The organism is Candidatus Hydrogenedentota bacterium, from assembly GCA_035450225.1.
Classification (GTDB): Bacteria; Hydrogenedentota; Hydrogenedentia; order Hydrogenedentales; family SLHB01; genus DSVR01.
Genome location: DAOTMJ010000009.1, coordinates 1 through 57,671, shown reverse-complemented (window position 1 = coordinate 57,671; position 57,671 = coordinate 1). Strand labels below are relative to the sequence as shown.

The 57,671-nt window shown below is 59.9% G+C and carries 49 protein-coding genes and 1 pseudogene (1 of these 50 running past the window's edge); 45 read left to right on the top strand and 5 right to left on the bottom strand.

The window, feature by feature from the left end:
• The 16 genes from P5540_07455 to P5540_07380 all read left to right on the top strand — a co-directional run.
• Positions 1-171 carry the 3' end of a 4Fe-4S dicluster domain-containing protein gene (locus tag P5540_07455; protein ID HRT64652.1) on the top strand. Its footprint begins 699 nt before the window's first position, so 171 of the gene's 870 nt are visible here — the last part of the coding sequence; the start codon falls outside the window, past its left edge; the stop codon is at positions 169-171.
• Positions 172-185: 14 nt separating this feature from the next.
• Positions 186-1,478, top strand: coding sequence for a Ni/Fe-hydrogenase cytochrome b subunit (hybB, locus tag P5540_07450; GenBank protein ID HRT64651.1), 1,293 nt, complete (start codon positions 186-188; stop codon positions 1,476-1,478).
• Between the two features lie 103 nt (positions 1,479-1,581).
• Positions 1,582-2,718, top strand: a complete 1,137-nt coding sequence (locus P5540_07445; GenBank protein HRT64650.1) for a cytochrome c3 family protein — start codon at positions 1,582-1,584, stop codon at positions 2,716-2,718.
• Positions 2,719-2,871: 153 nt separating this feature from the next.
• Positions 2,872-3,426 carry a cytochrome c family protein gene (locus P5540_07440; protein ID HRT64649.1) on the top strand — a complete coding sequence of 185 codons (555 nt, stop codon included), beginning with the start codon at positions 2,872-2,874 and terminating at the stop codon, positions 3,424-3,426.
• Positions 3,427-3,621: 195 nt separating this feature from the next.
• Positions 3,622-4,269, top strand: coding sequence for a hypothetical protein (locus P5540_07435; GenBank protein ID HRT64648.1), 648 nt, complete (start codon positions 3,622-3,624; stop codon positions 4,267-4,269).
• Positions 4,266-5,420 (top strand): cytochrome c biogenesis protein ResB, encoded by a 1,155-nt coding sequence (locus P5540_07430; GenBank protein HRT64647.1) that lies wholly within the window; start codon positions 4,266-4,268, stop codon positions 5,418-5,420. The genes P5540_07435 and P5540_07430 overlap by 4 nt, the downstream gene beginning before the upstream one ends.
• Positions 5,421-7,448, top strand: coding sequence for a cytochrome c biogenesis protein CcsA (gene ccsA, locus P5540_07425; GenBank protein ID HRT64646.1), 2,028 nt, complete (start codon positions 5,421-5,423; stop codon positions 7,446-7,448).
• 101 nt (positions 7,449-7,549) lie between these two features.
• Positions 7,550-8,998: a NapC/NirT family cytochrome c gene (locus P5540_07420; GenBank protein ID HRT64645.1), complete on the top strand. Its 1,449-nt coding sequence runs from the start codon at positions 7,550-7,552 to the stop codon at positions 8,996-8,998.
• A gap of 191 nt (positions 8,999-9,189) precedes the next feature.
• Entirely contained in the window at positions 9,190-11,457 is a 2,268-nt protein-coding gene (locus tag P5540_07415; protein HRT64644.1) for an OmcA/MtrC family decaheme c-type cytochrome, read from the top strand.
• A 199-nt stretch (positions 11,458-11,656) separates the two neighbouring features.
• Positions 11,657-13,132, top strand: a complete 1,476-nt coding sequence (locus P5540_07410) for a HAMP domain-containing sensor histidine kinase (protein ID HRT64643.1) — start codon at positions 11,657-11,659, stop codon at positions 13,130-13,132.
• A 61-nt stretch (positions 13,133-13,193) separates the two neighbouring features.
• Positions 13,194-14,006: a multiheme c-type cytochrome gene (locus P5540_07405; protein ID HRT64642.1), complete on the top strand. Its 813-nt coding sequence runs from the start codon at positions 13,194-13,196 to the stop codon at positions 14,004-14,006.
• A 52-nt stretch (positions 14,007-14,058) separates the two neighbouring features.
• Positions 14,059-15,585, top strand: a complete 1,527-nt coding sequence (locus tag P5540_07400; protein HRT64641.1) for a hypothetical protein — start codon at positions 14,059-14,061, stop codon at positions 15,583-15,585.
• A 20-nt stretch (positions 15,586-15,605) separates the two neighbouring features.
• Positions 15,606-16,625, top strand: a complete 1,020-nt coding sequence (locus P5540_07395; GenBank protein ID HRT64640.1) for a cytochrome c3 family protein — start codon at positions 15,606-15,608, stop codon at positions 16,623-16,625.
• A gap of 312 nt (positions 16,626-16,937) precedes the next feature.
• A complete protein-coding gene (locus P5540_07390) occupies positions 16,938-19,718 on the top strand; it encodes a cytochrome c3 family protein (protein HRT64639.1) in 2,781 nt (926 codons plus the stop codon).
• Positions 19,719-19,762: 44 nt separating this feature from the next.
• Entirely contained in the window at positions 19,763-21,685 is a 1,923-nt protein-coding gene (locus P5540_07385) for a cytochrome c3 family protein (GenBank protein ID HRT64638.1), read from the top strand.
• Positions 21,686-21,881: 196 nt separating this feature from the next.
• Entirely contained in the window at positions 21,882-23,615 is a 1,734-nt protein-coding gene (locus tag P5540_07380) for a hypothetical protein (protein ID HRT64637.1), read from the top strand.
• Position 23,616: 1 nt separating this feature from the next.
• Here the strand turns inward: P5540_07380 and P5540_07375 are convergent, their stop codons facing one another.
• The 3 genes from P5540_07375 to P5540_07365 form a co-directional block, all read right to left on the bottom strand.
• A complete protein-coding gene (locus P5540_07375) occupies positions 23,617-25,905 on the bottom strand; it encodes a hypothetical protein (GenBank protein ID HRT64636.1) in 2,289 nt (762 codons plus the stop codon).
• A 55-nt stretch (positions 25,906-25,960) separates the two neighbouring features.
• Positions 25,961-27,124 carry a Gfo/Idh/MocA family oxidoreductase gene (locus P5540_07370; protein ID HRT64635.1) on the bottom strand — a complete coding sequence of 388 codons (1,164 nt, stop codon included), beginning with the start codon at positions 27,122-27,124 and terminating at the stop codon, positions 25,961-25,963.
• A gap of 458 nt (positions 27,125-27,582) precedes the next feature.
• Positions 27,583-29,424 carry a Na+:solute symporter gene (locus P5540_07365; GenBank protein HRT64634.1) on the bottom strand — a complete coding sequence of 614 codons (1,842 nt, stop codon included), beginning with the start codon at positions 29,422-29,424 and terminating at the stop codon, positions 27,583-27,585.
• Positions 29,425-29,597: 173 nt separating this feature from the next.
• Here P5540_07365 and rpoN point away from each other — a divergent pair, with 173 nt between their 5' ends.
• Positions 29,598-31,028, top strand: a complete 1,431-nt coding sequence (gene rpoN / locus P5540_07360; protein ID HRT64633.1) for an RNA polymerase factor sigma-54 — start codon at positions 29,598-29,600, stop codon at positions 31,026-31,028.
• A 544-nt stretch (positions 31,029-31,572) separates the two neighbouring features.
• On the opposite strand, the gene P5540_07355 is transcribed toward rpoN, so the two are convergent.
• Positions 31,573-34,113 carry a ComEC/Rec2 family competence protein gene (locus P5540_07355; protein ID HRT64632.1) on the bottom strand — a complete coding sequence of 847 codons (2,541 nt, stop codon included), beginning with the start codon at positions 34,111-34,113 and terminating at the stop codon, positions 31,573-31,575.
• 153 nt (positions 34,114-34,266) lie between these two features.
• Between P5540_07355 and P5540_07350 the strand changes: the two genes are divergently transcribed.
• From P5540_07350 to P5540_07215, 28 genes and pseudogenes are all read left to right on the top strand, one after another.
• A complete protein-coding gene (locus P5540_07350) occupies positions 34,267-35,250 on the top strand; it encodes a 3'(2'),5'-bisphosphate nucleotidase (GenBank protein ID HRT64631.1) in 984 nt (327 codons plus the stop codon).
• Between the two features lie 403 nt (positions 35,251-35,653).
• On the top strand, positions 35,654-36,721 hold the full coding sequence (locus tag P5540_07345) for an NAD-dependent epimerase/dehydratase family protein (GenBank protein HRT64630.1): 1,068 nt from the start codon (positions 35,654-35,656) through the stop codon (positions 36,719-36,721).
• A gap of 15 nt (positions 36,722-36,736) precedes the next feature.
• The gene (araD, locus tag P5540_07340; GenBank protein HRT64629.1) at positions 36,737-37,447 is read left to right on the top strand and encodes an L-ribulose-5-phosphate 4-epimerase AraD; all 711 of its coding nucleotides are present in this window, start codon (positions 36,737-36,739) and stop codon (positions 37,445-37,447) included.
• 146 nt (positions 37,448-37,593) lie between these two features.
• Positions 37,594-38,304: an ABC transporter ATP-binding protein gene (locus P5540_07335; GenBank protein HRT64628.1), complete on the top strand. Its 711-nt coding sequence runs from the start codon at positions 37,594-37,596 to the stop codon at positions 38,302-38,304.
• Positions 38,305-38,317: 13 nt separating this feature from the next.
• Positions 38,318-39,220: an NAD(P)-dependent oxidoreductase gene (locus tag P5540_07330; protein ID HRT64627.1), complete on the top strand. Its 903-nt coding sequence runs from the start codon at positions 38,318-38,320 to the stop codon at positions 39,218-39,220.
• 1 nt (position 39,221) lies between these two features.
• Positions 39,222-40,409, top strand: coding sequence for a DegT/DnrJ/EryC1/StrS family aminotransferase (locus P5540_07325; GenBank protein ID HRT64626.1), 1,188 nt, complete (start codon positions 39,222-39,224; stop codon positions 40,407-40,409).
• Between the two features lie 258 nt (positions 40,410-40,667).
• Positions 40,668-41,444 (top strand): amidohydrolase family protein, encoded by a 777-nt coding sequence (locus tag P5540_07320; GenBank protein HRT64625.1) that lies wholly within the window; start codon positions 40,668-40,670, stop codon positions 41,442-41,444.
• Positions 41,445-41,827: 383 nt separating this feature from the next.
• Positions 41,828-42,250: a YkvA family protein gene (locus tag P5540_07315; GenBank protein ID HRT64624.1), complete on the top strand. Its 423-nt coding sequence runs from the start codon at positions 41,828-41,830 to the stop codon at positions 42,248-42,250.
• A 174-nt stretch (positions 42,251-42,424) separates the two neighbouring features.
• Positions 42,425-42,577 carry a hypothetical protein gene (locus P5540_07310; GenBank protein HRT64623.1) on the top strand — a complete coding sequence of 51 codons (153 nt, stop codon included), beginning with the start codon at positions 42,425-42,427 and terminating at the stop codon, positions 42,575-42,577.
• Between the two features lie 114 nt (positions 42,578-42,691).
• Positions 42,692-43,024, top strand: a complete 333-nt coding sequence (locus P5540_07305) for a hypothetical protein (protein HRT64622.1) — start codon at positions 42,692-42,694, stop codon at positions 43,022-43,024.
• Between the two features lie 303 nt (positions 43,025-43,327).
• Complete coding sequence (locus tag P5540_07300; protein ID HRT64621.1) at positions 43,328-43,465, top strand: hypothetical protein; 138 nt, start codon at positions 43,328-43,330, stop codon at positions 43,463-43,465.
• 222 nt (positions 43,466-43,687) lie between these two features.
• A complete protein-coding gene (locus P5540_07295) occupies positions 43,688-45,082 on the top strand; it encodes a sigma 54-interacting transcriptional regulator (protein HRT64620.1) in 1,395 nt (464 codons plus the stop codon).
• 132 nt (positions 45,083-45,214) lie between these two features.
• The gene (locus tag P5540_07290) at positions 45,215-45,679 is read left to right on the top strand and encodes a NifB/NifX family molybdenum-iron cluster-binding protein (GenBank protein HRT64619.1); all 465 of its coding nucleotides are present in this window, start codon (positions 45,215-45,217) and stop codon (positions 45,677-45,679) included.
• 329 nt (positions 45,680-46,008) lie between these two features.
• Positions 46,009-46,371 (top strand): DUF5320 domain-containing protein, encoded by a 363-nt coding sequence (locus tag P5540_07285; GenBank protein ID HRT64618.1) that lies wholly within the window; start codon positions 46,009-46,011, stop codon positions 46,369-46,371.
• Positions 46,372-46,503: 132 nt separating this feature from the next.
• Entirely contained in the window at positions 46,504-47,916 is a 1,413-nt protein-coding gene (gene hydG / locus P5540_07280; GenBank protein ID HRT64617.1) for a [FeFe] hydrogenase H-cluster radical SAM maturase HydG, read from the top strand.
• A 38-nt stretch (positions 47,917-47,954) separates the two neighbouring features.
• Complete coding sequence (locus P5540_07275) at positions 47,955-48,335, top strand: CoA-binding protein (protein HRT64616.1); 381 nt, start codon at positions 47,955-47,957, stop codon at positions 48,333-48,335.
• 57 nt (positions 48,336-48,392) lie between these two features.
• A complete protein-coding gene (locus tag P5540_07270) occupies positions 48,393-49,097 on the top strand; it encodes a peroxiredoxin (protein ID HRT64615.1) in 705 nt (234 codons plus the stop codon).
• A 48-nt stretch (positions 49,098-49,145) separates the two neighbouring features.
• On the top strand, positions 49,146-49,508 hold the full coding sequence (locus P5540_07265) for a NifB/NifX family molybdenum-iron cluster-binding protein (protein ID HRT64614.1): 363 nt from the start codon (positions 49,146-49,148) through the stop codon (positions 49,506-49,508).
• Positions 49,499-50,008: a hypothetical protein gene (locus P5540_07260; protein HRT64613.1), complete on the top strand. Its 510-nt coding sequence runs from the start codon at positions 49,499-49,501 to the stop codon at positions 50,006-50,008. Before P5540_07265 ends, P5540_07260 begins: the two co-directional genes overlap by 10 nt.
• Positions 49,923-50,156 (top strand): annotated as a pseudogene (locus tag P5540_07255) (pyruvoyl-dependent arginine decarboxylase). Before P5540_07260 ends, P5540_07255 begins: the two are co-directional and overlap by 86 nt.
• Positions 50,153-51,019 carry an ATP-binding protein gene (locus P5540_07250; GenBank protein HRT64612.1) on the top strand — a complete coding sequence of 289 codons (867 nt, stop codon included), beginning with the start codon at positions 50,153-50,155 and terminating at the stop codon, positions 51,017-51,019. Before P5540_07255 ends, P5540_07250 begins: the two are co-directional and overlap by 4 nt.
• The gene (locus P5540_07245) at positions 51,016-51,978 is read left to right on the top strand and encodes a radical SAM protein (protein HRT64611.1); all 963 of its coding nucleotides are present in this window, start codon (positions 51,016-51,018) and stop codon (positions 51,976-51,978) included. The genes P5540_07250 and P5540_07245 overlap by 4 nt, the downstream gene beginning before the upstream one ends.
• Positions 51,975-52,883, top strand: a complete 909-nt coding sequence (locus tag P5540_07240; GenBank protein HRT64610.1) for an ATP-binding protein — start codon at positions 51,975-51,977, stop codon at positions 52,881-52,883. Before P5540_07245 ends, P5540_07240 begins: the two co-directional genes overlap by 4 nt.
• Before the next feature lie 29 nt (positions 52,884-52,912).
• On the top strand, positions 52,913-53,434 hold the full coding sequence (locus P5540_07235; protein HRT64609.1) for a ferritin: 522 nt from the start codon (positions 52,913-52,915) through the stop codon (positions 53,432-53,434).
• A gap of 11 nt (positions 53,435-53,445) precedes the next feature.
• Positions 53,446-54,615, top strand: a complete 1,170-nt coding sequence (locus P5540_07230) for an aminotransferase class I/II-fold pyridoxal phosphate-dependent enzyme (GenBank protein HRT64608.1) — start codon at positions 53,446-53,448, stop codon at positions 54,613-54,615.
• 71 nt (positions 54,616-54,686) lie between these two features.
• Positions 54,687-56,312, top strand: a complete 1,626-nt coding sequence (locus P5540_07225) for an iron-sulfur cluster carrier protein MrpORP (protein HRT64607.1) — start codon at positions 54,687-54,689, stop codon at positions 56,310-56,312.
• A 22-nt stretch (positions 56,313-56,334) separates the two neighbouring features.
• Positions 56,335-56,967: a tyrosine-protein phosphatase gene (locus P5540_07220; protein ID HRT64606.1), complete on the top strand. Its 633-nt coding sequence runs from the start codon at positions 56,335-56,337 to the stop codon at positions 56,965-56,967.
• A gap of 129 nt (positions 56,968-57,096) precedes the next feature.
• Positions 57,097-57,378 (top strand): methyltransferase domain-containing protein, encoded by a 282-nt coding sequence (locus P5540_07215; protein HRT64605.1) that lies wholly within the window; start codon positions 57,097-57,099, stop codon positions 57,376-57,378.
• Here P5540_07215 and P5540_07210 read toward each other — a convergent pair.
• Positions 57,365-57,568 carry a hypothetical protein gene (locus P5540_07210; GenBank protein HRT64604.1) on the bottom strand — a complete coding sequence of 68 codons (204 nt, stop codon included), beginning with the start codon at positions 57,566-57,568 and terminating at the stop codon, positions 57,365-57,367. The genes P5540_07215 and P5540_07210 overlap by 14 nt on opposite strands.
• Between the last annotated feature and the right edge of the window lie 103 nt (positions 57,569-57,671).

Below are 57,671 nucleotides of genomic sequence, written 5' to 3'. Positions count from 1 at the left end.
TATTTGGCGGGCCGTCCGTTCGCGGACCTCGATTTGCGGGCGTTTTCCGGCAAACCCGTGCCGGAACTGACCGAGACGATCCAGCATAACGTGTTCAAGTTCGGTCTGCCGCCGGTGCTGCTGTATGGATTGTTGTGCACGGCGATGAAAACCTTTGGCGACGGGAAGTAGGAAGGACCTCCGGAATGAGCCGGCACGTATCCGAATCGCACGAATCGTGCGCGCCCGTGAAACATCCGTTTTTCACGCCGGGCGTCTTTGTTCTGCTTGGCTTGATGGGCGTGGGATTTGTCGCGGCCTTGTACCGGCTGGCGTTCGGCCTCCGCGCCGCCACCAGCCTGTCGGACCCGTATCCGTGGGGCATCTGGATCGCGATAGACGTGGCGTCGGGCGTGGCGCTGGCCGCGGGCGGCTTTACGACGGCGGCGCTTGCGCATGTGTTTCATCGCCGCGAATACGAGGCGTTGGTGCGCCCGGCGCTGTTGACGGCCATGCTCGGCTACACGTTTGTGGTGCTCGGCCTGATTCTCGATTTGGGCCGTTACTACAACATTTGGCATCCGATGTTGCCGTGGATGTGGCAGGGCAATTCGGTGCTGTTCGAGGTGGCCATGTGCGTCATGGCCTATCTCAACGTGCTCTATCTGGAATTCGCGCCCATCGTCTGTGAACGGTTCATGGGCCGCGTGAACCTGCCGGGCCCGCTTGCCGCGCTGAACGGGGTGGCCGAGACGGTCCTGCGCGTGGCGGATGCCATTCTCGGACGGACCATGTTCCTGCTGATCGCGGCGGGTATCATGCTTTCGTGCATGCATCAGTCCTCGCTGGGAGCACTGCTGCTGATCGCGCCCTACAAGATGAATCCCGTCTGGTACACGCCGATCCTGCCGCTGCTGTTTCTGCTGTCGGCCATTTCGGTCGGTTTTCCCATGGTGGCGGTTGAATCGCTGTGGTCGTCGTGGGCGTTCAAGCGCCGGCCCGAAACCAAATTGCTGGGTCTGCTGGTTCGCTATACCGTGGTACTGCTGGGTGTTTACTGGATTGCCAAGGTATGCGATTTGGTCATTCGTGAAGCCTATGGCGCGATTTTCGCTGACCCAGGGACGACCATTGCGTTTGGGATCGAATTTTTAATTGGCGGATTGATCCCGTTGGCGATGCTGGTGTCGGCGCGGGTTCGGCGGACGCCCCGCCTGCTGTTCGTGGCGTGCGCATCGGCGGTGATCGGTGTGGTGATCAACCGCGTGAACGTTTTTCTCGTGGCTTACTCGCCGCTGTACGCCGACAAGCCCTATTTCCCGTCGCTTGTCGAGATTGCGGTAACCGTGGGGCTTATGGCGGGGCTGGTTTTCGTGTACCGGACCATCGTCCTGATCTTTCCGGTGCTGCCCGCCCATAAGCCGACCAACAGTCCATCCCGCGTGGCGGAAGAGTTGATTGCCCAGTCCGGTGAAAGGGGGCGTTGTGTATTGTCCTAGGAGCCGCCATTGTGCCGGACTGCTTCCCTGCCGGGGCGGCACAGGGTGGCCTTGCCTGTGCGCCCAAAGCCCGCCGAGGCTTCCCGCGACATGGAATATCGGCTTGGCGGCGATTGTGATTGGCGGCTTGGCGCTGTTATGGATGGCGGCGGCGTTTTCCCAGGAACCCTCGATGGGCGCGGATGGTTCCGGCACGCTTCCGCCCTGCATCAGTTGCCACGTCGAGGCGCATCCCGGCGAGGGGGGCAGCGTCAAACTACGGTCGTGCAGCCGGCATACGCACACCGACAAACTGCCGCCGATATCCGTCCAGAATGCCCCGGATGTTTTCATCCTCGATCAGTTGTCCGAAATTTACGTGCCGGTGGTGTTTCCGCACAGGCTTCACGCGGAAATGGAGACCATGTCCAACGGATGTTCGGGTTGCCACCATCACAGCCAGCCGGAGCGCATCCAGCCTTGCCGCGAATGCCATCCCATCGAACCGGACCAAACCAATCTGCGCAAACCCGGCCTCAAGGGCGCATACCACCGGCAATGTTTTGGATGCCATCGGGAATGGGACCGCTATACCCAGTGCGGCATTTGCCATGCCAAGCGTTCGGCCGACGGCAAGCCCGAACCGAAAATAGACGCGACCGACATTACGGGACGGCTGCACCCGAACGTGAAGGCCCCCGACAAGAAAATTTACGACACGGGCGACTACGAGGAAGGGTCGAAGGTCTTTTTCCAACACAAAGAGCACTCCGAAGTGTTCGGCGTGCGGTGTTCCGAATGCCACAAGAACGAGAATTGCAGCCGGTGCCACGAGGAGGCGCAACCGGCCCACAAGCGCGAGCGGCAGGATCCCCACGAGGAATGCGCGAAGTGCCATGCCGCCGAGGAGGCCTGCGGAAAATGCCACTTGCAACAGGAACCGCCTCCCTTCGATCACACTACCCGCGCAGGCTTCGAACTCAAGCCGTACCACGGCGCCGTGGCCTGCCAGAAATGCCATGCCTACAACGACGGCAAAATGGCCACGCAGGCCAGCCGCGAATGCGCCGCCTGCCACAAACCGGACTGGCATCCGGAAGGATTCGATCACGGCAAAACGGGGCTGCAACTGGACGACACGCACAAGGAAGCGGAGTGCAAGGACTGCCATGTGGAAGGCATGGGCCATCCGGCCCGATGCAATGCCTGCCACGAGGACGACTGGAAATATCCGGCCAAGACGCCGGGGAAGAAATTGTGATATAATCGTTTCCCCTTTCGCGGCATGGCGGGTTTGAACGCGGAATTGAATAAAAAACCGCGAGAATGTATCTAACGTGTAGGGAAAAAGAAGCGTTATGGTGAAAATGACATTGGGTTTTGTGGCTGCTAACACAAAAAAGGAGCAGGATGCATGAAAAAGACGCTGGTAGTGACGATTATGGTATGTGCGGCTCTAGCCTTTGCGGGCGCGGCTCACGCGCAGGACGCCACGTATGTCGGCAACAAGCAGTGCAAGATTTGCCACAACAAGGCGGATGAGGGCGAAGCATGGAATAAGTGGAAGGCATCGAAGCACGCCAAGGCGTTTGAAACGCTGGCGGCGCCCGAAGCCAAGGCGGCCGCGGACAAGATGAAGGTTGACAAGCCGGCCGGTGAAGCGCCCGAATGCTTGAAATGCCACGTGACGGCCTTTGATGAAAAGGCGGGTGCGGCGCCTGCCACGATCGCCAAGGAAGACGGCGTCCAGTGCGAGAGCTGCCATGGCCCGGCGTCACTCCATGTAGCGGATGCTAAGAAATTCAAGAGCGGCGACAAAACCATCGTTATGTCGGCGCACATCAAGCGCGGCGCCGACGAAGCGCTCTGCAAGACCTGTCACAACGAAGGCAGTCCGACGTGGAAGGGATTCGATTTCAAAGCGGCTTCCGCCACGATTGCCCACCTGAATCCCGCCAAAAAGAAATAAAACTTTGCGAATATCGAACGCCAAGGGATCGCGGAAGTTCAGCCGCGATCCCTTGGCTATCCTTTTCGGCGGCGGGTTGCAGAATGCCGCGGGCATGGTCTACCATGACGCCCTTCTTGCCGGGGTTTCCGGGAATATCGTTAAACAGCGGCAAGTTTCCCGGTATATAATGCGTGTAATGTAAAGGAGTGGAGTTTGTCTGTTCTCAGGTTTTTTTCCGCGGCGCTGATCGTTGCGGGGTTGGTTTCCTGCGGCGGCTCGCAGGCGCCCAAAACGGTTGTGCAAACACGCGAGGCGCCCGCCTCGCCGCGTCCAAGCCTGGCCGAAATGCCCGTAAAGGAACGGCTTTTCGGTCCTCAAACCCGGCAGCCGGGCATGGATCATGGCGAATCCAGGCCGGAACCGCAATTTGAATGGGCGGCGCCGGACGCGTGGAAGCCGAAGGCGGGATCGTCCATGCGTCTTGCCAATTTTTCGATTGGCGACGGCAACGAGGCCGAATGTTACGCGACATTGCTGCACGGCACGGGCGGCGGCGTCGAGGCGAACGTAAACCGCTGGCGCAGCCAAATGGGCCAACCGCCATTGACCGCCGAAGAAATCGCGGCCCTGCCCAAGGTGAACGTGCTGGGCAAAGCTTCGCCTTTCGTGGAAATAAGCGGGGCCTATACCGACATGGCCGGCGTCGAGCATGGCAACGCCCTGATGTATGCGTTGATTGTGGAATTGGACGGTGAGACGCTTTTCGTGAAAATGACGGGGCCGGAAAACCTGTTGCGCGCCGAAAAAGACCATTTCACGGCTTTCTGCCAGTCCCTGAAAAAGAAGGATTCCAGTCCATGAGGCAGGCGCTAAAGAAGACAATGGACGTGCTGGCGTCGTTTCCGCTGTCCTGCGTGTTGTTCCTGCTTCTGCTGCTGTTGACCTATCTCGGCACGCTGTACCAGGTCGAACATGGGCTTTACCAGGCCCAGCGGCGATATTTCGAGTCGCTGATCCTTGTTCACTGGGCGTTCGGACGTTTTCCGATTCCCTTGCCGGGAACCTATCTGCTCCTGATTGTCTTGGCGGTCAATTTGACCCTCGGCGGGATTGTCCGGGTGCGGATGGGCTGGTCCAAATTTGGCATTCTCATAACCCACGCCGGCATCTTGGTCATGCTGGCGGGTTCATTCGTTACCTACCGGTATTCGACGGCCGGCCACATGACCTTGTATGAAGGGGAATCGTCGAGCGAGTTCCAGTCCTCGAACGAATGGGAAATCGCGGTGGGTGAAGCGACGGGTGGACCCACGCGGGAATATCTGATCCCCGCGCGGGATTTCATGCACCTGTCGGGTACGCGGACACGGACGTTCCGTTTTCCGGATTTGCCCTTTGAATTGATCCTGCGCGGTTTTGCGCCCAATGCCCGTCCGACGCCTGAAAAAAAGCCAGGTGAAGGCGTGGACGGTTTCATGCTGATGTCGCAGGAGCGGAGCCGCGAGGAAGAGGCCAACCTACCGGGAATCGTGGCCGTGTTGCGCGAAAGCCAAGGCGGCGCCGAGCGGTCGGCCCTGCTTTGGGCCGGGGCCTTTCAGCCGTGGGTGACGCCGGCGGGCGGAAAGGCATGGGCCGTGGAACTGCGTCCACGGCGATGGACGCTGCCCTTTACGATAACGCTCGACAAGTTCACCCGCGAGTTGCATCCGCAGACCAACATGCCGAGCAAATTCATCAGTGACGTCACCAAAACCGAACAGGGCGTGGCGCAACAGGCGCGGATTACGATGAACGAGCCGCTGCGTAATTTGGGCTATACGTTGTACCAGTCGTCGTGGGGACCGTCGAATGCGCGGCCCGGCGACCGCCTGTATTCCGTTTTCGCCGTCGTGCGCAATCCGGCCGAGCAGTTCCCCTTGTATTCCTGCCTGATTATCACGATCGGAATGGCCATACACTTCATGCAAAAACTCACGGCCTATTTGAGAGCCGAACGCAGGAGATCGCGGTAAATGAAACGTCTGGACGCGATGGTGCGGCGTGTTTCAGCCGGGTTGGCCGTGTGGGCGATCCTGTCGGCGAGTTCCTTTGCGATGGCGGACGGGGAGGCGCCGTCCCCCGCCGCATCGTCGGCCCATTGGAGTCCGGAAACCGTTCGCCAGTTTGCGACGCTCGCGATACAGGACGGTGGCCGGGTCAAGCCGCTGGACACCTATGCGGGGTTCACGCTACTCAAGTTCAACGGGCGGCGTTCCTGCGCGAACCTTGCCGGCCAGCGGTTGACGCCGATACAGTGGCTTGTGGATTGCCTGTTTTATCCGGAGCAGGCCCGGCAATACAAGACGTTTCTGGTGGACAACGCCGATGTGCTCGCGGCCATCGGGATTCCCTACGAAAAACGGCGCGCGCGGTATTCCTACAACGATCTGCTTCCCGCCCGCGAGCGGTTGTTCGATCTCGCTCATTCGCACATGGCCAAGGAAACCAAGCGGCGGACGCTGCTCGAAAACCAAATCGTGAATCTCGCCCAAAACATGCTCGAATTCGACCGATTGACCCGTTTTCTCGATTTTGCGCGGGGCACGTATCCGGTCAGCGAAAATCCCGCCGTGGCGGATCTGTTTCCCGGCCAGGATGAATGCCGGTTGAGCGCCCTGTTGGCCAAAGGACCGGACTTGGCGCGGAAATTCGCCTCGTTTCATGGAAAGGAAGATGCCTCCCCGGATCAAAAGACCGCCGCCCAAGCCTTGTCGAAGTTGTATCGCGACGTGGACAAGGCCTCCACAAACGCCTCCATACTGGCCTTGTATCCTCCACCCACCCCGGAAGAACGCGAGTGGCGCACCTTGGCGAATCTGATCGGTTGCGCACTGGAAGGCAAATCGTCGTGCGCCGACGCGGTTCCCGCGATCGCGGCGTGGGAAGAACTGGTCCAGGCACGTGAAGATCGCGCCCGGTTTGCCTCGCTGGCTGCGGCGTTGCACGATCACTTGGCCGGGCTGGCCTCCGCGCGCGGAGAGTACGGCAAGATCGCCCTCGAAGTCTCCTATTACCGGTACAGTTTCTTTTATTACAGCCTGATGTTGTTTATGCTGGGTTTTATTTTCATTGCGGTTTCATGGATGGCGCCGGGCCGGCGCCCGGTAATCTGGGGCGCGACGGTCTCGCTTGCGGCGGCCACGATCCTACTGACGGCGGGCATTACGATCCGCTGCATTATTCGCGAACGGCCGCCGGTGACCACGTTATACGAGACAATTCTTTTCGTAACGATCGTGGCCGTGGCCGTTTCGTTGTTCATGGAGTGGGTCAACCGGCAACGGGTGGCGTTGGCGCTGGCCTCGGTGCTCGGCATGGTAGGCCTGTTTCTGGCCGGCAAATACGAGGCCGTGGAAGGCGCCGACACGATGCCGAGCATGGTGGCCGTGCTCGACACGAATTTCTGGCTCGCCACGCACGTGACGACGATTACCATTGGCTACGGCGCCGGCTTGCTGGCGGGGGCGCTGTCCCATGTGTATCTGCTGGGGCGCTTGGTGGGCTGGCGCCGGGACGACGCGGCGTTCTATCGCAGCCTGACGCGGATGGTGTACGGCGTTTTCTGCTTTTCGTTGTTTTTTTCGATTGTGGGCACGGTGCTGGGCGGCATCTGGGCCAACGAAAGTTGGGGCCGTTTCTGGGGATGGGATCCGAAGGAAAACGGTGCGCTAATGATTGTCCTTTGGCAATTGGCCGTGCTGCATGCGCGGCTGGGTGGCCAAATCCGCGACTATGGCGTTCATCTGGGCGCGGTGTTCGGCGGGGTGGTGGTCGCCTTTTCCTGGTTCGGTGTCAACCTGCTGGGCGTTGGGCTTCACAGTTATGGCTTTACCAGCGGCATTCACGCCACGCTGACGGCCTTCTACCTGATTGAGGCCGTGGTGCTGGCGGCCGGTTGCGCGGCATGGTGGCGCGACCGCAGACACGATCCGGACACGATCCGGCGCCCGTCCTCGACCAAGGCGGAACGACGCGCCAAGCCGTCCGCGCAGGCACGATAACGGCCGCGATCAGCCAGGACAAAACGAAGTAAAAAAGCAGTCGAACATACACAACCATCGGCGCAGGAAGTATCGCGTCTTTACCACGGAGACAAGCGAAAATGCCGGAACCAAGGAAAATATGGCTTGCGGTCCTGATGTCGTTGTACGGCCGGAACTGGATTACGCTGCTGGGTGGGGCGATGGCGTGGGCCAGCGCCATGTTGATCCTCGGCTTGCTGGGTCTGCTGGTGGTTGACTCGTCCCATGCGCCCTATATCGGAATCCTTACTTTCATGGTGCTGCCGGGCGCATTTATTGGGGGGTTGTTGTTGATACCCGTCGGGGTCTTGTGGGATCGGTTCCGGGCCAAGAAGCAAATGGAAGTGGATGCCGGCCAAGGCCCCTTTCCCGTGCTGAACCTAAACGACGTCCATACCCGGCGCGTAGCGATAGCCGTCATTGTTCTGACCGGTTTCAACCTGCTCATCCTCGCGACGGTTACGTATCACGGCGTTGTATTCATGGATTCGCCGACATTCTGCGGCGCGGTCTGCCACACGGTAATGGAGCCGGAGTATGTGTCGTACAAAGATTCGCCCCATTCGCGCGTGCATTGCGTGGATTGCCACATCGGGCCCGGCGCGCCATGGTTCGTGAAATCGAAGCTGTCCGGATTGGGACAGGTCATCGCCGTGACTCTCGACAGTTACGAACGTCCCATCCCGACGCCGGTAACTAACCTGCGGCCGTCGCGCGACACCTGTGAACAGTGCCATTGGCCCGAGCGGTTTGCCGGCGACCGGATCAAGGTTTTGACCCAATTCGGCGAAGACGAGGCGAACACGCCCACCAAGACCGTCCTGTTGATGCACATCGGCGGCGGACACGGCGGGGGCAAGGGCATTCACAGCTGGCACATCAATCCCGAAAAACGGACGATCTACACCCCGGCCGACCCCCAGCGCAAGGAAATCGCGCGCGTGCGCGTTGAAAACGCCAAGGGGGAAGTCATCGAGGAGTTTCATGCGCCCGAAGGCAAATACGACGCCGCCACGCTTGCCAAGACCGAAGAACGCGTCATGGATTGCATGGACTGCCACAGCCGGCCCACCCATATCTTCCGGATGCCGGCGCGCGCCATGGACGAGGCCTTGGAGGCCGGAAGGATCGATCCCGCGCTGCCCTTCATCAAGAAAGCCGGACTGGAGGCGCTGAGCGGCGCGAAAGGCGCAACCGGCGACGAGGAACAAATCGCCCGGAAAATCCGAGAATTCTACGAAAAAGAAAAGCCGGAGATCCTCAAGGAACAAAACCAGAAGGTCGAGGCTGCCATTGCGGAACTACAGTCCATCTACCGCCGCAACGTGTTCCCGGACATGAAAGTGACGTGGGGAACGTATACCAGCAATCTGGGCCACGAGGAGTCGCCCGGTTGTTTCCGCTGCCACAACGACGAAATGACCACGAAAGACGGGAAGGCGATAGGGCAGGACTGCACCATTTGCCACAACGTGCTGGCGTGGGACGAAACCGATCCAGAAATTCTCAAAAGTCTTGAATTGCAATAGGTTTGGCCCATCTACGATAATTCCTCTGGGAGTCGTGGATAAATTTCCGTCTTTTTTACGGATGTAATCGGGCGCAAGGCCGGTTATTTTATAGTGTGCCGCATCATACAGGGTTGTGGCCTGTACCGTGCGGTTGGCATGCAGTTGAGCAGTGGATTAGGAAAAGTAACAAACAGGAAAGGGAAGGCGCCATGAACTCCAAATGTTGGGGAGTAACGGCAAGTGTGGTACTCGTGGTAATGGCGGCATTGGTCACCGGTTGCCCGCAGAATTTCGTGCTCGAAACCGTCACGGTGACAGCCACTGTCCAGGGACAGGGCATTGTGGTTCCCACCGGCGGATTCGTCAAGGGAATCACCATCTTCGCGGTGGCCATTCCCGATGCGGGATGGACCTTCGATCATTGGGAAGGCGACTTGACCGGTTCGGCGAATCCGGCGGCGTTGTTGCTCAACGGCGACAAGGCCATCACGGCGGTTTTCATCGAACAAGCCGGTGAAGGCGAACCGTTGCCTGTTTCGGCGGATCCCGGCCTGAGTGTCGAAATCCAGAGCGTGACCATTCCGGCGGATCTCAGGGCCGAGGTCAAGTTCGTGGCGAAAGACAATAAGAACGTGGCCCTGCGCAAGAGCGATCTCGCCAGCGTCCGGTTCATGATCAATTACCTCGAGACGCCGGCCGCCGGCAGCACGGCGCGCTACATCAGCTACATTACCCGAAACGACACCACGCTGGGAACGAATCCGCCCGAGGGCGCTTCCAAAATCCAGGCCACGACCGACGGCGCGGGCAATAACGGCGTCACGGACAACGGCGACGGCACGCTGACCTACAAGTTCCAGACGGCGCTGCCGGCGTCCAAATACGCCCAGAACCTCACGCATTGCGTGGGCGGCCAAATTTCGCGGTCCTTCGGCGGCCTGACGTACTATGCGAATCCCGTCTTCAATTTCCGGCCGGACGGCCAGCCCGTCACGGCCACGCGCGACATCGTGAAGACCGAAGTGTGCAACGCCTGCCACACGCGTCTGGCGTTCCACGGCGGCGGGCGCCGCGAGATCGAATACTGCATTCTCTGCCACACCACGCAGAGCACCGACGCCGGATCGGGCAACACGCTCGACATGGCCACGATGATCCACAAGATCCACCGCGGCGAAAACCTGCCCAGCGTCGAAGGCGGCACGCCGTATCAGATTATCGGCCACGGCAACAGTGTCAACGACTACTCGGAAGTCGTCTTCCCGCAGGATATCCGCAATTGCGCGGTATGCCACAAGGACGCCTCGCAGGCCGACGTTTACCTGACCAAGCCCACGCTGGAAGGCTGCACCGGCTGCCATGACCGGACATGGTTTGGCAATCCGGCCGAAACACCCGCTGGTTACGAGAACCATCCGTTCCCGCAGGCGAACAATGCCGCGTGCGCGGGCTGCCACCCGGCGACAGGCAACAGCGATCTCGTGCCGTCCATGAATCGTGTCCATCGGACGCCCGAGCAGAAGAGCCCGGACGCCGTCGGCCTCAAGCTGGCCTTCGAGGGCGCCCCGGTGCTCAACGGCGACGGCACTGTGACGATTTCGTTTACCGTCCAGAAGGGCGATGGATCGCCGGTGACCGACCTTTCGACGCTGAGCAGCCTGTCGGGCACGCTGGCGAGTCCCACGGGCGACTATCAATCCTATGTGACCGAGACGATCCTCAACGCGGCGGGCTTGGATGCCACCAACGCGGCGACCGGCCAATACAAGTACACCTTCACCAAGAAGCCGGATCAGGGTCTGAATGCGACCTATGCCATCGGCCTCGAAGGACGCTGGTCGTATACATATGAAGGAACCACCTACCGCCAGGGTCCCGAGGCGAACCCGGTCATCTACTTCACGGTGGATCCGGGCGTGGCGCCGGTGATGCGCCGCGAGGTCGTGGACGAGGCGCAGTGTCTGGCCTGCCATAACAAGTTTGCCCTTCACGGCGGGCAGCGCGTCAGTGTCGAGTACTGCGTGCTTTGCCACAACCCGAACAAGACGGACGAGGCACGGCGTCCCGCGGAACAGATGCCTCCGGAATCCGTGAATTTCAAGGACATGATTCACAAGATTCATACGGGCGAGGAACTGTCGCAAGACCCGTACACCGTTTACGGTTTCGGCAATACGCCGCATAATTACAACCACGTTCGCTTCCCGAGCGATCGGCGGAATTGCGAGATTTGCCATCTGCCCGGCAAATACGGCTTGCCGTTGCCGGCGGGCGTGGCCCCCACGGTCATCACCCAGGGCGGCACTCTCGTCGAGACGATCTCACCGGCGACTGCGGCATGCACGTCGTGTCATGACAGCCCTGCGGCCATCGCCCATTCGATGGTAATGTCGCCTGGCGGCGTGGACACCTGTGTGTTCTGTCATGGCGTGGGCGCGGAGGCCGATATTACGGTCACGCACCAAATGGCGCCGTAATAGTTGAACATTTTTTGGTCATCGGGCGCCTTCGAGCGCCCGATGACCTTTTGTGGCCGGGGATCGCGCCGTCAAAGCGCGGATGGGCGCGCCCCCCGGTCCACACTAAGCTGAAAGGGCGGTTTTCACGGGGTTTGCGTGCAAGCGCCGGCCAAGATAAAATCCCGGACGGGATAAACGGAGTTCATGTGAGGCGAACATGCCGTTGGCCAGCACGATGAAAAGCCAGGCGCAGAAGGGATTCGCGTCCACGGCCGCGCCGGTGGCGCCGGGCCGGGCCCCGGGTTGGAGTTCACGCAAGGACGGGACCCCCTCGGCTCGGACGCTGCTCGTACATGATCAGATGTTGGGCGAACGGCTGTATCTGTACAGTCTGGCGCGATTTCTGGTGGTGGCGGGGGTCGTGGCAGGCGGCTTGTTCGCCGTGCATGTCGTGGGCGTGGAAGATTTGGATATCGCCCGGCTGATGGGCGTAGCCTTTGCCCTGTTCGTTTACAACACCGCCGTCTTTGTGATGGTGCGCCCGTACCGGGATCATGAACGGCTGGCCGCGGGGCAATACGTCCTGACCAGCATCGTCCACGGCACCATCTTGCTGGACTTCTTTTTCTTGACGATCGCGTTGTGGCTCGTGGGCGGCGCGCGCTCGCCTTTCCTTGCGTTCTATCTGTTTCATGTCATCATTGCGAGCGTGCTGTTGTCGCGCATGGCGGCCTTTGCCCATACGGCGGTTGGTTATCTGTTTCTGGCGTGTCTGGTCGTCGGCGAATGGGCGGGCTTGATACCCCTCTATTCCCCGGAGGGCGCGGTAAGCGGCGCGGGCCAGCCGCTCGACGGGCGCTATGTCCTGACCGTCTTGTGCGTGTACGGCTTGCTGTTTGCGCTGTCCGCGATATCGCTGACGAGTCTCGTCCAGATGTTGCGGGTCGGCGAGGCCAAATTGATCGCCGCCAAGCAAGAGTCGGACCGATTGTCGGCCATGCGGCGCGATTTTCTGCAAATGGTCCTGCACGACGTGAAATCGCCCGCGGTGGCCATTTCACAGCACCTGTACAATCTCGAAGCGAAACTGTCCGGACGGCTTCCCGAACAGGAAGCCCATAGCCTCGAACGATGCCAGATCCGGATGAAGGGCATGCTGGATTTCCTGCGCGATTTGCAGATGCTGGCGCTTTTGGAATCCGACTCGATTCACAAGCAGGCGCAGCCGGTGGATTTGGTTGCCTTGTTGCAGTCCGTGGCCGCCGAAAACCAGGATTTGGCGCAACTGCGCGAGCAGACGCTGACGTTGGAGCCGCTGCCGCCGTTGCCCATGGTAAACGGCATTGACCGGCTATTGCGCGAGGCGGTGTTCAACCTTATCAGCAACGCCGCAAAATACACGCCGCGCGGCGGGCGTATCGTCATTCGGGCCGGGGTGGATTCCGGCCGGGTGCGGATCGAGGTCGAGGACAACGGCGTCGGTATTTCGCAAGACGAGCAGGCGCATCTCTTCGAGGAATTCAGTTCGATTCGCCACAAGAAGGAGAGCGAGACGGATTTGGTGGCCAGCAGCGGGTTGGGCCTCTCCTTGGTGCGGCGGATCGCCGAAGTTCACGGGGGGACGGTCGGCGTTCAAAGCGAACGGAATCAGGGCAGCGTTTTTTGGATTGAATTGCCGATTGTTACATGCTAGTATTTGCGTGAAGTACGAAGTGGAGCGGGAGGTTTATCCTGTCCGGGCAGGGAGTGGAGCCATGACAGTGTGGCGGCGTATACCATTAACAGCCATTTCGGGCGCGTTGCTCCTTTTCGCGGCCGTCGGCACGATCGGACCGTCCGGGTGTGAATTGACGGGCGGCAACTATCTGGGCACCGAGGTGTGCCTGTCGTGCCACGACGGGCGCGTCGCGGGTGACAAGACCGGTTTTCGCATGAGCACGCATTACATGATTGGCTGCGAGTCGTGCCATGGGCCGGGTCTGCAACATGTGCGCAACGGCCGCCCGGGGAATCGTTACATCGAAACGCCGCCCAATACGTTCGACGGCATCAATGCCGCCTGCCTGCGTTGCCATTGGCAGGAAGCCACGGACTATGCCCAGGGCGCCCATGCGGAATCCCGGACCGTGACCTGCCTCCACTGCCACGATATCCACGCCTTCGGCGAGACGCGGCTTTCCTTCAAGAACAACCGTCTTTGCCTGGAATGCCACCGGACGGGCGGATTCGATTCCGTCGAGGCGATCGAAACCCATACCTGGCATTCGGTGGATCCGACCGGCAGCGGCACGAGCCGGTGCACCACCTGCCACATGCCCCCGATGCGCCGCAAGAGCCAATCCACCGGAACACACCGGCACACGCTGTTCCCGGTGCAGCCCATCACGTCGAACGAGGCGGCCGACGCCGGCGCACAGCCCGTGCCGCCCAATTCCTGCTCGGGCATCATCGGATGCCACGACGGCCCCAATATTTATATTCCGCATTTCAGCGTGGACGATCCGTGGGACAATTTATTCCTCCAGGCAATTTACGAATATCGCTACCCGCAAGCGGGCGGCTTGTAATCAATTGGGCATGTGGAAAGATGGCTGGTTTTTGGCAGTGGGAGCGCGACGCGTGAGATCGCAAGGACGATACGATTTCCGGTTGAAAGCAGGATGCGCGGCGGTGTTTTGCCTGTGCGCGTTGACGGCCGTTGCGCACGCCGGCGATGCCGCGCCGTCCGGGGCGGACGAAACCGCCGCGAACGCGCCGGCTCCGGATGAAAAGGAAAAGGCCGCGCCGCCGCCCGAGGACAAGGACTGGCTGCGGGGCCGCCTGACGCTGGGCGTGGATTCCGCATGGTCGGATCGCGGCGCGGATCTGCGCTTCGATCAATGGCTTGAATTCCAAGTGGATCCGCCCTCGTGCCCCAAACTGCACCTCCGTGGATCGCTGTGGCTTCTGGAAGACGCGATCGAGGAATCGGATCGTTCCAGCGCCGTGCGCGACATCAACGACGCCACCCGCGAGGATGTCCACTTTCGCCCGTTGTATCTCTATTTTCAGGCCGACGATCTGGTTGGCCGATCCACGCTTCGGCTGGGACGACAGCGCATCCTGGAAGGAGCCGCCCACAACCGCATTGACGGCGTGTATTTCAAGCAGCGTTTCGCGATATGGGACTACTATGTGTTCGGCGGCGGGCGCGCGACAATTTTCGGCGATGCATTCGAATCGTGGATCGGCGGAGGCGGATTGTCGGTGCGGCCGCTGCGCGGCACGAAACTCGCCGCCGATTTCTACTACGGCGAGGACGACCGCCGAAGCCTGCCGCAATGGACCGGCGGGCGTTTCGCGGGAGACGACCATCTGCTGGCGCTGAGCCTTTGGCAGACGATTACGCCCAACGTGACCTTCTTTGGCCGCTACGCATGGTACGACGGGAAGAGCGACGATATCCGCCTCAACCTCACGGGCTACATTCCCTGCCTCGACGTGGCGTTCGACGCGGCGTTCCGCAGCCGCCTGAGTTTTTTGGGCGATCGCGTCAGCGACCTGACGGGTTTCTACCGCGTGCTGGGCGGCCAGCCCAGGAACGACACCTATTTTCTAGCCCTGCACAAGCCCATCGGCCAGAAGATCGTCTTCTCGGTGGAAGGCGAAATCCTGAACGTCCGCGACGAAATGGGCCTCGCGCAAAGCCCGCGCGATTATGCGCGGTTCGGCGCGATCCTGGCGGCGGACGATCTTTGCCGCGGATTCGGCGGCAGCGTGAACGTGGAGCGGTGGGATGTGGACGGCGGCGAAAGCCTGTGGACAGTTGGCGGCGAGGTGACCAAGCGCTGGAAATGCGTGCAGGTGGCCTTGGGCAGCGACTACCAGCGCTACGAGGACCGCGTGATCGTATACAGCGGGCCGAACGCGCTGAATCCATACCGGTATTCGCTCACGTACGACATGCTGCCGTTTTATGGACAGGCGGTGCTGGGCGGCAACACGCTGGCCGTCGAATTGCACGAGGATATTCGGTCCGTCTACCTGCGCGGCAAATGGCGGATTTGCAAGGATCAGGATCTGTCCGCGCGGCTGACTTACGAGGAAGACGATTCGCCCGAATCGCCCTATTGGCGGGCGATCATGGAGTATGCGCTCCGGTTCTGAGGGCGCGGGAAGAGGCACGCATGGTTCGAACAATTCGAAAACCGTGGGCATTGGCGCTGGCGCTGAGCGTGCTGGCGGGGGCGTGTTTGACCTTGTCCGGTCCGCCGGCCGCGAAAAGCGACCGCGGCCTCAAGTTCCCCCACAAGAAACACGCCGACGAAGGCATGGCGTGCGCCGACTGCCACGAAATGCAGGAAGGATCGCCCGTCATTCCGCAGCACGATTTCTGTTCGACCTGCCACGATTTCGATCTGGAAAAGCCCACGCCGGAAGCTTGCGGTTTCTGTCATACGAATCCGGAGAACAAGGTGGCTCCGTTGCCCAAACGCTTGGGCGGCGATCTCAAATTCAACCACGTCCGGCACGTCGAGGCCAAGGTCGAGTGCGCATCCTGCCACGCCGATCCGGACAAGACGCCGTATCCTTCCGGAAACTTGATGACGTTCTGCATGGATTGCCACGCGAAAAAGAGCGCCGAACTGAACGACTGCAAGGTATGCCACGAGCAGTTGGACAAGAGCGTCCGCCCGACGATGCACGGCAAGGAGCGCATCGCACACGACGCGCCGCTCATCTGGAAGCGCACACACGGCGCGGAATATCGCAAGGACAGCGCATTTTGCGAGATGTGCCACGACAAGGAAGAATCGTGCGAAGCGTGCCACCGGAAAAATCCGCCGGACGATCACACGGTTTCTTGGCGGCGCAAGAGCCACGGCATGAGGGCCCAATGGGATCGCGACAAGTGCGCCGTCTGCCACGAGGAGGAGTTCTGCGTGAAATGCCACCGTTCGACCACGCCGTCAAGCCATCGGGGCGGCTGGGGCGAACCCCTGAACCGGCATTGCGCGACATGCCATTTCCCGCCGCAGGAAAGCGGTTGTCTGGTGTGCCATGAATCCGTGTCGCACGATACGGCGCCCCGGTCGCCGCACGCGACCGGCCGCTATCCCTCGAACTGCCGGATGTGCCATCCGGTCGTTCCAGGCCGCGCCCCGCACACGATCAATACGACCATGACCTGCGACGCCTGTCATTGATCGAAACCCATTGAATGTGTGCTAATTCCGTGTTTTTCCACGAAAGGCCGGGGCAAAGGGGGTTGTTTTCACCGATGCGCCGGTGGGCGCGGGTTCGATAGCATATACACGGATGGTTGTTTTGTTTTTGTTGGCGTTGTGTTCGTGAAATTGGAATCGGCCGTCGAATGCGGCTTTTTCCCATGGACGAAGTGGACAAAGTGGATGAAGTGAACGTTGCCTGAAGGCGTGATGGCTCTTTGGGCCCTCTCGTCCATGGGATAGGCCGGTTTTTTTGGGTCCCACCGCCAAATCCGGGTAGAATTTGACAGCATGCACATATTCGTTCCGATAAGGCAATCGCGCCGGATTTTTCAGGGGCTGGCCGTGGCGGCGTGTCTCTGCGTGTCGTTTCAAGCGGCGGCGATCGAGGACGAAGAATGCTATTTCTGCCACGGCGAGCAGGACTTTGCCGGAACGAACGCCGACGGCAGCCCTCGCCCGCTTCATGTCGAACAGGAGGTGTTTTCCAAATCGGCGCATGGGGCGGGCGGATGCACGCTGTGCCACGACGACATCAAGGAAGTGCCGCATCCGGAAAAACTCAAGCCCGTTGATTGCGCCGGCTGCCACGACGCCGAGGCGAAAATATACGCCGAAAGCCTGCACGGCCATGCGCTGGCGCAGGGCGATCCCCTTGCGCCGGCCTGTACGGATTGCCACGGAAAGCACGACATTCTCGGCGCCGGGAATCCCGTATCGCGCATCAATCCGATTCATATTCCGGACACGTGCGGTTCATGTCATGCTGAAGACGCCCCGGTCGCCAAGAGCCGCCAGATCGATCAGCACGACATCCTTCAGCATTACGGGGAAAGCATACACGGCAAGGGCCTTCGGGAAAAGGGGCTGACCGTGACGGCCGTCTGCACCAGCTGCCATACCGCGCACCATGTCCTGCCGCACACGGATCCGCAGTCGAGCATCGCCCGGGAGAACGTCGTGAGCACCTGCCGTCAATGCCATGCGCTGATCGAGCAGGTCCACCGCAAGGTGATCAACGGCGAACTGTGGGAAAAGGAACCCGACAAGGTGCCGGTCTGCGTGGACTGCCACCAGCCGCACGAGGCGCGCAGGATCTACTACGACGAGGGCGTGAGCGACAAGGACTGCATGGCCTGCCATGCGCAAGCCGTGCAGGGATCGGCGCGCCAAATTCCCGCCGTCAACCCGGATGAAATTGCACACTCGACCCATAAAACGGTGCGCTGCGCGCAATGCCATACCGGCGCGACGGTCTCGCACCTGCGGCCCTGCGACACGATTCAGGGCGCGGTGGACTGTTCGATATGCCATGAGGATCAGGTCCAGCAACACCGCAAGGGCATTCACGGGCAGTTGCTGGCCGCGGGCGACGCCGATGCGCCCGAATGCCTTGACTGCCACAACGGCCACGGCACGCAATCGAAAAACGATCCCGCGTCGCCGACCTTCCCGAAGAACGTGCCGGACCTCTGCGGACGCTGCCACCGGGAAGGCGAGGCCGCTGCGAAGCGCATGCACAGCACGCAACGGGAAATTCTGAACAATTACTCGTCGAGCATCCACGGCAAGGGCCTGCTCGAAAGCGGCTTGATCGTCACCGCGACCTGCACGAGTTGCCACACGGCCCACATGCCGCTGCCGTCGAGCAATCCCGCGTCGTCCGTCCATCCGGAACACATCGCCGATACCTGCGGCACGTGCCACGAAGGCATCGAAAAAACGTTTCTTGGGAGCGTCCACAGCCCGCGGGTGACGCAAACCGGCGATCCGCTGCCGGTTTGCAGCACCTGCCATACCGCGCACACCATCAACCGGACCGACACGGAGCAGTTCAAGCAGAACATTCTCAACACCTGCGGCAAGTGCCACGAGGAAATCGCCAAGACCTATTTCGACACCTACCACGGCAAGGTGTCGAAACTGGGCACGGCAGCCGCCGCCAAATGCTACGACTGCCACGGCGCGCACGACATTCTTCCGATCACGAATCCGGATTCGCGCGTGAGCCGCGACAACATCGTCGAAACGTGCGGTAAGTGCCACCCCGGGTCCCACCGCCGCTTCGCCGGTTACCTGACCCATGCGACGCACCACGATCCGAACAAATACCCGTGGCTGTTTTTCACGTTCTGGGGCATGACGGCGCTGTTGATAGGGACATTCGCGTTCTTCGGCCTTCACACGTTGGCATGGCTGCCGCATTCGTTCCGGGAAATGCGGCTGAAGCGCCGCCGGCCTGAAGACGGCCGCATGGTCCTGCGTTTCGAGCCGGTGATCCGGCAGATGCACTTCGTGTTGATCCTGACCTTCTTCGGGCTGGCGCTGACCGGCATGGCGCTCAAGTTTTCGTACATGCCGTGGGCGCAGACGCTTTCGCAGATCCTCGGCGGATTCCGATCGATGGGCACCATCCACCGGTTCTGCGCGGTCGTCATGATTATCACCTTCCTTGTGCATCTGGCCGTGATTTACGACCGCAAGCGCACGGGCGGCGCCACGTGGCGGAGCCTGCTGTTCGGCGAGGATTCGCTCGTGCCGAACCTGCGCGACCTGCGCGAAATGATCCAGACGTTCAAGTGGTTCCTGCGGATGGGGCCGAGGCCCGAATACGGCAAATGGACCTATTGGGAGAAATTCGACTATTTCGCGGTGTTCTGGGGCATCGCCATCATCGGTTCGACGGGCATGATTCTTTGGTTTCCCGAATGGTTCACCCATGTTCTGCCGGGCTGGTTCGTGAACGTGGCCACGATCATCCACAGCGACGAGGCCCTGCTCGCCGTCGGGTTCATTTTCACGATCCACTTCTTCAACACGCATTTCCGGCCCGAGAAGTTCCCCATGGACATGGCGATGTTCACGGGCCGCACGCCCATCGAGGAACTCAAGCGCGAAAGGCCCGGCTATTACCGGGAACTCGAGGAGAGCGGCGAACTCGAGAAGCGAATCGTCCCCGAAGCCAGCAAGGAACTGCGCGTTTCCGGAGCGGTCTTTGGCACGCTGGCGCTGGTGATCGGTTTTTCGCTGGTATTGTTCATCTTATGGTCCATGATCTTTGGATATCGGTAATGGAATGGAGTTTCCGTTTGCATAGGGGTATTCAGGCAATGCATGTGCGTATCGTTTGGCTGATGGTTCTGTTTTTCGCCGCGTCGGGCATTCAGGCGGGGTTCGCCCAGGACAACGAGGACTGCATGGTGTGTCATGGCGATCCGGGGTTTACGAAGACCCTGCCCGACGGCTCCACGTCATCGCTCTACATTGATGAAGATGTCTACAAACACTCGGTGCATGGCGACGGCGCCTGCACGTCGTGCCACGACGACATCACGGAACTTCCGCACGGGCCGACCCTGAAGCCCGTGGCCTGCGGCGGCTGCCACGACGAAGCGCAAGTGTACGAAACGAGTCTCCACGCGCAGGCGTTGCACCGGGGCGAACACGGCGCGGCCTCGTGCGACGACTGTCATGGATCGCACGACATTCGTCGATCGTCCGATCCGGCGTCCAAATCACACCCCCGCAACCTGCCCGACACCTGCGGCAAATGCCATTCGGACCCCGCGCTCGTCAAGAGCCACATGATTTCTGTCATGAATCCGTCCGACAGTTACATGAAAAGCGCCCATTTCAAGGCCATCTCGTCCGGAAACGGACATGCAGCCACGTGCACCCGGTGCCACGGCACCCACGATCTGCAGCCGTCGAACAACCCGGCCTCGAAAATTTACCGTTCAAATATTTCGCAGACGTGCGGCCAGTGCCACTCCGCGGAACTGGCCGAATTCGAGCAAAGCATTCACGGAAAGGCATTGGCGGCGGGCATCAAGGACGCGCCGACGTGCGTGGACTGCCACGCCGAACACGACATCGAGCCGCCGGGCCAGCGAACCTCGAAGGTAAACCGCCATGAAATCGTGCGTTCAACCTGCACGCGCTGCCATGACGACGTAAACGTCATGCGGCGGTACGGTCTCGAAACGGGCCGCCAAGCGAGTTACATGGACAGCTACCACGGCCTCGCCAGCGCCGCGGGATCCGAAGTGGTGGCCAATTGTGCGAGTTGCCACGGCAACCATCTGATTCTGCCCCACGCCGATCCCGCTTCCTCGACGCACAAGGACAACCTTCCCAAGACCTGCGGCCAGTGCCACGAGAACGCCGGGCCCAATTTCGCCGTCGGCGCGGTCCACATCATGCCGACAAGCGCCGACCAGAAAGCGCTCGGAATTGTCCGAATCATTTACATTTTCCTGATCGTCGCGGTCATCGGCGGCATGGTGTTCCACAACACCATCATGATGATGCGCCACATGACGGTGAAACTTTTCGAGGAATGGCGCGGAGCCAACACCTACCGCCGCTTCACGACCGGCATGACCATGGGCCATCTCGTCCTGACGATTGCGTTCATCGTGTTGTCGGTGTCGGGCTTTGCCCTGCGCTATCCCGAAAGCTGGTGGGCGCGGCACCTGTTCTACGGCGACGCGGGTCTTGCGGCGCGCGGCGTGATTCACCGCGGTGCGGCCCTTGTACTGGTGGCCATCGCGGTCGTCAACGCCTCCTACCTGTTGTTTACGAAAGGCGGACGCAAGGAATTGCGCTATCTGATGTTCGGCTTGCGCGACATCACCGGCGTGTTCCAGAACTTGGCCTACGCGGTCGGGCTGCGCAAGGAGGGACCGCGCTTCGATCGCTACAGTTACATCGAAAAATTCGAGTACTGGGGCATGTGGTGGGGCACGGCGCTGATGATCGTGACGGGATTCTCAATGTGGTTCGTCAACACGTTCCTTAAATTCTTTCCCAAAATTGCGCTGGACATCGTGGCGCTCATTCATTTCTACGAGGCGTGGCTTGCCGTGCTCACCATCGTCGTGTGGCACCTCTACTACATGATTTTCGATCCCCACACCTACCCCATGAACTGGTCGTGGATCACGGGTCGCATCACGCATGACGATCTCAAACACCGCCATCCCCTGGAATACGAGCGCGAGGTGCTGGGCAAGCCGTCCGGCACGGACAATCCGTAGGATCGCGCGAGGAAAAGCCCCTTGGCCGCGGCTTTTGCGCGCCTGCTCCAAGGGAACGGCGCCGGAGGCGGGCGCGCGGTGCGCTTGGCGCTTTCCCTGTCGGTTGCGGTATCCTTGGCGTCCGGGCGGTTCGTTGTCCGCATTCTCTTGGCAATTCCGTCCGGGCGGAGCGTTTTTCGTGTCGAAGGATTCAGGGTTGAAAAGGTCCGTGGTTGCGGGCGTGGCGCTGGCGGCGGCCGTGGGCGTGGGATTGTTCGTGTACACGGTGGCGGTGCGCGCGCCGTGGTTCGGCGCAAGCCCAGTGTGTCTCGAAACATGGTTGAATGCCGCGACCATGTTGTGGGCGAAGAACTGGCGCCGCGAAGGCCCGTTTACGCTGTGGTTCGGTTATTTCTGGGATCCGGCCTCCATCGAATTTCCGACGCTTGCATCCCGCGGGATGTACAACTCCTATCCGCCGGGCGGGGCGCTGCCGGTGTATCTGCTGTACCTGTTCACGGGGATCGAGCCGTCCATCGCCGTTGTCATGGGATTTGCGCTGATCTGCCAGGCCGTGGCCGTTGCGTCGCTGATGGCGCTTGTGTTTCTCTTTGCACGCAAGGCGGGCGGCACCGCGTTCGACGCGGGCTGCCTGGCCTGCGTTCCCGCCTTGGTTTGCCTGTTGTTGCCCGCGCCCGCCTACCTGTTTCAGATGGCCTATATCCACATCGTCGTGTTGCCCGTGTTTGCCTTGTTCGTTCTGTTGGAATTTCTGCGCGACGAACACGAACCGGCGTCCGCGCCGCGATGGCTGGCCGTTGCGCAGGGCGTGCTGGCCTTTTACGGCACATGGTGTGACTGGCTGTTCGTGTTTGTGCTGGCGTGCGTGTATATGAAACGCCTGGCGCGCGGCCAAATCCTGCGCGGCGGAATCCGGTCGGCCCTCGGCAGGACGATCGCGTTCGGCCTGCCGCCGGGGGCGGCGCTGGGCCTGTTCGCGCTGATCCTGTGGCATTTCCAGCGATTCGGCAGCATGGCCGACCGCTTCGCGGAACGCTCGATGGCGGGCACGGGGCAGTTTTTGGCGCCGACGACCAAAACCCTTTTCTGGGGGTTTCATATCGTGCGCGGATACGGCGCCGCCGGGCGTGTCCTGATCCTTGGTTCCGCCGCGTTTATGCTCATCGCTGTCGCGTATGTGGCCATCCGCCGCTTGTGGCGCAAACCGCCGTCGCCGACGCTGTCTTCCGCCGCGTCGTTGATGTTCATGCTGATCGCGCCGTGCATGCTGCACGTGTTGGTGTTCCGGCAGGACAGCGCGCACTTCTTTCATTATTTCACGGCGGCGAAATTTTCGGTCGTTCTGGCGGCGGTTCCCTTCGTGCTGGCGCCGCTGGCCCTGCTGGCCGCGTTCGGCGGCGGCATGGAGCAGGCCGGACCCGGTTACTGGTGGCGGCGCATGACGGGCCGCGCGGACGTCCCCGCCGCGCTGCAATGGTCCGCGGCCGCGCCCCTGCTGCTGGCGCTGGCGTGCGCCTATACCGCCGCCGAAGCCCGGAACACGATGAAACAGTTTACGGCGCTGTCCAAACACGACACGTCCCGCGATCCCGCGTTTCTGGGCGCGAATACCGCGTTCGAGGACGTGGTTTTCACGCCGAACAGCCTTTTGGAAATCGGCCCGCAGCCCATGGGCCTCGCCCACAGCATGAAACGGGTGTATGTGGCCAACTCGCTGAAGGACATTCACGAAAAGACGCGGGATATTGCCGGCGACTACGTCGTGGCCTATTTCATCCGGTTGAACGCCGAACCGAACCTCGAACCGGACATCAGGAATCTTTTGGCCGCCGCGTTCGACCGCCGCACCGACGGACGCCTCGTGCTCTACAAAGTCCGCAAGGCCGATTTCCTGCGCCTATGCCGGGAAATGGGTCTAAATCCGGGTTGAATCAGAGTCCCCGGCGTGTCCGTTCCGCGGGCAGCCAGCGGTCGAGGAGGTCGCGGCAGTTGATGACCTTTTCCGCGAGGTCCATCGGGATGTAGAAGTATTGGTTCGAGGCCTCGAATCCAAGGCGCGAATCCACCGCCTGAAGGGCGTACAAACGTTTGGCCAGTTCAATCTCGTTCTTGAGCAGGCGTTCGATCTCGTCGAGCAGCGGTTTGGCGGTGTCCGCGTTTTCTGCCTTTTGGAGGGCGTTGCGCGCCACGACAAACCGCGCCTGGTTCGCCGTGCTGCGGTAATGCAGCGACACCGCCGTCGCGAGGCCTGTTTCCTGTTCGAATGCCGTGTATTGGTTGGAAGGAACCGCAATCCCTTTCGTCTTCTCGCGCAAGGTTTCGATGGCCTTGTCGAATCCGTCGGCTATTTTTTCCAGTTGTCCGGTGAACGCCTCGACGGGATAAATCGCGCGCCACGTGTCGAGGTCGTCGTACGGGAACCCGACCATCGTGGCCTTGTAGTTCGTGGGGGATTCCCACAGCAGGTTCGACGGGCCGGTATGCACCGGAGCCGTATAGATCAGGGAACCGTGGAACGGAAATTCCTGGAAGGCCGCGCTCATGGCCCTCCACGCCTCGACCATCGCCGGACCGGCCTGCTGGCCGAACCAGCGCTCGGCCACCTTGTGCATCGCTTCCTCGGGGGAGGGCGCGGGCCGGCCTTCGACCGTGCGTGTCATTTCGGCGACGATTTCGAGGTTCGGCGACGGATACCCGCCAAGCGTCCAGCCGAGCATGAGGCCGTCTATGCCGGCGTCGCGCAGATTCATGATGTGCCGCGCCACGTTTTCGGCGACGGGGATGTAGGGCACGCCGCCGCATTCCCACGTCGTGCCGGCCTGGATCTTCGCAAGGGTCTTCATGCCGCGCGCGCGGGCATGTGCCCAATGTTTCGTCGCGCGCGGACCGGGGCCGATCACGCTCATCGAGTATTCGCCGGTTTCCGTTTTCACACCGCCGCGCTCGATCGGAATGCTCCACTCGCTGACGCTCATGAACGCGGCATCCTTCGGCAGGCCGTCAATGGCGGCCAAGGCCCAGTCGTCCTGCCAGCCCCAATCCCACGCGATCAGTTCCGTCTTCGTGCCGGCCGCCTGAATGCCCTCGTAGTAGAGCCGGATAACTTCCGAGATGACCTCCTGCGGCGCGCGGTTCTTGCAGCGCGGACATTGCCCGCCCTGGTAGTGGCTGTAACAGTTCGTCAAGTTCTCGGACGCCGTAATCGAAAAGAATCCGCGCAGATCCGGTACGGCCCTGCAGATGGACGCCACCGAATCGCGGATATAGGCCTGCACGTCCGGATGGCTCGTGCACATCGTCGAGTAATCGCCTTCCGACACGCCTTTCAATTCGGGGTGTTTCTCGAAAAACGCCGCCGGCATCGCGCGCGGTTCGTTCAAATACAGATACACGCCGATGCCGTGCTTGCCCGCGCGCGCGACGAGCGTGCGGAGATTTTCGAGCCGTTCCTCGTGCCGCGCGCTGCGTTCGGGTTCCCACGGAAACGGCGCCAGCGTGTACAGCACGCCCTGCAACCAGATGCCGTCCACGCCGCGCGCCGCGAGACGCGCCAGATAACCGTCCGGGTAAATGTCCTCGCTGCGCGCGAGGAACGGGTCGCCCGTCAGGCCGAAATAGGAAAAACAATAGCGCGGCGCCAGTTTGAAATCCGACGCGGGCAGGGCCTCTTCGCGGCATCGGGACGACAATTGTTTCACGAAACCCAGCGGCGGATCGGGCGTTTCGCCCACGCCGTCCGGGAAAACCTCCTTCACAATTGCCGCGATGGCCTTCGCGCGTTCGATAGCCTTGTCATCCGGAGGCGCGTAGGAAACGCGCGCGCATTTCGGTTTCAACAGGCCCAGTTTGATGAAGAGAAAATCGTCTTCGCGCAATGTGTAGGCCAGTTCCTCCGGCGTCCACTTCAGCACGGCCAGCAACTGGTCGTAGGGCAGCAGGTGCCAGTTGCGCTTGATGATTGTCGTGCCGGATCGTTTCAGTTGGTCTTCGGAAATGGCCGGCGGTCCCGACAGCCCCATTGTCTTGCCGATCGCGACGAGGTCTTCGGTATGCGCGCCGATAGCGTCCGCGAGACGCTCCATCGGCAGGACCTGCCAGTTCCTCCACACCAAGGCGTGCACCGTATCCGGAAAATGCGGCAACGCCACCGGCGCGGGCGCCGTGCCCATCGGCAACTCCGCCGCCGCCATCATGATCGCGCTTACTATCGTCATCGCCATGTCCGATCCTCTCCCGCATTCGCCGGCGTGTCCGGCGGTATTGTCCTTTGAACGATCATGCGCACAGGCGCGGAACGTCTTCCGAAACGCCGCATTGGGCAGGGTCGTACCGGACGGTTTTTTTTCGGCGATAGGCCTCGACGGCCATGGCCACCGCCACCATGGCCCGGTAGCCTTCTTCCGCCCCGCAAATGCACGGCGAACCCGTACGTACGGCCTCAATCCAGTCTTCCGCGAGCCCCTTTTCCGCTTCGGCGCGGTATGATTCCGCAACATGTCCTTCCGTGGATTCGCGCAGGAGCCGGACATGCGTCCCGCACAGTTCGAGCGAACCGGCGCTTCCGCGAATCGTGGCGGTCGTGGCGCAGGCCGCCGAGGCCAACACGATCGTGAGGCCTCCGGCATACTCGGCGGAAAAGACGAGGTTGTCGGGCGTTTCGCGTCCGTCGCCGGCATAGACGCCTCCCGCCGCCGAGACGCGCCGGGGCAACGTCGCGCCCACGGCATACAGCAACGCGGTCAATTCGTCGTAGTGGCTTTCCGCCGCCGTACCCGCCGAATAGTCCCAGTAATGACGCCACCGGACAAAACGCGCGGCGTCGCAAGGTATTCCCGGATGAAAGGCGCGCCAGTCCACGTGGCCCGTTTCGTCTGTCCCCGCGCGGCGCGCGGAATGGAACCGCCCTTGGCACCATTGCACATCTCCAATCGCTCCCGATCGGATGAGCGCCCGCGCCGTGCGCCATTGTCCCTCGCCGGCGGGCGCCGCGCCGATTTGGACGACGCGGTCCGTCCTTCTTGCGCAATCGCGAAACGCGCGCGCGTCCTCGATGCCCATCGCCATCGGCGACGCGCAATACACATGCTTGCCCGCCTCCATCGCGGCCATGGCGATAGCCGCGTGAAGGTGCGGGGGGGTCGCAATCGCCACGGCATCCACGCCGGGCTTTTCAATTACGCCGCGCCAATCGTCCACGGCAGGGGCGCCCACTTCGACAGCCGCGCGCCGTTTGCGGAGATCCGCCGCATCGTACACGACGGACACGGAGGCCTCGCATCGGGACAAGTCGCGCAGCAGCCGCCGGCCTTCCGCGCCGCAGCCAATCAGACCCACACGCACCGTTCCGTTTCGTGTCGTCGAGCCAAACGCCGAATGGCCGGCGGCGACCGCCGCTATGCCTCCAAGAAACATCCGCCGCGAAAATCGCTTGCCGTCCATAGGCGCTCCTTCGTCACCGTTCGGATTAGTTGAAAAAATCGTTGTCAAATAGCATAGGAACTTTCCCGATTCGATTCCACTCTCAAGAAAGGCACGTTCTTGGAATCCTATTCCAAGTGCGACGCGGGCCGGGTAGCCGGCAGGCATGAAAGGCCGGTAAAACAGGATAGAGACATCGCAGGCGACTTCCCGTGTGTTTTGGATGTCAACCACCCGGAAACCTGCCATATCGAATGTCCATCCCAACTCATTTGAACAAAGTCAAGGCAGGCTTTTTTCAAAGAAGACAGGGACATGCGGGGCTTGTTGGGCGCGTTTTGGGCGGAGACCCCTCGACAGAACGCACGAAAAAGCCGCGACGTGGCCCGGCACGCACCTTTGCGTTATCCATTCCTCCGATCAGGCCGCAGCCATCGCACACAAGGGCGACCAAGACTTTTGGGTATTTTCTGCTTGCATCAACGGACCGTCTTTTCTTCCGAGACCGTCGGAGACGCCTTGTTTTCGGCAAGACCGGCAAGGCGGACATGCCGTTCGCGACCAATGGCGGAGGCCTGCCGAACCATCCACCAGCCGGTCAGGGCCGACACAGCCAGCAGGACCATACCGGACAGTGTTTTCGCCAGGCAGAGATAACCGATGCCAAAAAGGCCCGTGTAGATGCAGGCCACGCCGGCAAACCAGCCGGACCACGCATGGCGCGCGCGGTCGCGTTGGACTTCGGGGCATTGGCGCGCGATGGGACCCCACCAGCCGCCGGGACGCACGCGCCGGAAGAAAATTTCGAGATGCGATGCGCCCACCGGGCCGGTCAAATATGTCACACCGAGCCAAATCGCCGTACAGGACACGACGATGATCAACAGCCGCACGGCATAGGCGTCGCTGCCGTAGAGCCAGGTGATCGAATCCATCCATCCCGCGGGCACAAGACCGAAACGGTCAAGGATTTTCGCCCACAGGTTGCCGTTGGCGATGAGAAACGATCCGGTCAACGCGCTGATTTCGGACCACGCGTTGACGCGCCACCAGTACCACCGGAGCAGGCCCACCATGCCCGCGCCGGCCGTCAACGTCGCGAGGTATATCCATGCGCCGGTAATCGTTTCGGCCTGCCACGCCGCGATGCAGCCAAGGGCGGCCAGGAGAAGCACGGCCAGCCGGGACGCCGCCACGTAGTGCCGCTCGGACGCCTTGCGCACCATGAAGCGCCGGTACAGATCGTTGATGAGATACGACGCGCCCCAGTTGAGTTGCGTCTCCATCGTGCTCATGAACGCCGCCATCAGCGACGCGACCATCAGGCCGCGCAGACCCATCGGCAAAAATTTCGCGATCATCAGCGGGTAGGCCCGCTCGGCGTCGGCCGCGGACAGATCCGGGAAGTACACGAGCGAGGCAAGCCCGACGATAATCCACGGCCACGGACGCAGCACGTAATGCGCGAAATTGAACCAGAGCGCCGACAACGCCGCGTCACGCTCCGTGGGCGTCGAAAAAAGGCGCTGCGCGATGTAGCCGCCCCCTTGGCCCGCACCCCACCACTGGACCGAGAGTTGCACGACAAACGTCAGCAGCGCCAATTTCGTCGCCGTCGCGAAATTCGGCACGAAATCGAAGACCTTGGGATCAAACTGCGGCGCGGCCTGAATTTGTTCGATCATGCCGTGAATGCCGCCCATGTGCCACACCACCATGCCCGCCAACGCGATGGATCCCGTCATGGCCATGCCGAACTGGAAGAAGTCGGTCATCACCACGCCCCAGTAGCCCGACAGCATCGTGTAAAACACCATGATCGTCATCATGATCGCGATCGAGGTCAGTTTGTCCCAGCCGAGCATCACGTCGCAGATTTTGCTCATGGCGAGAATCACCCAGCCCATGATGATCGCGTTTTGCAGCACGCCGCCGTACACCGCCATGAATCCGCGCAGGATCGCCGCGCTCTTCCCCTCGTAACGCAATTCGATGAACTCGACGTCCGTCAGCACGCCCGCCCGCTGCCACAGGTGCGCGAAAAAAAACACGCACATCATCCCCCCCAGCAGCACGCTCCACCAGAACCAGTTGGCGTAAATGCCCTCCACACGGGCCAGTTTCGACACGGCCAGCGGGGTATCGGCGGCGAAAGTCGTCGCGACCATCGAGGTGCCCGCCAACCACCACGCAATCCGACGCCCGCCGACGAAATATTCATCCACGCTCTGGCCGGCCCGGCGCGTATAGTAAATGCCTATCAAAAATGAAAAAAGGCAATACCCGCCAATCAGCAGCCAATCCACCCAGTTCAGTTGCATCCTCGCGCTCCTTCGGCCCGCCGCCACGCGCCGCGATTATAGGAGCCGCCCGGGGGACATTCAACCCATGGGAAAACGAACGAATTGGGCGGAAAACGCCCCGTGTTTCATTGACTGATTTTAGTCTTGGAGGCTATAATGCAGTCCGAGCATACAAGGAGATTTTTCCGTTCATGATGAGCATGGAGCACCGCTTGGATCAGCGGCAGAAACAAACGCTGGGACAGCGTATTATGCTGACCCAGAAGATGCAGCAATCCATCCAGATTCTGCAGTTGTCCGCGGCGGAACTCGAACAGCACATCCAGCAGGAACTGGAAACCAACCCCGTTCTGGAAGTCGTGGAACGCGAACCTGTTCTGGAACCCGTGCCGCCCGCGGCGTCCACGGATGCGCCCGACGAATTCGAGGAGGCGTTTGATCTCGATACCTTTGCGCGCGACTGGGAATATGACATCCGGAACCGAGAAGGGCAGGATCTCAGCCGAAATCCCGACCTTGACGAAAGACGCCGGTATTATGAGAATTCGATTACGCGGGAGGAATCGTTTAGTTCGCGGTTGCTGACGCAATTGCGCATGGCCGCCGACGATGAAACCACGCTGCGCATCGGCGAATGCATCATCGGCGATATAAACGATCGCGGGTATTTCACGGGTTCACTCGAAGAAATTGCCGCGGACACCGGTGTGCCGGTGGAACAGGTCGAGGACGTATTGCGCCTCGTACAAAGTTTCGAGCCCATCGGCGTGGGCGCCCGCGATATCGTGGAATGCCTTCTGATTCAAATCGCCGTCGAATATCCCGATGAGCCTCAACTGCGCGAACTGGTCGAATTTCACCTCGAAGAACTCGAACGGCGGCAAATCCCGAAAATTGCCAAGGCTATGAACATCTCGGTCGAGCGGGTCGAGGAACTCAAGGCCATGCTGGCGAAACTTAATCCGTGGCCCGGCTCCGCCGGCGACTTGCCGCAATACGTGATACCGGACGTCATCGTCGAAAAAGTGGACGGGGCATTCGTGGTGTATCCGGGCGACGACCACCTGCCCGGCCTGCGAATCAGCGCCGAATACCGCCAGATGGCGAGCAACGCCAAAATGGACCCGCAGGGAAAGCAATATCTGCGCGAAAAAGTCGATTCGGCCAAATGGCTCCTCCGCAACATCGAACAGCGCCAGAACACCATCGTGCGCATCGCGCGCGCCATCGTGGATGTGCAGGAGGAATTTCTCGAAAAGGGGCCGGAATTCCTCAAACCGCTGACGTTGCAGGAAATCGCCGACACCGTCGGCGTTCACGAGGCGACCGTCAGCCGGGCCACCCGCGGAAAATACATGCAAACCCCGCAGGGGCTTTATGAAATGAAATACTTCTTTTCGCCGGGATTGCGCCGGGATTCCGGGGAATCGCAATCGTCCAAAAGCGTGCAGAGTATCATCAAGAAAATCATTGACGAGGAAGACAAATCCCGGCCTCTCAGCGATCAGAAAATCGCCGACATGCTTCGTCGGCAGGGACTCAACATTGCGCGGCGCACGGTGACCAAATACCGCGAGTCCCTCGGCATACTCACCACCACGTTACGAAAGAAGTACGAGTAGGCGGCTTGGGGCTGGGGGAAGGGCAGAAGCCTCAAAATTCCAAGCAAACCCGGATCGTCAGACGTCATGCGTTTCCTGCGTCGGCACACATCGTGCTCTTGCTCGTGCTTGTCTTCGTATTCGAGAAAAAGCGAGGCGGACAGAGGGGTTCGTCTTCTTGGGCCTTGCATCGCAAATGTTCCCAACCGAATGAAAGCGTCGTAATGGGGCAAGAGGCATCAAGCAAACTCTTTTCCGTGGGGAATGAAAATAACTTGAGAGTACCGAGTTCTTGAGGCAAATTGAAAAAGGCCGCCTTGTAGCGCCGATTTCCAAATCGGCATTTCGTATTGTATCAAGCCGATTTGGACATCGGCGGTACATTCCGAAACGTTCACGACTCCGAGAAGACGGTACTCTCATGAAAATAAGTTCTTTTGGATTATTCCGCAAACAATTGAAATGATTCATAACTTCGCGTCTCGATGACGATGACGAGCAGGAGCAGGAGCAGGAAGACACGGTGGGAGCCGTTGCAATCGGGCCTCATTGTTTTCCGCGCCCATTAGATGCGCCTGCCGGGTGGCAACGGGAAGGAAACATTGTCCGGCGTCGGGGGACAGGGATATCCGCGCTTGACCCGTTCACCGATTATGTTCACGGCGTCGTTTTGCACGCGCAGGACAATGCCGCCATGCCAATCGGTCCGCCAGAGGGGAATGCCTGCCCGGCGATAGCCTTCCACTACGCCGGGATCCACGTGTTCGCGGCCGTGTTCGCCGCCGGTCGAAATCACGGCGACAGCCGGCCGGACCGCCTGCAACAGCGCACTCGAACTCGACGTTCGCGATCCGTGATGCGGAACCTTGAGCACGTCCGCCGCGCAGTCCTCCCCGGCCAACCGGATCTCCGCCGGCGTTTCGATATCGCCGGGCAGAAGGATCCGTATGCCGCTCCAATGTAGGCGCAGCACGAGCGAAGAATTGTTTACATCTGAACCGAAATCGCTGTCCGGCGGGTGCAGCGCTTCGGCCTGCATCGCGCCGAGGACGAGTTTCTCGCCGGCGCGCATGCGCCGAATGGATACGTTTTTCCGGTTGCAGGTCTGGATCAATTCGTGTTCAAGCGGGCGATCCGGCGCATGGGGACCCAGGATCAGCGTGCCCACGTCGAATCGTTCGACGAGATACAGCAACCCGCCGATGTGATCGCGATCCGGATGCGACAAGACGATGCAATCGAGACGGGCGGCGTGATTGCACCATAGAAACGGGGCGACGGTGTTTCGGCCCTGATCCTGTTCGCCGCGCCGGTCGCCGCCATCCACCAGCATCGTCCGGCCGTCCGCCCATCGCACGAACGTGCAATCGCCGTGGCCCACGTCGAGAAACACGGCGACGGGTTCCTGCCGCCACGGGGTCCAGCATACGATGCAGGCCGCGGCCAGCGCGGCGGCGGGCGCGAGCCGTTTCCATCGGGACGGGGTTTCGATGTGCGCCGCCCACAACAGGGCCGCGCCCCAATAGCACGCCATCGCAGGCATGGTGGGGCTTGTCAGTATCGGGTGCGCCCACGACGGTCTCGCCGCCCCATCCGCCACAGCCTGAATACTCCAGACGATCGGGCCGAGCGCATGGCCGAAGATCTGCGCAAGCCCTTCCGAAAACAACCCGGCGGCCTGCGTTATAAAGCAAAGCCACAAGGCCGCCGTCGCGAGGGGAATGACAAAAAGATTGGCAAGCGGGGCAACAAGCGGCGCGACGTGAAACGAGCCAATGACGACCGGCCATGCCAGAATCTGCACCGCGATGGAGGCCGCAATGACATCCCGGGCGCGCCGCCAAAGACTTTGCGCGTTCCATCGCCACGAATCCGGCCAGGCCAACGCGCGCAAGCGAGCGACGATCGCCCGCCCGCCCGTCATCCGGCCCGGATCTATTCCAAACGGCATTTGAGGCCCCCGTATCCATCCGGCGGCCCGTCCGACGGCGGCCACGATCGTTTCTGTGAACAACAGCAGGGACGCCACGCTGAGGAAAGACAATTGAAAGCCGGTGTCGTAAAGCAATCGGGGATTCCATCCGAGCAAGAGGACCGCTGAAACGGCCAGCGCCGTCCTTGCATCCCGCTCGCGGTTCAGGAGGTCCGCCAGCAGGTAAACGGCGATCATCAGCGCCGCGCGCAGCGTGCCCGCGCGCAAGCCGCTCATCAGTGTGAACAGCAAGATGGTCGTTATCGCTATCAAAGCCTGCCTGCGCCGGGATCGCGTCAACAATCCGCCCAGCATGGAAACCGTCCAGAACAGCATGGCCATGTGAATGCCCGACACCGACAGGATGTGCACCGTGCCCGATTCGACGAACGATTGATACTCCTTCGCGGGAATGCGCCCCCGATAGCCGAGCCAGATGGCGTTTGCGAAACCAAGCGCCCCCGGCGGCACGAAACGGGCCATGCGATCGGCCTGAATCCGGCGCATCACGGATGCCCAGTATGCGGGCGACCATCGGCAACCGGATGACAGGGCTTCAACACCATCGCGTTCGCGGACGGTCAACACGGTGTGGATGTCTTTCGATCGCAGGTAACTTTCGTATCCTCTCACGCCGGGATTGACGCGTCCCATGGCCAGCGCAAGCGTTCCCTCCGCCCGAAGCCGCTGCGTGGCGTAAACGGGATCGCCGTCCGGCTTGAATTGGCACACCATCGCCGAACCGCGTAATGACTGCGTTTGTCCGCCTGCGCGCACGGTGTCCACGTCGAGCACGAACTGTCGGAAGCCGGACTGGCTGTCTTCGAGATCGGTCAACCGGACCACTCCCTCGAGGGTCCACTCCGCCTGTTGCGGATGCGCTGCGGCGTAACGGCTGATCGGATCGCCGATTTCCCCCGTAGACCGCGCATTCCAGAGCAACGCGCCGGCCGCGAACGCCGTGGCCGAGACGCTGATGGACCGGCTTGCAAAACGATCGGAAAACAGCCACGCCACCGCCAATCCGCCAAGCGCCACGCACAATGGGATCCCCCATCCGGGAATGGCGCCCACACCGGCGGCGCCCATGCCCGCCACAAAGGCCACCGCCACCCATGACATTGGACGTTTCACAAACGAAACCCCTGATAATGCGCCATTGCGCCGAATCTTGGCGGTATGATACCCGCCGGGCGACCGCATGGCAATTCCGTCCATCGCCAGACGCCGGAAGAACGGCAAAGACCCCTTTTCTGCTATCATGAACACGAAGGAGGAAAAAACGCAATGGTTTTGGATATATCCGCTCCTGAAACGGCGTTTGCGGTTCGCGTGGTTCGGGAGGCGGCCACACTGGCGCCGCGCATCCAGTCGGGCATGAAGACGATGAATCTGATCAAGGGCGACCTCTCGCCGACAACCGTGGCCGACTATGCGATTCAGGCGCTCGTGGCGCAGGCGCTCGAAGCGGCTTTTCCCGGCGAGCCGTTGGTGGCGGAGGAGCGGTCGGCGGACCTGCGCGGGAACGAAGCGATGCTGGACACGGTGACGCGGTTCGTGCGCGAATCCGTGCCGGATGCGGATGCGGACAAGGTTTGCGGCTGGATCGATCGCGGCGATTTCGATCCGGCGGGGCGATTCTGGCTGCTCGATCCGATTGACGGGACAAAGGGATACCTGCGCGGCGGCCAATATGCGGTGGCGCTGGCGTTGATTGCCGGAGGACAAGTCGAACTGGGCGTGCTGGGATGTCCCCAACTCAATCCGGATTGCTCGCCCTCGGCGGGCGCGGGCGTGATTGTCGCGGCGCGGCGCGGACAGGGCGCATGGCGTGTGCCCCTTTCCGGTGGCGCGTCCTATGAACCGTTGCGCGTGTCGTCCTGTGCGGAAGCGGCTTCGGCCCGCCTGCTGCGGTCGCACGAAGCCGGCCACACGGACGCCGGCAAGATTGCGGCATTGAGTTCCGCAATGGGCATGCAGGCTCCGCCCGTGCTCATGGACAGCCAAGCCAAGTACGCCGTGCTCGCCGCCGGCCATGCCGACCTGCTCCTGCGCATGCTGTCGCCGGCCATGCCGGACTACAAGGAAAAGATCTGGGATCAGGCGGCGGGCACGATCGTGACGGAAGAGGCGGGCGGGCGCGTGACCGATCTGGACGGACGGCCGCTTGATTTTTCAGCAGGCCGGACGCTCGCGCGAAACCGGGGCGTCGTGGCGTCGAACGGATTTTTGCACGAACGCGCCTTGAAGGCGATTGCGGAGGCGGGATAAACAATACGGATGGGCGAAAGGGACGAAATGGACAAAAATCCGGGCCAACCGATATCATGAGAGCACCGAATTCTCGAACTTTGTAACAGGCTGAAATTACCCGAAAAAAGATGTTTTTCCAGTTGAACGGATTACGGAATCGTATTGAGGCATTGAATACAGAGCCCCAACAGGAGCAGTAATGAGGGCGAGTGTGTGGGACAGGCTGTCCAGCCTGTCCGTCCACGGACATATCGTGGCGTTGGATAAGACAGACTGGACAGTCTGTCCAGCGTTCCGCCCCCAAAAGATTTCCCATGGGCCTTCAGGATAGGTGAATACAAGCAAGAACACGGTGCTCTCAACCGACATCTTCGGGCCATTTATTTCGCGGCTTTTGTTCCGAGGTCAACAAGGAGACAACATGAAAAACATTCTGGTTACCGGCGGCGCGGGATTTGTCGGTTCACGCCTGGCAATGGGTCTGCGCGAACGGATGGAAGGCGTGCGGGTTGTCGCGCTGGATAATCTGAAACGGCGCGGTTCCGAATTGAACCTGAACCGGTTGCGCGCCAGCGGCATCGAGTTCGTCCATGGCGACATCCGCAATGCCGAGGATCTTGATGCCGTGGGACCGGTTGACCTGATTCTGGAATGCAGCGCGGAGCCGTCGGTCCTGGCCGGTTTCGGCGGTTCGCCGCGCTATGTGGTCAACACGAATCTCTCCGGCACGATCAACTGTCTCGAACTCGCGCGACGGCACGAGGCGGCCGTGATCTTTCTTTCGACGAGCCGGGTCTATCCGCACGGCGCCGTCAACGCCCTGCAATATCGAGAAAATGAAACGCGGTTCGATCTCGACGAACATCAATGCCTCGCGGGCGCCTCCGCGCGCGGTATCGCGGAAGACTTCCCGCTCGACGGGCCTCGCTCGATGTACGGCGCGACGAAATTATGCTCCGAGTTGATTCTGCAGGAATATGTGGACATGTATGGGTTGCGGGCCGTGGTGAATCGCTGCGGGGTTTTGACCGGTCCGTGGCAGATGGGCAAGACCGATCAGGGCGTCGTCGTCCTCTGGATGGCGCGGCACGTCTACGGCGGCGCGCTCAAGTACATCGGATTCGGCGGCAACGGCAAACAGGTCCGCGACATGCTCCACATTGATGATCTGCTCGATTTGGTGGATTACGAGATCCGCCATCTCGACACGCTCAACGGGCGAATCTTCAACGTCGGGGGCGGATTGGACGTCAGCGCCTCGCTGTGCGAAATGACGTCGTTCTGCCGGCAGATTACGGGCAAGACCATTCCCATCGGCCACGATCCCGACAACCGCCCGGCGGACATCCGCATCTACATCACCGACAACACGCGCGTGCATCAGACTACGGGCTGGCTGCCCACGCGGGACGTTGCGCGGATTTTCGAGGACATCCACGCGTGGATGGTCGAAAACGAGGAAGCGCTGAAACCGATTCTTGGCCAATAATCCTGGATGGGGCAAATGCTCGAAGAACTGAAACATGCCGTCTGCGAAGCCAACCTTGAACTGGTCCGCAAGGGACTCGTGTTGTTGACGTGGGGCAATGCCAGCGCAATCGATCGCGGGCGGGGACTGGTCGTAATCAAGCCGAGCGGCGTGCCGTATGAAACCATGCGCCCCGAAGACATGGCCGTGGTCGCTCTGGATGGACGCATCGTCGAGGGCGATTGCATGCCGTCCGTGGATACGCCCTCGCATCTGGCCCTGTACCGCGCATGGCCGGCGATAGGCGGCATCGCGCACACGCACTCGCATTACGCGACCTGCTGGGCGCAGGCGGGCCGCCCGATTCCGTGTCTTGGCACAACGCACGCCGATTTTGCCCATGGCGAGATTCCGGTGGCCGACCCTCTTACCCGGGAAGAAGTCGCAGAAGATTACGAACGCCACATCGGCGAAGTGATTGTGCGCCGGTTCGCCACGCTCGATCCGATGCGGTTCCCGGCCGTGCTGGCCGCCGACCACGGTCCTTTCGCGTGGGGAAAATCCGTCGAAAACGCCGTCGAAAACGCGTATATCCTCGAAGAATTGGCGCACATGGCGCTCGATACGCTTGCGCTTTCGCCCAAACAGCCGCCCATCCCGCCGTATCTGCTCGACAAGCATTTCTTGCGCAAGCACGGGCCCGGCGCCTACTACGGCCAAAAGCAACCATCGGAACGGCGCCGGTAGTCCGGCGTTGCGTACTCATGGAAATGGGATCGCCCTTGTCCAAATCGCCGGCAAAGAACGCAACGTAAAGAGGTGAAAATGGAATTCCTTGCGGTACGGCGAGTTTGTGTTTATCGTATATGCACGTGTGCTTGGGACCATTCCGTATGATACAAATTGATCGGGTATCCAAAATGTATGCGGGCCGTGGCGATGCGGTAACCGCCCTTGACGGCGTTTCGTTGCAGGCCCATGCGGGCGAGTTCGTCGCCGTTCAGGGTCCCAGCGGATGTGGCAAAACCACGCTTTTGCTTGTCGCGGGAGGGCTGCTTGCCCCGACATCGGGGAAGGTCGTCGTCAATGGCCGCGAACCCTATGCGCTTTCTCCGGAAGACCGCGCCCGTTTTCGCGCGGCAACCATCGGTTTCGTGTTCCAGCAATTTCACCTCGTGCCGTATCTCAGCGTTGAGGACAACATCCTGATCCCTTCGATGGCGGCTTCGTCCGGGGATGCCCGCGCACGCGCGCGCGCGTTGATGGACCGCTTTCAGTTGTCGCGGCGCGCCCGGCACGTTCCCGCTGAATTGAGCACCGGCGAACGCCAGCGGGTGGCCCTTGCGCGTGCCCTGCTGAACCACCCGAAGGCCCTTCTGGCCGACGAGCCCACGGGCAATCTGGACGAGGAAAACGCCGGCATCGTTCTTGCCCATCTCACCGAATTCGCGCGAGAGGGCGGGACGGTCCTGTTGGTTACCCACGACGCGCGTGCGGCCCGGCATGCCTGCCGAACCATTCATCTGCGTTCCGGCTGCATCGTGTCCAACCCCGAAGACGTTGATGCCGGCGACGATGCAGACGCGCAGCCGTCCGCCGGTTGATGGGAGACGGCACGTGGTGCGCAAACGGTTGCTGGTTACGGGTTGCGGGGGATTTGTGGGCGGCGCGATTGTGTATCAGGCCGGCGGCGAATGGGACCTCCATGCGGCCTCGCGGGGAGAACCGCTTGCGCAACGAGACGGACTTGCCTGGCACGTGTTGGATTTGACCGATGGCCGGCGTTTGGATGCCCTGCTGGACAAGACAGGTCCGGATGCAATCGTGCATGCCGCGGCCATGGCCAACATTGACTACTGCGAGGCCCATCCCGACGAAGCGCGGCGGATCAATGTGGCGGTCGTGGACAGGATCGCGGAATGGTGCGTGCGGCGCGACGCGCGCATGGTTTACATTTCGACGGACAACGTTTTCGACGGCGTCAAGGGCCGTTACACGGAGGAGGATCCGCCCAATCCGTTGAACGTGTACGCGGAAACGAAAGTGGAAGCGGAACGTGTTGTGGCCTCCATGCCGGGGAACTGGGTGATCGCGAGGCCTTCGGTCGTGATGGGCCTGCCGATGCTCGGCGTGGGCAATTCGTTCTTGTCGCGGATGATCCCGGCGCTTGAAAAAGGGGAAACGTTATACGTGCCGGACAACGAAATTCGGAGCACCATTGACGTCGTCACGCTGGCCCGCGCGCTGCTTGAACTTGCGGAAAACGATTTCAGCGGTTACCTCCATCTCGCGGGAAATGATATCCTCAACCGTCATGAAATGGTGCGGCGCATCGCCATCCAACTGGGGTATCCGCCGGATCGGATCGTCGCGCGAAATCCCGACTGGATTCCCGGCCGCGCGCCGCGTCCGCTGGATGCGTCGTTGTGCAATCGAAAGGCAAGAACGCTGCTCCGTACGCCTATGCTGGGCGTCGAAGACGGACTTGCGCTGGTCCTCTCGCAAGGAAAGGCAAAATAACATGGCTATAAAGCACGATCTCGAAATCAAGTTTGGAAGCGAGTACGGTCCCGAGGAAGCCGAGGCGATGCTGCATGTGCTGAGCAGGAACGCACCCACGAGCGGCGACGAGTGCATCGCGTTCGAGCGCGAATTCGCGGAATACTGCGGCGTGAAACAGGCCCGTTGCTGCTCGAACGGCACCGCGGCCCTGTTTCTGTCGCTCGTTGCCCTCGACATCAAGCCGGGCGACCGGGTCATTACGACGCCGCTCACGTGGATCGCGACGGCGGCGGCCGCGGCGACGCTCGGCGCCGAAGTCGTTTTCGTTGACGTCGATCCAAAAACCTACAACCTCGATCCGAACCGGCTGGCCGAAGCCATCACGCCGAACACGAAGGCCGTCCTGCCGGTCCATCTCTATGGCCAGTGCGCGGACATGGACGCGATTCTCGCGTTGGCCAACGAACACGGTTTCGCCGTCGTCGAGGACGCGTGCCATGCGCTCGGCGCGCGCTACAAGGACCGCATGGCCGGTTCGATGGGCGCCACGGGATGTTTCAGTTTCCACGAGCAGAAGAATATCTCGACGCTCGGCGAAGGCGGCATCGTCCTGACGAACGATGAGGCGCTTTTCGAACGCATCGCGCTGTATCGCTCGCATTGCGCCCGTGTGTACGGCAAGAGCACAAAATATTGTTCGATCGACGAGACGAAGTTTCCGATGGGCAAGCGCTTCTGGTGGCAGGATTTCGACGACTGCGGCTACAACTTCCGCATGACCGACATCCAGGCCGCCGTCGGCCGCGTCCAACTCAAGAAACTCGACGAACTCAACGCCCGCCGCATCCAAAACGCCGCCTATCTCACCGAACACTTGAGCGACGTCCCCGGCCTTGTGCTGCCCGTGGTCCAACCGGAATGCAAGCATGTCTTTCATCTTTATCCGGTCCAGATCGACGCTGAAGAGTTCGGTATGGACAAAGACGATTTCATTCTTGCCATGCTCAACGAATACGGCATCAAGGTCGGCACGCACTACAACCCCCTCAACTGGACGCAGGCCTTCCAGAAGCGCGGTTTCACGCGCGGCATGTACCCCGTTGCAGAGGCCGCCGCCGAGCGCCTCGTTACCCTGCCCCTGCATCCGCGCCAGACGCCGGAAGCGCTCGAATACCTCGTCGCAAGCATCCGGGCGCTTGGCAAGTGACCTTTCGTCACGTGGGGCGACAGTCCTATACTCGTGCTCAAAGCCGAAAACGTAAAGCACCTTAAATCAGGCTTCGATAAAAAAACAACAAGAAATTCTTGGACAACTTGCCCAATCAATTGAACTTCAGTAATTTAGCGAGTGCGATTACGATGACGAGCACGAGCATGAGCACGAAGAGAAATTGGGTTGTGGGTGATACTCACGTCAAAAGATGATCCGCCGGCTGGCGGATGTCTACAGTGAGCGGTATCAAGGATGTTTACGACCACCGAGAATGAATGCCTTCAGCCTTTCTTCGACTGCAACGTGACGTTGGGCAAAGTAAAGCCGCCGATGCCGGGCGGCGTGCTGGATGCCCCGAAACTGCTGGCCGAGATGGATCGCTACGGCATCGCGGAGTCGCTGGTGTATCACGCGATGGCACGCCGGAATTCGCCGGCGCGCGGAAACGCGCTGGCCGCCGAAGCGTGCACGGCGTCGGAACGGCTGCATCCGTGCTGGATGCTTTTGCCGCCGCATACGGATGAATTGCCGCCGCTCGACAGGCTTGCGGAAGACATGCGCGCGGCAAACGTCCGCGCGGTGCGCATGGCGCCGGAGGCGGGCGCGCATCAATACAGCCTGGCGCCGGTGGTCTGCGGTGAACTATTCGCATGGATCGAACGCCACCGATACCTGCTGCTTATCGAACAGTCCTCGATAACCTGGGAAAATGTGGATGCGATACTGCAGCGCCATCCGGACTTGCGTCTCGTCATGTTGAACGTGACGTATCGCATCAACCGCGATCTGTATCCGCGATTGAAGGCCTACAGGCATCTTTACGTCGAGACGTCGGGGCTCGAGCAGCACTGCGGCATTCAAGACGTGTGCGAACGCTTCGGGCCGGGCCGTCTGATCTTCGGATCGCGGATGCCGTTCTTCTGTGCGGGCGCATCGCGTCACGCCATTGATGCTGCGGGCATTCCGGCAGACGCCAAGACCGCCATCGGCGGCGGCAATCTGCGACGGCTGCTTTCTGAGACTATTTGAGTAAGAAATATTTTACTGATAATACAAATGTCTTCGTTTTATTCTTTTGCCGACAAAGTCCCGGTCATTTCCGCCCTTGTGCTTTCATCTTAACGCCTGAAAACGATGAAATGTAAAGGCGGCTTTGACCGTGGATACCCAGAAACGACGAGAGACGTTTTGTCTACAAGCGCCCTCGCATTGCCGGCCCCATCGCCGGCAAAAAAAACGATTCTGAATGCCGGGCGATTGCGGCGCTTTTGAATATCACAGGAAAGGAAAGCGTCAAAATGGATGCACGGCCGAGGGGCGACGATGCAAAAAAAATCAAAAAAGGCGCTATCATTCCGCATTCTGGAACGATGACGAGGTAAATTTCGTGAAAAAAAGAAGAGGAAAAAGCCATGATAAACGAGGAAGGTTCCTGGATAGAGCGGTTGATGCGGGCGTTTCAGCAAGTGGCGGACGAGGAGGAAATAAACGATGTAACGGGCCGGGGCGTCCGAAAAATGGAGTCGCTGGTCGGACGGATTCCATCGGGACTGCAGCGGCTCTGGGAGGACCTGGGCCTCATGCTCCGCATGCTCGCGGATTATGGGCGGGGCGAATACCGGGGCGTGCCGTGGCAGACCCTGTGCATGATCGCGTTCGCCGTCGCGTACTTCGTCATGCCGCTCGACGCGCTACCCGACTGGATACCCGTCGGCGGTTATCTGGACGACGCGACCGTCATTGGGTACGTCATCAAAAAAGTCCACGAGGAATTGGAGGTGTACCGCGCGTGGCGGTCCCGCGAAGACAACACCATAGACGTGTGCTGCAACTGACAATTGAAGACTCTTGTGGAATCTTTTTTTTGCAAAAAGAATAAGGTTTCCCAAACCCTTCCAGAAGAAACGGAATTCTCGTTCTTCTTGAGGGGGTGCGGGGGAACTTCTTCTTCCGCAAGAAGAAGTTCCTCCGAGAACGTAATTCGAAACAAACCAATGGAGGATCGAACGATGAAAGATTTTTTGGCGGGAATTTGCGTGGGCGCGGCGACGACCGTGCTGGTGCTGTTCGGTTGCGCAATGCTCAGCGACGACGCGGACACGGACGAGCTGCCCGGGGAATCCGGCGACGGCGAGTTGTCCACCGCCTGCGCGACGGAATGATTCGGTGGGGCGGGGGAAGCCCCAACGCCATGCGTCCGCCCGTACACTCCCGGGCGGACGCAGCCCTATGACAAATCTGGCCCCGTTGGGGCGCCAAAGAGGAGCAATAAGTCCATGTTCGAAAAACCCGATTTTGTGACCCAACTGGCCTTGGCCCAACGGGCCCGGAAGCAGCGGCAATGCGAACGGTGCCGCCACTCGTGCCGGTGGAAGGCGGACCTTGTGTGCCTCCGTCGCCTGTCGCAACGATGCCGCGACGACGGCGACACGCAGCGTCTCGAATTGGCGCCGGGACTCTGCGCCGTGATCAATCCCGACAAGGACTGCCCGGAATTCAAGCGCCGGTTCAAAAATCGGCTGACCGAGACCCTCGAAGACGCCCTGCTTTTGCTCATGTCTTGCACATCGCGACGACGGTACGACGACCGCGAATGGCCGCGCGGATGATTGCCATTGGTTCCCAAGGCGGCTCGGCCGCAATACATCAATCAAGGGCACGATTTCTTTGTCCGCAACTTATGTGTTTCACACACAGAAGTTGTGGACAAAGAAACTATTGACCTTACGGCAAAGCCGCAATGACGCATAGGGCAACATTTCCTTGCGCCCGCCGCGCCTCTGCGTTATTGTATTTTTCGGTCTATTGCAAGTCGAAACGAACGAAAAGGGAATCAAGCGGAAACTCCACCGAAAAGATCGCAAAGTGACGCAAGATACCTTCAACCTTCCGTCTTACTTGGAGATCCCGACATGCCCATCCTGGCCGGTTGCTACTATCTTGGCATCCTGATGATCAGCCTCCTGTTCTACCTCGTATTGCTGATCCCCATAGGCCTGATCGTGCTCGCAGTATACCTGCTCGGCCTCCTCGTCATGCTATTTCGGTAAAAACACCCGTGGGACAGGCTGTACAGCCTGTCAAGAACGCTTCCGTTGTGCCGGTTGCTGGGTTTGGAAATCAGACGACGACTATTGCCGTCCATACGAAGCACGCAAAGGACGTCTCGAGCACGTCCCAAGCCATGCTGATCACCGAGTTCAAAGCTCGGAGTCTGGCGCTGCTTGGCGCACTTGAAGCGCATACGGACAAGCCTCTACTCTGATGACAACATGAAGAAGAACAGAAAAAAAGGCGCGTTGCCGCCGGAAAGCACACAGACCATCTTGGAGAGCATCTCGGATGGCGTGTTTACGGTGGACCACGACTGGCGGGTAACCTCGTTCAACCGGGCTGCGGAAGAGATCACGGGCATTCCCCGCGCGGAAGCGATTGGACGGCGGTGCTGCGAGGTCTTCCGCGCAAGCATGTGCGAAACCGAATGCGCCCTGCGCCAGACCATGGATTCGGGCAAGCCGATTATCAACAAGTCCGCCTTTATCGTTGACGCCAACGGACGGCGCATTCCCATCAGCGTTTCGACTGCGCTGCTGCGGGACACGCAGGGGGACATCGTCGGCGGTGTCGAAACCTTTCGCGATCTGAGTCTTGTGGAAGAGCTACGCAAGGAAATCGAACAGCGCTATGAGGTCGGCGATATGGTGAGCCGAAGCGCCTCGATGCAGAAGTTGTTTGATGTCCTGCCGCAAGTGGCTTCAAGCGACGCGGCGGTTGTTATTGAAGGGGAAACGGGAACTGGCAAGGAACTCCTTGCCCGAGCGCTTCACAATCTGAGTCCGCGAAAGAACCGGCCTTTCGTGGCGATCAATTGCGGCGCCCTTCCAGATACCCTGCTCGAATCGGAGTTGTTCGGGTACAAGTCGGGCGCCTTTACCGGGGCGGATAAGGACAAACCCGGACGCTTTGCTCGCGCGGAGGGCGGCACGCTGTTTCTCGACGAGATCGGGGACGTGAGCGCCGCGTTGCAGGTTCGGCTTCTGCGCGTGCTTCAGGAGAAAATGTATGAGCCGCTTGGCGGAACTCAATCCGTGAAGACAAACGTCCGTGTCATTGCAGCCACCAACAAGAACCTGGCGGAACTCGTGAAGGAAGGTCTGTTCCGTCAGGACCTGTACTACCGGATCAACGTCGTGCGTCTCGAATTGCCTCCGCTCCGCGAGCGCAAGGAGGATATTCCCCTCCTCGTGGAACGCTTCATTCGCCGCTTTAATCAGACACAGGGGCGAGCGATAGCGGGTGTATCGGCGGAGGCCATGGCGCTTCTCATGGCGCATGATTATCCCGGCAACGTCCGCGAACTGGAGAATATCATTGAACACGCCTTCGTGATCTGTCCGGGCGCCACCATCGGCGTTCGTTGCCTGCCCGATTCGCTGGCCACGAAACGTTTGGCAAGGTCTCAACTTGAGGCAACGGGCCTCGACTCCACGGTCAAGACAGCGGAAACCCAAGCCATTTTGGACGCCTTGAAACGATGTGACGGAAACCGCAATGAGGCGGCGAAACTGCTGGGCATGCATAAGAGCACTCTCTTCCGAAAGGTCCGTGCCTTAGGACTCTCTCTTCCTCAAGAGGATGGGCGGACCAAGCGGGCCAACCATAAATAGAGTGGCATAAACGCGACTCTGTTTCTGCTTTTAGTCGCAAAATCGCGACTGTATCGAGGACAGAAATCTCTGCGCATAATATGCTATAAGATATTTACTAACAATATCTTATAAATGGAAACGCCCCGTCTGTTGCACTTGGCATTCTTCCTGCATTCTCACACGCATGAAGAGTTGGCTAAGGAGCAGGTGATGAAAGTTGCACTGACCGTTTGGGAAGGCCGGATATCTCCGGTTCTCGACACGGCCCGTTCTGTTGTGATTGCCAATATCGAAAACGGAGCGACAACTGCCCAGCGCGACGAAATACTTTCGGAAGAGTCGCCGCAGAGGAAGATTACCCAACTTCGCGCCCTGGGAGTGGAAGTCCTGGTTTGCGGGGCGGTATCCCGGCCGCTGGCCAACTTGGTTTCTTCCAGCGGCATACGGTTGATTCCATTTGTGTCTGGCGAACTCGGAGAGGTTCTGGACGCGGTGATTGCAGGCAAGATACCGGACACCGCGTTTACCATGCCGGGATGCGGCTGCGGACGCGGACGTCGTTTTCGCGCGCGGCGTGGCGTCTGTGCGGAGGAGAACCCGCGAAGGGCATCGTAAGTCACAGAATTAAAAGGAGTTAGAATGATGTTTGGATTTGGAAGAGGAAGGGGAAAAGGAGGTCCCGGGACCGGCGCGGGTCAGGGACAAGGTGGTGCTCGTGGAGGTCAAGGACGTGGGTGGCGCGGCCGACAAGGCGGCGCGGCAGCAGGTCCTGATGGGATGTGCGTTTGTCCAAAATGCGGATTCTCCCAACCTCATGAACGCGGCGTGCCATGTACACAGGTCATGTGTCCGAAGTGCGGCACGGCCATGCGGCGGGATTGATTCTGGATACGGTTGAAGGACGGGTTGCATACGGAAAACACTCGCAAAAAAGGAGATCAGACATGCCAGGTGGAGACGGAACAGGCCCGCTGGGAGCGGGTCCGATGACAGGACGCGGTGCAGGATTTTGTGTAGGTTCCAATATGCCGGGATATGCGAACCCGGTTCCGGGACGAGGTTACTGGAATCGTGGATTTGGGCGTGGTGGCGGCGGTGGCCGCGGCTGGCGGCACTGGTATCGCGCTACCGGCCTGCCGGGTTGGATGCGATTCGGTTGGGGCATGCAGACCGCTCCGGCCATGTCGCCCAGCGATGCCGAACGCAGCATGTTGCAGAGTCAGGCAGAGATACTCCAACAGCAACTTGACGCGGTTCGGCAGCGGCTCGACGCGTTGGCGGCCAACGCGGATGCCGTGAAGCCGTAGGCGGTCTAACCCATAGAGGAAGTGTGTGTCTCCTTCCAACCCTCCTCTCCAAATCGTCCGCCCCATCCCTTAAGGGTGGGGCCTCAAGGGACCGGGAGAGGGAGTGTTGAGAAGCGAGTTATGGCGAGGGCGATGAATAGCAGTCTTAGCAAGCACGCCGTAGACTTTATCAATGACGAACACTTGAGTTCCGTGCTCAAGTGCGCTTCGCCGGATCCTCCGCGTGTACGCGAGGTCATTGCCAAAAGCCTTGCCAAAGAACCCCTGCAAGTCGAGGAAACGGCAACGCTATTAGCGGCAGACGATCCGGACCTTGTCGAGGAGATTTTCGAAGCCGCGCGCGACCTGAAGAAACGAGTATACGGAAACCGAATTGTCCTATTCGCGCCGCTCTATATCGGAAACGAGTGCATTAACGACTGCCGGTACTGCGCCTTTCGCCGTTCCAACACAGGCGTTGTGCGCCGTACGTTGCGCACGCAGGAACTTGAAGATCAACTCCGGGCATTAGAGAACAAGGGGCACAAACGGCTCATTCTCGTTTTTGGCGAACACCCGAAATACGACGCCGATTTTATGGCGGATTGTGTACGAACGACCTACCGTTTCAAGGTTGGACATGGGGAAATCCGTCGGGTCAACATCAACGCGGCGCCGCTGGACCACGAAGGGTATCGGAAACTAAAGGCGGCGGGGATCGGTACGTACCAGATCTTCCAGGAAACCTATCACCACGAGACCTACGCCCAGATGCATCCGAAAGGAACACGCAAGAGCGACTATCTTTGGCGGCTCGACGGTCTTTCACGCGCATTCGAAGCGGGTTGCGACGATGTTGGTCTGGGGGCGTTGTTTGGTCTCTACGACTGGAAGTTCGAAGTCTTGGGGTTGGTGAGTCACGCGTTGCACCTTCAGCGGACGTACGGTGTCGGATGCCATACGATCAGTTTCCCCAGGCTGCGTCCGGCGCATGGCGTGGACACGGAATGGCCTTATCTTGTTAGCGATCGCGACTTCAAACGCTTGGTCGCCATTCTGCGGTTGTCTGTGCCGTACACAGGCATGATTTTGACAGCGCGAGAGAAGCCTGAGTTGCGGCGCGAAGTAATGGCGTTCGGCGTCTCGCAGATCGATGCCGGAAGCCGGGTCGAGTTGGGTGGATACACGGAAGTGGGCGATGCCCAGATCATGGAACGCGAGCAGTTCTTGCTCGGCGATATTCGCTCTCTCGATGAAGTCATGCGCGAACTACTCCAGGACGGGTACCTCCCCAGTTTTTGCACCGCGTGCTATCGTTTGGGACGCACCGGCAAGCACTTCATGGAGTTCGCCATACCGGGGTTCATTCAAAACTTCTGTACGCCGAATGCTATAACCACCCTGACGGAGTATCTCGTGGATTATGCCACACCGGAGACCCGCGAGGCTGGAGAACGCGCGATTACGCGCGAGATCCGGAAACTTGCCGAGACACCCCAGAAGGCGGAATTACTAAGGCGCTTACGTTGTATTGCAGAGACTGACCAACGTGATCTCTATTTCTGAATTGAGTCGCTGTTCCATTGTCCATTGGAGACCTGATCATGAGTAAGACTATCGCCATCGTTGGTGCTTCGGCAGACCGTAGCAAGTACGGCAACAAAGCCGTGCGTGCATTCAAACAAGGCGGGTGGACCGTCTATCCCGTGAACCCGAGCGTTCCGGAGGTGGAGGGTTTGCGGACTTATGCCTCGATTGCCGATATTCCAGGCCCCATTGACCGCATCTCCATGTACGTGCCCCCGAAGGTGGGCAAGGCCATGCTGGCGGCCATTGCGGCGAAGGCGCCGCAGGAGTTCTTCCTCAACCCCGGCTCGGAAGACGCTGACCTTGTCAGAGAAGCCGAGGCCCTCGGACTGCATCCTATCCAGGCGTGCAGCATTGTGAATATCGGTTTGCGGCCGGACATGTTTCCGGACAAGTAGTCCGTGTTTGCAGTTTTCGAAGAAGCCCGTTTCTAAACCAAACGAAAGGAACACATCATGGAACAGCAGATTGAACGCCTCCCCCTCATAGGTGAACAAGCGCCTTCGTTCAAAGCGGAGACCACCCAAGGGGAGATCGACTTCCCCAAGTGCTACAAGGGGAAATGGGTTGTCTTCTTCTCGCACCCGGCGGACTTCACGCCCGTGTGCACCACGGAGTTCATGACGTTTGCCTCGATGGCGCAGGAGTTCAAGGACCTGAACTGTGAACTTCTGGGATTGTCCATCGACAGCACGTACAGCCATATCGCGTGGCTTAGAACGATCAAGGAGAAGATCGAGTACAACGGCATGAAGGGCGTCGAGGTCATGTTCCCCGTCATCAGCGACCTTACGATGGAAGTCTCGCGAAAATTCGGGATGCTGCAACCCGGTGCGAGCAATACGCAGGCCGTGCGCGCGGTCTTCATCATCGACCCGAAAGGCATCGTCCGGGCGCTCTTCTACTACCCGCTCAGCAACGGGCGCAACATGCAGGAGATCAAGCGACTTCTGGTCGCCATGCAACACTCGGACAAGTACGAAATCGCCACGCCCGCGAACTGGCAACCCGGCGACGACGTGATCGTCCCGCCACCCGGCTCGTGTGGCACGGCCAAGGAACGCGTAGAGAAGCCCGACGCCGATACAAAGGTTCTTGACTGGTTCATGGTCCTGAAGAAGTGTCCGTCTCTGTGCAAGAAGAAATGCCCACACAAATAAGTGAGCCATCTATCTCCCAACTTTGCAGTCAACCACTTGGAGAAGAAAATGATTATCGTTGTTTCTGCATCGGGCAAGACGCTTGACGCGCAAGTTGATCCCCGCTTCGGACGCGCTGCGTTCTTCATTGCCGTCGATTCCGAGAGCGGCGCCTTTCAGGCGCATGACAACGTGCAGAACTTGAGCGCAGCCCAAGGCGCGGGCATTCAGTCCGCCGAAACCGTATCTCGCCTTGGCGCGGACGTCGTCATCACGGGAAACTGTGGGCCGAAGGCGTTCAGAACCCTCTCCGCCGCAGGCATCAAGGTGATTGTCGGTGGACAAGGTACAGTTGCCGAAGCCATTGAAGCATTTAAGTCGGGTACGCTCGTCCCAGCCGATGCGCCAAACGTCGAAGGGCATTGGGCTTGAAAGAGCACAGGACAACCAGCCGCATCACCCGGCGTTCGTTTCTGGCGCGGACATCCTCGGTATTGGCGCCTCTGGCCATTGCCGGTGTTGCTGGAAAACAGAAGCGAACATTTGCCGCTGCCTCGGACATTGGCGGGAGGGCCCAGCGCGGGAGGGTCGTGATTTTGGGTTTCGACGGGGTTGAACCCACCCTCATTGACGGCATGCTCAAGTCCGGCGCGTTGCCAAACCTGCTCGCGTTGCAGAACAAGGGCAATTACCAGCGATTGCTGTCCAGCAACGGGTATCTCGCGGTCGCCGGCCAAACGAATGCGGAAACAGCTTTCAACGAGGCGAAATATATCGACGGATATGACTGGTCGCAAAGCCGGGCTTATGGGCTTGGACTGGGAAGCATCTTCCTGAACCTCAAAAGCCGCGAAGGACGCGGAAGACTTGGCGGCCGAGATGTTGGCGACCGTGTTGGGCGTCGAGTTCGATCCGGACAAGAGCTGGGATGAAAAGCGCGAGATTTGGCGCATCAGCGGCAAGTTCGTCCGGACGACCAGCATCACACAGTCGGCCCTCGGCGACAAGGACGGACGCTGGACCACGGTGATTTCAGCGGCGGTCCTGATTCCCCCTAACGCGGAGCAGAAAATACTATGAGAATCGCTATTGCTTCAGGAAAAGGCGGCACGGGAAAGACAACGATCGCCGTGAATTTGGCGGGCGTGACGGAAGGTCCCGTCACGTATGTCGACTGCGACGTGGAGGAGCCCAACGGCCACATCTTCCTGAAGCCCAACATAGAAACCGTCAAGAGTGTAGGAATTCCCGTCCCCGTCGTAGACAAGGAGAAATGCACGGGGTGCGGTCGATGCGCGGAAGTGTGCCGCTACAACGCCATCGCGTGTGTAAAAGGCAAAGTGCTGGTGTTTGCGGAACTATGCCACGGCTGCGGCGGCTGTAGGATGGCATGTGCCGCGCGCGCCATATCCGAGACCGATCACGCTATCGGCGTAGTCGAAACAGGTTACGCAAACGGCGTGGCGTTCGTACAGGGCCGTCTCAAGGTTGGCGCGGCAATGTCGCCCCCACTCATTCGGGCAACCAAGGCCGCGGCTCCTGCCAACGGGATAGTCATCATTGATGCGCCACCCGGTACCTCATGCCCGGTCATTGCGGCCATTAAGGACACGGACGTTGTCGTCCTCGTCACCGAACCAACGCCCTTCGGACTACATGATCTGAGACTCGCCGTGGAGACTGTCCGCCAAGTCGGAATCCCCTTCGGCGTCGTCGTGAACCGTTGCGACGTCGGAGATGAACGCGTGACATCGTACTGCAAGCAAGAGTGTATTCCTGTTCTTCTGGAGATCCCGGATGACCGTCGTATAGCGGAGGCTTACTCACGCGGAGAAAACGCAATTGATGCCGTTCCCGAAATGCGGGAGCTTTTCACGGGTCTCTGTCAACACATACGGGAACTGATCGCCAAGAATGGGATGAAAGAAGCATCGGTGCTATGACAAAACACAAGTACAGACACATTTTCGGTCCGGTGCTTTCCCGGCGGCTGGGACGCTCTTTGGGCGTTGACCTGATGCCGTTCAAGACCTGTACCTATGATTGCGTGTACTGCGAACAAGGCCGGACCACTGACCACACGGCCTGTCGAAAGGAATATGTACCGGCAGACGAGATCCTGGACGAACTGGGGAAATATCTCGTGGAGCATGCCGCGCCGGACTACATCACACTGTCCGGTGCAGGCGAGCCTACCTTACACGCAAGGCTCGGCTATATCGTTTCGAGAATCAAATCTTTGACGAAGGTTCCCTTGGCCGTCATCACAAACGGCTCGCTGCTTTGGGACAGACCGGTTCGAGATGCGTTGCATGAGGCCGACGTCGTTTTACCATCCCTGGATGCCGGGAATGCCCAATTATTCGAGTACATCGATCGTCCTGTAACGGGGATTTCGTTTGAGCAGATGGTTACCGGCCTCATCGCGTTCCGGCAGTCCTTTTCGAATGCCATTTGGCTTGAAGTGATGCTCATGGCCGGCGTCACTTCCGGCGATTCCGAAGTGCGGGAAATGGCTGAATGGGCCCGGCGCATTCGTCCGGATCGCATTCAGTTGAACACGGTTGTGCGCCCGCCATCGGAGCCTTTTGCGCTCCCGGTTCCTCGGGAACAACTCGCACAGCTCGCGATATTATTCGAGCCGCATGCGGAGGTAATCGCCGATTATCGCGGCGCCGCGCCAAAGGCCGATGCCGCACCCGACGCCCTTCGCGTACTTGACCTTATCGTGAGGCGTCCATGCTCGCTCCAGGAAATCGCTGCGAGCCTTGGCCTGCGGCAAATCGAAACCATAAAACTCGTCGAGGGCCTTATTGGTCAGGGCAAGATAGTCCAAAGGCGTTTCGCTAGCGGCGTCTTCTTTGAATATGTCCATGACGCCAACGAGGAAGTAATCTCATGAAAGAGCTCGTGGTTATTAGCGGAAAAGGCGGAACAGGCAAGACAAGCGTGGTTGCAGCGTTCGCTTCCCTGGCATCCAATAAGGTTCTGGCGGATTGTGACGTGGATGCCGCCGATCTGCATCTGGTTCTGCAGCCCGAGGTCCGGTCACGCCATGAGTTTCGCTGCGGCCACGAGGCCGCCATCAATCCTCAAACCTGCAAGGGATGCGGCTTCTGCCTTTCCCAATGTCGTTTTGAGGCGATTCAACCGGTTGTGGCGAAAGCGGGCATTGTCTATCGCGTCGAGCCGCTGGCGTGCGAAGGCTGCGGCGTCTGCGTTGATGTATGCCCTGCCAAGGCTATCGATTTCCCGGAGCGTCTCGCGGGAGAATGGTGCCTGTCAGACACACGCCACGGCCCGATGGTCCATGCGCGACTCGGTATTGCCGCGGAAAACTCGGGGAAACTTGTCAGCCTCGTCCGTCAACAGGCAAGGCGGCTTGCCCAAAACGAGAACAAGGATCTCGTCCTGGTTGATGGCCCCCCCGGCATCGGGTGTCCTGTAATTGCCAGTATTACCGGGGCGTCTCTCGTCCTGATCGTTACGGAGCCTACGCTCAGCGGCCAACATGATCTGAAACGCGTGGCCGAACTGGCGCGCCATTTTCACATCCCCACCGTAGCGTGTATCAACAAATGGGACCTGAATCCCGGTATGAGCGAGGCGATTGAAGCGTCCGCATTGGCGCTGGGCGCCAAACCTCTGGGACGGATTCGATACGACCGGGCCGTCACGGCCGCGCAAGTGGCCGGCAAGAGCGTGCTGGAATTCTCATCCGACGGCGTCAGCCGCGATATCAAGGACTTATGGATAGGCATCGAATCCCTGTTGGGTTCAGATGATTCTAGCAAAGATACGGTATAACCGCTAGCAGAAGAAAGGAGAATCGCCCCATGTTGAGCGACAAAATGCTCAAGGCTTTGAACGACCAGATCACCAAGGAATTTCATTCGGCCTATTTGTACATGGCCATGTCGGCGTATTTCGAAGGCGAAAACCTGCCGGGGTTTGCGAAATGGATGCGTCTCCAGGCGCAAGAGGAAAGTTGCCACGCCCTGATCTTCTTTAACTACACGTGTGAAAGGGGCGGCAAGGTCACACTCGGCGCCGTAGACGCGCCGCCCACTACATTCAAGTCGGCGGTAGACGTCTTCGAGAAAACGCTCGCCCATGAGCAGTTCATTACGGACTCCATCAACAAACTAATGGATCTGGCGATCAAGGAATCCGACCATGCGACTCGCGCCATGCTTCAATGGTTCGTGACTGAACAAGTGGAAGAAGAGGCCAATGCCAGCCAGATCCTGGCGCGACTGCACATGATGAAAGGTGGAGGAAACGGATTACTCATGATGGACGGAGGATTGGGATCGCGCACCTTTGCCGTGCCTTCGCCGCTCGCCGGCAAACTATAAGGGGCCTCTCGATGCGTCCGGATCCCCTTACGCCTTACGGCAATCGCCCAATGGTCACGCCCATCGTGAATGCTGTGAACTACGAATACACATCGTTCGAGGTCTTGCGGCAGATCACGGACGGGGAAATTGATGGTTACACCTACCACCGCGACGATAATCCAACTGTGCGGGTAGTCGAGAAGAAGATCGCGGCATTAGAGGAAGCCGAGGACTGTGTTGTCTGCACCTCCGGTATGGCCGCCTGTACTATGGTCTTCCTCACTTATCTGCAGACAGGCGACCATGTAATTCTCTTCCATGACACCTATGGCGCCAACTACAAAGTGTCTTTGATTCTCGAACGCCTCGGGGTGGCCTTCACGTGGATAGATGCGGATGATGCCGACCAGATTGGAGACCGAATCCAACCCAACACGAGGATGATCTTCCTTGAAACACCCACCAATCCCCTGTGCAAGATCATAGACGTGGCGGCCATGCGTGAAGCCGCAGACACGGTCGGCGCCATGGTCGTTGTGGACAACACGTTTGCCACGCCGTATCACCAAAACCCACTGGTCCTGGGCGCCGACCTCGTTGTCCATAGCGCCACCAAGGCCTTGGGCGGACATAACGACCTCATGGCTGGGGCCATCACCGGGTCAAAGGAACACTACAACAGACTGTGGTTTACCCGCCAGGCTATCGGCACAACCTTGGATGCTTACTCGGCCTTTCTGCTGGATCGGGGACTCAAGACGTTTGAATTGCGCGCAGAAGCCATGGCGCGCGGAGCCCAAGCAATAGCGGAATTCCTCGAGGAACATCCCAAGGTGTCTCGTGTTTCATACCCCGGGCTGGCGAGTCATCCGAATCATGCCGTGGCGCTTCGCCAGATGCATCGCGGTTTTGGCGGAATGATCGCTTTCGATGTGGGCCAAGACGAGGAGCACGCCAAGCGGTTCATCGCCGCACTGCAGCGGATCTACCATGCGGTGAGTCTTGGCGCGACCGAATCACTCATCTGTATCCCTCATCTGACGACGATGCTCTACCTGCCGCCGGAGCGACGAACCACGTTCGGCGTCAGGAAGAATACCGTTCGGCTGTCGGTAGGAATCGAGCCGCCCGACAAGCTCTTGGCCGATCTGAAACAGGCGCTCGCATGTGTTGCGGAAGGAATCGCAACCCATGAATAGTTCGCAGATTTACGGTTTTCGCCGTGGATGTCTAGTGGAAGAGGACCGTCCTCACAACGTTGGAGAAACACATGGAATGCACGAATACTGAAGGCTTTTCCGAGGTTGCTCGCGACCACGCGACAAGACCGCGGAATTATGGGCTGCTTGACAACTGGAATGCGCATGCTTGCATAACCGGACCTTGTGGCGACACCGTGGAGATATGGCTCCGTGTCGAAAATGGAATGATAAGAGCCGCGACTTTCACCACAACAGGGTGTGAACCTTCGCGCGCTTGCGGCAGTATGGCTACGGAGTTGGTTGTCGGCCGGCCCATCCAAAGCGCTCTCGAAATAAAACCGGCGGATATTGTGGGCAAGTTGGAACCGTTTCCAGATGACCACCGGCATTGCGCGTTGTTGGCGGCCAATGTAATGAAAGCCGCCGCACAGGACTTCTTGGATAGACAGAAGACGGGTTCTTGCGGGTCCTGCGCCACGGACAGTTGCTCAGCCAAGGGCCGACGACAGGGAGAAAGCGAACAAGACTACCTGGACCGCCAAGAACTCGCGCGGCGGCTATGCCAAATCAAACACAAGGTGCTCGTGCTCTCCGGCAAAGGCGGCGTCGGCAAGAGCACCGTTGCGGTCAATCTCGCCGTGTCGCTGTCCTTGGCAGGGAAACACGTTGGATTGCTGGATGTGGACATCCACGGTCCCAGCATCCCTAAGATGCTGCATCTGGAAGGCGCGCCCGTAATGAACGAAGGCAGCACTATTCTGCCGATAGAAGTCGGGGACATGAAAGTGCTGTCCATCGGGTTCTTTCTCCGCAGCACGGATGACGCCGTCATTTGGCGCGGGCCCATGAAGATGGGTGTCATCAAACAGTTCCTGAAAGACACCGACTGGGGCGAACTGGATTACCTCGTGATCGATTCGCCGCCGGGAACAGGCGATGAGCCGCTATCCGTCTGCCAACTTATCGAGAATGCGGACGGCGCCGTGATTGTAACAACGCCACAGGATGTCTCTGTGGCCGATGTCCGCAGGTCCATTGGCTTCTGCCGCCAGCTGGGGCTGCCGGTATTGGGCGTTGTCGAGAACATGAGCGGATTTGTATGTCCTCATTGCAGCGAGGTCACGCATATTTTCAAGACCGGCGGCGGTGAACGGATGGCGAACGATATGGGCGTGCCGTTCCTGGGCCGCATTCCGCTGGACCCGCAGGTCGCCGAAGCCTGTGACGCCGGCGCGCCCTATGTGCATCACTACGCCCGAAGCGAAACCGCCAAGGCGTTCGAACGTGTAATTCAACCCATTCTTGCACTCGACGGCGCGAAGACGCCGACACAAACAAAAGAGGAGATCAAACCAATGCGTATTGCCTTACCAATTGCCGATGGAAGACTGGCCATGCACTTCGGCCATTGCGAACAGTTCGCGCTGGTGGACGTGGACCCTCCGACAAAACGAATTATCAAGACGGAAATGGTGGACGCACCCGAACACCAGCCTGGACTGCTCCCGCGCTGGTTGGGCGAAAAGGGCGCGAATGTGATTATCGCTGGCGGAATGGGTTCGCGCGCCCAGTCTCTATTTGCCGAGCAAGGCATTCAAGTCGTGGTAGGCGCTCCTGCCGACGCCATCGAGGATCTCGTGAAGGCTTACCTTGAAGGCGCCCTGCAATCGGGTGAAAACGTCTGTGATCATTGAGCCTATCCCTGGAGTGTCATCGATGAGAAAGGCGATCAAAATCGTAGCGATCTTGGTTGGTGCTGTCGCTCTGGTTTTGGCCGTTCCGCTATGGATGTATTTTCCAGGACACAACTTTCGGACTGTCGAAAAGGGCGCCTTCTATGGTTCCCGCCAGATGAGCGGGAAGGCGTTGGAAGCGGCGATCAAGAAGCGCGGAATCCAGACCGTCATCAACCTGCGGGGGCACAATCCGGGGGCGCCATGGTATGACAATGAAGTGGCGGTTTGCCGGAAGCTTGGCGTGGCGCATGAGGATTTTGCCTGGTCGAAGGGGCGGTTACCTGACCCGGAATCGCTTGCGAGGTTCGTTGCCGTCATCGAGTCAGGCAAAAAGCCGTTTCTGGCCCATTGTGAAGGCGGGACCCATCGTACCGGCGTAGCCGCCGCCTGCTACTTGCTTCTCCAGGGCGCAGATACCGCCACGGCGCGCAGACAATTCGGCCCCATGTTCAAGAACGCGCCCATCGGGCAGGTGGTTGATCTTTACGAAGGCAGCAATATGCCATTCAAACAATGGGTGCGAGAGGTATATCCCGCGCGATACGCGTCACCAAAATCCTCCCAGGCCCTTGATTCTGAATCCGAAATGGGTCACTTGTGCGCGGCCTGTTAGTTTCTTTGTCCACAACGTCTGTGTGTGAAACACTGAAGTTGCGGACAAAGAAATCATGCCCTTGATTGATGTATTGCGGCTGAGCCGCCTTAGGATAGGGCGCACGTGCGCAAATGAGGATCGCTGATTGTGGCGAGCGGCAAACGCCATTTTGACTTGAAGGCAGTGACGTGGGACGAAGAACCGCGTCGGGTACAACTGGCCAAAGATCTGTTCGCGGCGATAACCGACACCGTTGTCCTGAATCCTTGCATAGCCGTGCTTGATTTTGGTTGCGGTACGGGTCTGTTGACGCTTCAACTGGCAACCCAGGGGGGTCATGTTACAGGTGTCGACAGCTCACAGGGAATGCTGGACGTTCTCGAAGACAAGGTGCGACATTACCAAAACGACAACGTCATAACGCGATGAGTCCCCCCAACGATTCGACGCTTCGCTTGATCTGCGTCGGATGCGGGTGAAACAGCGCGATCTTCTTCAGCAACGCATGCGTCTCCTCCAGGATGACATACGCGCACGAAAACGCCTCCGCCACGCGTACCTCGATCGTCATGAACTCGTTCTGCATGCCCCAAGCCGCGTCCAGCGGAACATAGGTCAAGGGACACGGCGTCTAGTGTCGAATTCAGATTGATCGAGTAGGGGGGAAGGGTTGCCCCTCTCCCCCTCTCACACCACCGGGCATACCTGCTCGGTACCACGGC

Bases quoted from the DNA above. Each gene is read 5' to 3' on its own strand.
- P5540_07275 (HRT64616.1), top strand. From the start codon at position 47,955: ATGAGTAAGACTATCGCCATCGTTGGTGCTTCGGCAGACCGTAGCAAG.
- P5540_07315 (HRT64624.1), top strand. From the start codon at position 41,828: ATGATAAACGAGGAAGGTTCCTGGATAGAGCGGTTGATGCGGGCGTTT.
- P5540_07335 (HRT64628.1), top strand. From the start codon at position 37,594: ATGATACAAATTGATCGGGTATCCAAAATGTATGCGGGCCGTGGCGAT.
- P5540_07250 (HRT64612.1), top strand. From the start codon at position 50,153: ATGAGAATCGCTATTGCTTCAGGAAAAGGCGGCACGGGAAAGACAACG.
- P5540_07390 (HRT64639.1), top strand. From the start codon at position 16,938: ATGCACATATTCGTTCCGATAAGGCAATCGCGCCGGATTTTTCAGGGG.
- P5540_07245 (HRT64611.1), top strand. From the start codon at position 51,016: ATGACAAAACACAAGTACAGACACATTTTCGGTCCGGTGCTTTCCCGG.
- P5540_07320 (HRT64625.1), top strand. From the start codon at position 40,668: ATGTTTACGACCACCGAGAATGAATGCCTTCAGCCTTTCTTCGACTGC.
- P5540_07295 (HRT64620.1), top strand. From the start codon at position 43,688: ATGAAGAAGAACAGAAAAAAAGGCGCGTTGCCGCCGGAAAGCACACAG.
- P5540_07235 (HRT64609.1), top strand. From the start codon at position 52,913: ATGTTGAGCGACAAAATGCTCAAGGCTTTGAACGACCAGATCACCAAG.
- araD (HRT64629.1), top strand. From the start codon at position 36,737: ATGCTCGAAGAACTGAAACATGCCGTCTGCGAAGCCAACCTTGAACTG.
- P5540_07240 (HRT64610.1), top strand. From the start codon at position 51,975: ATGAAAGAGCTCGTGGTTATTAGCGGAAAAGGCGGAACAGGCAAGACA.
- rpoN (HRT64633.1), top strand. From the start codon at position 29,598: ATGATGAGCATGGAGCACCGCTTGGATCAGCGGCAGAAACAAACGCTG.
- P5540_07350 (HRT64631.1), top strand. From the start codon at position 34,267: ATGGTTTTGGATATATCCGCTCCTGAAACGGCGTTTGCGGTTCGCGTG.
- P5540_07300 (HRT64621.1), top strand. From the start codon at position 43,328: ATGCCCATCCTGGCCGGTTGCTACTATCTTGGCATCCTGATGATCAGC.
- P5540_07440 (HRT64649.1), top strand. From the start codon at position 2,872: ATGAAAAAGACGCTGGTAGTGACGATTATGGTATGTGCGGCTCTAGCC.
- ccsA (HRT64646.1), top strand. From the start codon at position 5,421: ATGAAACGTCTGGACGCGATGGTGCGGCGTGTTTCAGCCGGGTTGGCC.
- P5540_07410 (HRT64643.1), top strand. From the start codon at position 11,657: ATGCCGTTGGCCAGCACGATGAAAAGCCAGGCGCAGAAGGGATTCGCG.
- P5540_07375 (HRT64636.1), bottom strand. From the start codon at position 25,905: ATGGCGATGACGATAGTAAGCGCGATCATGATGGCGGCGGCGGAGTTG.
- P5540_07230 (HRT64608.1), top strand. From the start codon at position 53,446: ATGCGTCCGGATCCCCTTACGCCTTACGGCAATCGCCCAATGGTCACG.
- hybB (HRT64651.1), top strand. From the start codon at position 186: ATGAGCCGGCACGTATCCGAATCGCACGAATCGTGCGCGCCCGTGAAA.
- P5540_07395 (HRT64640.1), top strand. From the start codon at position 15,606: ATGGTTCGAACAATTCGAAAACCGTGGGCATTGGCGCTGGCGCTGAGC.
- P5540_07430 (HRT64647.1), top strand. From the start codon at position 4,266: ATGAGGCAGGCGCTAAAGAAGACAATGGACGTGCTGGCGTCGTTTCCG.
- P5540_07420 (HRT64645.1), top strand. From the start codon at position 7,550: ATGCCGGAACCAAGGAAAATATGGCTTGCGGTCCTGATGTCGTTGTAC.
- P5540_07405 (HRT64642.1), top strand. From the start codon at position 13,194: ATGACAGTGTGGCGGCGTATACCATTAACAGCCATTTCGGGCGCGTTG.
- P5540_07415 (HRT64644.1), top strand. From the start codon at position 9,190: ATGAACTCCAAATGTTGGGGAGTAACGGCAAGTGTGGTACTCGTGGTA.
- P5540_07370 (HRT64635.1), bottom strand. From the start codon at position 27,124: ATGGACGGCAAGCGATTTTCGCGGCGGATGTTTCTTGGAGGCATAGCG.
- P5540_07305 (HRT64622.1), top strand. From the start codon at position 42,692: ATGTTCGAAAAACCCGATTTTGTGACCCAACTGGCCTTGGCCCAACGG.
- P5540_07225 (HRT64607.1), top strand. From the start codon at position 54,687: ATGGAATGCACGAATACTGAAGGCTTTTCCGAGGTTGCTCGCGACCAC.
- P5540_07220 (HRT64606.1), top strand. From the start codon at position 56,335: ATGAGAAAGGCGATCAAAATCGTAGCGATCTTGGTTGGTGCTGTCGCT.
- P5540_07325 (HRT64626.1), top strand. From the start codon at position 39,222: ATGGCTATAAAGCACGATCTCGAAATCAAGTTTGGAAGCGAGTACGGT.
- P5540_07265 (HRT64614.1), top strand. From the start codon at position 49,146: ATGATTATCGTTGTTTCTGCATCGGGCAAGACGCTTGACGCGCAAGTT.
- P5540_07310 (HRT64623.1), top strand. From the start codon at position 42,425: ATGAAAGATTTTTTGGCGGGAATTTGCGTGGGCGCGGCGACGACCGTG.
- P5540_07365 (HRT64634.1), bottom strand. From the start codon at position 29,424: ATGCAACTGAACTGGGTGGATTGGCTGCTGATTGGCGGGTATTGCCTT.
- hydG (HRT64617.1), top strand. From the start codon at position 46,504: ATGAATAGCAGTCTTAGCAAGCACGCCGTAGACTTTATCAATGACGAA.
- P5540_07345 (HRT64630.1), top strand. From the start codon at position 35,654: ATGAAAAACATTCTGGTTACCGGCGGCGCGGGATTTGTCGGTTCACGC.
- P5540_07270 (HRT64615.1), top strand. From the start codon at position 48,393: ATGGAACAGCAGATTGAACGCCTCCCCCTCATAGGTGAACAAGCGCCT.
- P5540_07285 (HRT64618.1), top strand. From the start codon at position 46,009: ATGCCAGGTGGAGACGGAACAGGCCCGCTGGGAGCGGGTCCGATGACA.